We start from the raw sequence: 57,671 nt of genomic DNA, 5'->3' as shown, positions 1-57,671 counted from the left end.
GGCCCTGGCCATCGGCGGCTTCGCGGTACTGATCGCCGCGACGGCCGCGGGGCTGCTCGTGCAACCGCTGCTCGGCCGCATCGTCGACCTGGTCGCCGACCGGCAGCCGCCCGCCGACCTCAACTGGCCGGTCGTCCTGCTGATCCTGGTGGCCGTCGCGCAGGGCGCGACCACCGCGCTGGGCCTCTCGCTCGTCTCCCGGCTCGGCGAGACCGTACTGGCGCGGCTGCGCGAGCAGTTCGTGGAGAAGGCCCTGCGGCTGCCCCTGGAACAGGTGGAGAAGGCAGGGGCGGGAGATCTCACCGCCCGCGTGACCCGCGACGTGTCGGTGGTGGGCGAGGCGGTCCGCCGCGCCCTGCCCGAACTGGCCCGCTCCCTGCTGGCCATCGTGCTCACGCTGGCCGCGATGGCCGTCCTGGACTGGCGGTTCCTCCTCGCGGCGCTCCTGGCCGTGCCCGTCCAGGCGCACACCGCGCGTTGGTACGTACGTCATGCGGTGCCGCTCTATGCCCGCCAGCGCATCGCCACCGGGGCCCAGCAGCAGCAACTGCTCGACACCATTGCCGGCGCTTCGACGGTGCGGGCGTTCCAGCTGGCGGAGCAGCACACGAAGCGGGTGGACCAGCGCTCGCGGACAGCGGTCGATCTGACGCTGCGCGGCGTGCGGCTCGTCCTCGACTTCTACAACCGCCTCCACATCGCGGAGTACACCGGCCTCACGGCGGTCCTGGTCACCGGCTTCTTCCTGGTGCGCTCCGGGTCCGTGTCCATCGGCACGGCGACGGCCGCGGCCCTGTACTTCCACAGCCTGTTCACCCCGGTCAACTCGGCCCTTGTGCTGCTCGACGACGCGCAGTCGGCGACCGCCGCGCTCGCCCGCCTCGTGGGGGTGACCGACCAGCCGGACCCCGAACCCGGCCATCCGGCGGCACGTACCCAGGAGCCCGGCGCGGCACCGGACGGAGCCGTCGCCGTGAACGGCGTCCATCATGCGTACGAGACCGGGCGTCCCGTCCTGAAGGACGTGGCCCTCACGCTGCGGACCGGGGAACGGGTGGCCCTGGTCGGGCCGAGCGGCGCGGGCAAGACCACCCTGGCCAGGCTCATCGCGGGCGTACACCGTCCGACGTCCGGCTCGGTGCTCGTGACGACCGGCACCGGAGTGCAGGGCAACGGTCTGCCGGTGGCCCTGGTCACCCAGGAGACCCATGTCTTCGCCGGGCCGCTCGCGGACGACCTGCGCCTCGCGCGGCCCGACGCCACCGACACGCACCTGCGCGCGGCCCTCGCGGTGGTGGACGCCGCCGACTGGGTCGATGCGCTGCCCGACGGCCTGGCCACGGTCGTCGGCGTGGGCGGTCACCGCCTCACCCCCGCACAGGTCCAGCAACTGGCGCTCGCCAGGCTCGTGTTGGCCGATCCGCCGGTGGCCGTGCTCGACGAGGCCACGGCCGAGGCGGGGAGCACCGGCGCCCGGCTCCTGGAGCAGGCTGCCGACCGCGCGGTCGACGGCCGCACCGCGCTCGTCGTCGCGCACCGCCTCACCCAGGCCGCCGCCGCGGACCGGATCGTCGTCATGGAGGACGGCCGGATCGTCGAGAGCGGCACCCACGACGAGCTGAGCCGGGCGGCCGGAACCTATGCCGCCCTGTGGGCCGCATGGTCCGACACCCGCGCAACGCCCTCCTAGTGGAACGTGGGCATCTCGCCCTCGGTGGTCGCCAGATCGATGACGGTGAAGACGGCGCCCTGCTGGTCGGCGACCGTCGCGAAGCGGCCGAAGGGGCTGTCCATCGGCCCGAACAGCAGCTGGCCGCCGAGCTTGGTGACGGTGGCGATCGCGGCGTCGCAGTTGTCCACGCCGAAGTGCACATTGATGTGTGACGGCACATCGGGCGGGAAGTCCCCGTTCATCTTGAGACGGCCAAGCACCGGCTCGCCGGCCAGCTCGAAGACCCGGAAGTCGACATCGTCGACGTCCATCGTCTTCGCCTCGAAGGGGAAGACGGCCGGGAAGAACGCGTCCGTCTTCCCGGGATCGCGCGTGTTGACTTCCGCCCAGCAGTAGGCGCCCGGCTCGCCAGTCTTTTCGAACCCCTCATGGGTGTCGGCCTGCCAGGCGCTGAAGTACGCGCCGCTCGGCTCCTGGGCCGTCACCATCGTGCCGAAGTCACCGACCTGCATCGGCTCCATGGCCAGCGTTCCGCCGTTGTCACGGATCTTCGCGGCCGTCGCGGCGGCATCGGGCGCGGCGAAGTAGAGGTTCCAGGCGGCGGGGCTGTCCACCCCCGGCATCTGCGGGGAGACGGCGGCGACGGCCTTCCCGTCCGAGCGCGCCTGCGCATAGCCCCCGAACTCCTCCGACCCCACGTCGAACGTCCAGCCGAACAGCTCGCCGTAGAAGCTCTTCGCCGCTTCCACGTCCGGGAACATCGCGTCCGCCCAGCAGGGCATTCCTTCGGGTTGGACGGCCATCGCTCGAGAACCTCCGGTTTCGACAGATTTCTGTCGGTTTCACCTACTGTGAGCAGTATGACGAAGCCAGTGCCCTCGCGCCCGGTGAACCACGAAACACGGCTGGCCCTCGTCCTCAACGGAGGTGTCAGCCTGGCCGTCTGGATGGGCGGGGTCACACATGAACTGGAACTCCTGCGGCGTGCTTCGGGCAGCGCAAGCGAGGACACGACCAATGAGCGCGACAGGGCGGCATTCAATGTCTGGAAGGAAATCGCCCAGTCCTCGCGCACTCGGGTCGTGATCGACGTCATCGCCGGCTCTTCGGCGGGCGGTCTGAACGGTGCACTCCTGGCCACGGCGATCGGACGTGGGGCGCCTCTTCCCGATCTCCGCAAGGTATGGGACGAGTCCGCCTCGCTTTCCAAACTGCTCGTACCGAAATCGAAGACGAGCGTACTGAGCGGCGAATCCTTTGAGAGCAAGGTTCGTGACGCCATCAACAGTATCGGCGTCGGCGCCGAATCCATCCGCGCCCCCATCACCCTCTTCTTGCCCGCCACCTCCCTGGATGGGCGCGCTCGCTCGTATACGGATGGGTTCGGGAACGAGTTCTCGGTACGAGATCACCGTCGGCTCTACCGATTTCAGCACGACGACAAGGCCGTGACCTACACACGCACGGACGGAAAGTGGCATTTCGAGTCGACACCCCAAAAGGATTTCGCCCCCAAGTACGCCCACGCCCTCGCGCACGCCGCCCGCGCAACGGGAAGCTTCCCGGTCGCCTTCCCTCCGGTCAACGAGACCCCTCTCATGGACTACCGCGTCCACCCGAGAATGACGCACGACGATCCGGCGAGCTTCGTCATGGACGGTGGCGTCCTGAACAACGCACCATTCGAACCCGTCCTCGAGGCAATCTCCCGACGCACTCTGGACACACCCGTGCGAAGAGTCCTTGTCTATGTCGTCCCGTCCGCCGGGCGGGACCAGCAGGGAGCCACGGAGCAAATCGATGAACAAGCGGCCTGGGGCCGGGTGGCATTCCGCGCTGCCAACTATCCGCAGGAAGCCGATTTTCGATCGAGCATCGAGGACCTGAACAGTCGGTTCAACGCGACAGGACGGGACTCGCATTTCGACCTGTTCCGACAGGTCAGCGGGGACTGCAGGCTGGCCGACCGGCTCACAGGAGTGGCAGAGGAACTGCTCGACGAGTACCGGCACAACCGAGCCTGCGGAGTCATCATCGACCTCCGCAGGAGACTCGCCGAAGACACCTTGGTAACCTCTCTGGCCGGTACGCGGGAAACCACTCCGGGACGAATCAAATCCTTGATCGACTCCCCCAAGCCCCCCAATTGGGTCCCGCTGCGAGACGGTAGGTCGATCACCTCACCACTGGAGGGACAATGGCGCTGGGGGCTCGTCACAGCCACACGTGTACTCCAATCGCTGAGTCATCAACTTCACCATCACCTCCAGGAAGACGTACTCACTGAGGCGCAACAGCAGTGCCTGATCGAGGGAGGCGAATTCATCACTGAGCGACTGCGTGACGTCGTCGCCATGCTGGAGGCGTTCGAGTCGAGAATTCCACTGCATGTGGACCCTGAATCCCTGCTTTCGGACGAGGGTGCCGTCTCGTTCGTTCAAGACACGTTCAACGATCTCGACGTCCCGAAACGTGTGGGTGAAATTATCGACCGTGCGGGAACTCGGTTCGTCAGATCACTGCGAGCCGCCAACATCGATTCTTGGATGCAGGAACCGAACGACGCCATTCGCGGCTGCCTCGCAGTCGAGGTGGTAACTCGCGTCTACGCCCCACCCTCCAAGGTCATCGAACCACTCATGCCCGAGTTTCAGTTTCTTCGACTGGGTCCGGACAGGATGAGCCGGGCACTGTTCGAGGAAAGATTTCACGACATGGGCGACAGGAAGCTCTACGGAATCCGATTCCAGCACTTTGCCGCGTTCTTCAAGAGTGACTGGCGCAGGAGCGACTTCGCGTGGGGGCGTCTCGATGCGGCCCACCACCTTATTCGCCTGTTCGAATTCAACAACGAGGAGGAGCGCCGCGAGCGAGAACTGGAGCTCCATCAGGCCATCCTGGCAGCGGAGGCTCCCGATAACAGCGACCCTCGGGAGTGGATGCTGAAGAATCTCTTGGAGCTCGCCGAGCCCACCGACAAGAAGCTGATGAAGAATGCGACCGAATCCCCTGAGTCCCAGCAGGTTACGGATGATCTCTTCGGTTCAATCTTCGACCTCATCGGCCTCAAAGGGCGCGGCCCCAAGTGGATTCTGCGCAAGATTGCCGAGCACTTCCAGAAGAGAACAACCAAAGAATACGCCACCGGAAAATCTGAAACACCAGCCGAGGCGCTACGCGCAAGCATCAAAACCTATAAGGGCCGCTTGATCCTTTTCATCGCCCTCGCGATTTACGCCGTCGCCATGTACTGGGTCCTCAAGCATCTTTGAGGGAGTGGCTCCGGCCGAGGCAACCGCCCCCCCCCAACACGAAGAAGGGGCCACCCGAAGGTGACCCCTCCGGTTCGGAGTGTTGAAGCGCCGTTGGCGGCCGTACTACGAACTATGCCGCCGTACAGCGACACAACCATGACATACCCACGGGCGAGAAGCCCTGGCTAGCAGGCCTTCCACGAGGAGATCCTGTCGTTGGCGGTCGGGCCGACGTTGGGTCGCGCATCGCCTGGACCCACCCTCGCCAGGAGGGACCCCTCCCCGTTTGAGTTCTGGTAGAAGCAGACGTGGGAACCGGTGCGGTTCCTGAGGGAGGTCGTCCGATCGTTCATGTATCCCCCGACATTGGGACGTTCAGTTCCGGGATCGAAGACGAAACGTCCTTCGTAATTGCTGTTGTCCCAGACGCATACATACTTCTTGGGGCAGTCGTCGGGGTCGGCGCTGGCCGGTGTCGCTCCTAGGCCGACCGTCGTCACTGTCACACACGCTGCCGCGATGACACCGGCTACCAGAGTCCTCTTCATGTCTTTCCGTCTTCCTCTCGTCGATCTGTGTACCGCGGTCCGCGGTCATCAGAAATTCGGGAGCAGGCCGGGCAGGCAGTCGCACATTTCTGTCAGAGCGTCCCGCCCGAGCATGGTCCGGGGCAGCTGCCCCGGACGCACATTCATGCTCGGCGCTGCCGCACTGCGGTCGCATCGGCGAACATCGCCTACACCTCTCCGGCGGAGGCCGGTGGCATAGGCGAACATCGCCCATACCTCTCGGGCGCACGCCGGCCCGGGGCTCAGGGAAGCTGCATGTCCCGGAGCTGGCGGCGGGAGGTGATGTCCAGCTTGCGGAAGATGCTGCGCAGGTGCGCGTCGATGGTGCGCGGGCTCAAGAACAGCTGCGTGCCGACCTCCTTGGAGGTGGCCCCGGTGGCCACCCGCCGCGCGATGTGCAGCTCTTGGGCGGTAAGCGCATCGGTCGGCCGGGCGGTTGGCTTGTGCGGCCGCTCGCCGGTGGCGCGCAGTTCACGGGCGGCGCGGGCGGCGAATGCCTCTGCACCCATGCCGGACAGCAGTTCGTGGGCGGTGCGGAGTTGCTCGCGGGCGGCCTGACGCCGGCCTTCGCGGCGCAGCCATTCGCCGTAGACCAAGTGCGCACGAGCGAGATAGGTCCCCATCCGGCAGCACCCAAACCGCTCGATCGCCTCGCGATACAGCGCGTCGGCGGCCGGCCCGGTGCTGGTCAGCGCTCGCGAGCGCGCCTCAAGACCGAGCGCCCACTGGGTGCCGCTGGCGCGAGTTCGCGAGCTGAGCAGCTCCAGCGCGTCGGCCGCTGAGGCTGGTTCACCGGCGCGGACGGCCGCCTCGATGAGCTCGGGCAAGGCCAGGTTGCTGTGCTCCAGCTCGTCGGAGTCGCTCGGGCCTGTTGCGGCGTCGAACGCGGCGCGGTAGTTGCCCAGGCTGTTGTGCAGTACGGCCAGCGTGTACTGGGCCACGGTGACCACCGCGCTCTCGCCCCGCCGGGTCGCGTCGGGGACCATGTCCGCGTACAGCTCGGAGGTTTCGGCCTGCCGGCCACGCCAGGCGGCGAGCTGGATCCCGGTGACGGTGACGATCGCCGGCTGGATCGCGGTGGCCTCGGCGACGAGCTCGGCGGCGTGGGTGAGCTCGCCGGTGTGTGCGAGCACGACGGCGAGATAGTCAAGCGCGGCGGGCAGCTCGGACAGTGCGCCGGCTTCGCGCGCGAGCCGGACGCGGCGGCCGGCCAGCTCAAGCGCCGTCTCGTCGTCGAACAGCGACACCGCGACGCGGCTGCCCAGCCACAGCCAGCGGCGGCTGTCGTCCGCTGCCGCGGTGCGGGGATGGCGATCGTGGTCGCCGAGCGCCCCCAGTGCCCGCCGCAGCCTTGGCATGCTCGCTTCGTATCCCTGCGTGGCCCTGGTCACAAGACCGTCGAGCAATAGGTCCACCACCCCCGTCGGGTGTGGCGGTGCGGGCGCGGTCCGGGCGGCTTCGGCCACGTCCAGCACCCTGCGACCGCGGCCGAAGGAATCAGCGACGACAGCCGCCTCGAGCGCCTGCAGGTAGGTCTGGCGCGCCATCGCGACATCCAGCGGGACGAGCGTCTTGGCCGCGTCCACCAGCATCCCGGGCACTTCGCTGCCCCGAGTGGTATCGAAGACGATCTGGGCGCGCAGCAGCTCCACCCGGGTGCGTCCCAGCGGATCCAGCGGTACGGCCGCCGCAACCGTCAGCAGCTCCAGGGCGGCTTCGGACCCGCCGGCCTGGTGCGTGGCGTGTGCGGCGGCCAGCGCCCGGCGTGCACGGTCGGCGGGTTCGGGGGTCAGCACCACCGCCTGTTCCAAGAACGCGGCCGCGGCGGCCGGCCCGCCGCGGGTCCATGCCCGGCCGGCCAAACGCTCCAGCTCCACCGCTATCGTCTCGTCGGCCCCGAGTGTGGCCTGCGCACGGTGCCAGGCGCGGTGGTCGGGGTCGGCCTGCGGGTCGGTCGCCGCAGCCAGCGCGCGGTGCACGCGCCGCCGGTCGGACGGGTCGGCGGCACGGTAGACCGCCGAGCGCACCAGCGGATGCAAGAACCGCACCCGGGCGCCGATCTCCAGCAATTCCGCCGCCTTCGCCGGTACAGCCGCCTCGGCGTCGATGCCCAGGTAGGCGGCCGCACCCCGCAGCAGCGCCGTATCGCCGAGCGGCTCAGCCGCCGCGGCCAGCAGCAGCAACTGCGTCTCGGCCGGCAGGCTGCGTGACCGACGCCGGAAGCTCTCCTCGATCCGGCGCGGCACGCTCACTGCATCCGGCAGCCCAAATCCACCCGCCAGCTTCATCGGCTCTGCTCTTCGGGGCAGTTCAAGGAGCGCCAGCGGGTTGCCCCGCGCTTCGGCGATGATCCGGTCACGTATCCGCTCGTCCAGTGGTGTCCTGACCCCGGTGGCGAGCAACGCCTGCGCATCCGCTTCGCCGAGCCCGTCCAGGCCCAGCTCAAGCAGCCCGGCGACGGGGTGAGCGTCGCTCGGGTCGGGGCTGTGGTCGCGCAGCGCGAGCACCAGCGCCACTCGCTCGGCGCCCACCCGCCGCGCTACGAACGCGAGGGTCTGTGCGGATGCCGCATCCAGCCACTGCGCATCGTCCACCAAGCACAGCAACGGCCGTTCCTCGGAGACCTCGGCCAGCAGACTCAAGCTGGCAAGGCCGACCAAGAACCGGTCCGGCGGGTCCCCGGCACGCAGCCCGAACGCCACACCCAGGGCGGCCTGTTGTGGTTCGGGCAGCACACCCAGCCGGTCAAGCAACGGCGCACACAACTGGTGCAAGCCCGCGAACGCGAGCTCCATCTCGGACTCCACACCAGCCGCATGCTCCACCCGGAACCCCGACGCGGCGCCACGGGCATACTCCAGTAACGCGGTCTTACCGATACCGGCCTCACCGCGCACCACCAGCACGCCGCTGCGTCTCGACCGCACGTCTGCGAGTAGCCGTTCGATCGCCTTACGCTCGGCGCGCCGGCCTAAATGCATCGTTGGGTCTCCTGTGGGCGCCGACTGGCACTCGGCCAGGCAGCCACCCCGTCTGCGTCCATCTCACGCTCGGCTGACCGAGGCCTGGCGATTCCCGTTCCCCCGGGGCAAGTCGCCGCCTGTGCGAAGGCATCTGCCGGACCTGGCCGTTCAGCGCTGGACAGTGGTGATGAGACCCTGCCCCGCCCGCGTGGACGGTCCGGACACTCGCGTGCCGGGCCCGGTCCAGCAGTGTGACAGCGCTCAGATTTGCGTTCGAATTGTATGTGCTGGCGAGTGAGCCGCATACGAGGTCGTTTCGGCGGCGATTCGAACACGCCATCAGCCTGAGGTCCATAAGCAACTTCCGACCTCACCTGTCAATCTTCGTGGATCAGGCGCACACCGCCGCGCTGATGTCCCGTACCGCTCCAGAACGCTTCACCGCTGCTGACCGCAGATGATGCGCTGGCACGGCATGATCAAAGCCGTGCTCACACGGATGATCTACCTGTTCGCAACACGGGTCTTCGCGTGGCTGGGCTGCGACTGCTTTATCTGACCTTCTCGAAGGTCCTGGGGTGGATTGCGTTGCTGGTGCGATCGGAGGCTTCCAAGAATGCGGAGATACTCGTACTGCGGCACCAACTCACTGTTCTCCGCCGCCAGGTTGGCCGGCCACACCCCTCATGGGCGGACCGGGCAGTGACTGCGGCGCTGTCCCGGCTGCTGCCCAAGGACGCCGACAGCCCGTCCTACGGGAGCTGGTACTGAGGATGGCCACGGAGAACCCGCACAGGGGATACCGCAGGATCGCAGGCGAACTGGCCTGCGCCGGTCGTCCAGTTGGCGCCTCCACGGTATGGGCGATCCTGAAAAGAGCCGGGATCGACCCGGCACCACGACTCTCGGGCCCGACTTGGGCGCAGTTCCCGCGCAGCCAGGCCTCCGGGATCCTCGCGGTGGACTCCTTCCACGTCGACACCGTGTTGCTGCGGCGCCTGCACTGCATGGTGGTCATGGAGATCTCCACCCGCCGAGTACACCTCTTGGGCGTCACCGCTCACCCGACCGGTAGTTGGGCAGTCCAGCAGGCGCGTGAGCTTGCCATGGCACTGGAACGGCTGCGTCGACCGAGTCAGGTTTCTGATCCGGGCACTGAGGGGCAGTGCGCCGTCAACGCGTCCTCGACGGGCTCGATACGGCCGGAGTGCCCCTGATCCGAGTCTGGTCCACCAGATCCGGCGTCCCGGCGATATCTCCGTGGTCAATTGCGCATTCGCCGGAGGACTCCCAAGTCCGCTGATAATTTGGGGTCATGGACTTTCGCCATCTGGGAAGCAGCGGTTTAATTGTCAGTCAGATTGCGTACGGCAACTGGCTGACCCGGAGTTCATCGAGAAGCGAAGAGACGGAACTCGCCTGTGTGCGGGCCGCACTTGACGCCGGAATCACCACCTTTGACACCGCGGACGTCTATGCGGACGCTCACGCGGAGGAATCCCTCGGCCGGGCACTGAAGGGGGAGCGCCGGGAGAGCCTGGAGATTCTCACCAAGGTCTTCGCTCCTGCAGGGCCCGGCCGCAACGACATGGGGCTCTCGCGCAAGCACATACGGGAGTCGATCGACAACTCCCTGCGCCGCCTCGGCACGGACCACGTGGATGTCTACCAGGCCCACCGGTTCGATCTCTCGACCCCGCTCGAGGAGACCATGGAAGCGCTGGCCGACGTGGTGCACTCCGGCAAGGCGCACTACATCGGTGTCTCCGAATGGACCGCGGACCAGATCAGGCGCGGGCACACTCTCGCCCGGGAGCTCAAGATCCCCCTGGTGTCCAACCAGCCGCAGTATTCGGCCCTGTGGCGGGTGCCCGAAGCCGAGGTGATCCCGGCCTGCGAGGAGCTCGGTGTCGGGCAGATCGTCTGGTCGCCACTGGCACAAGGCGTGCTGACCGGCAAGTATCTGCCGGGCGGGACATGGCCGGACGGCTCCCGGGCGACGGACTCGAACGACGGCTCGGCGGAACTGGCCGCCTGGTTGACGGACGATGTCCTCGGCCGTGTGCAGCAGCTCCGGCCGATCGCCGCCGACGGCGGCCTGACAGTCGCTCAACTCTCGCTCGCCTGGGTGCTTCAGAACCCCAACGTCTGTGCCGCCGTGCTCGGCGCGTCCCGGCCCGAGCAGATCACCGACAACGCCAGAGCGGCCGGCATCAGACTGGACGACGAGGTCGTGGCCCGGATCGATGCCGTGCTCGGTCCGGTGGCCCATCGTGACCCTGCGGCCACGGTCGCCATGAGTCCCCCGTCCCCCGACTGGCGGCTCGCCTGACGGTCCGGACAAGGGCCTCCCCGCGGACGTACGACACCTCCGCGGGGAGGCCCTTCACCAAGCCTGTGCATTCACCAAGCCCTGTGCATTCACCAAGTCCGGTGGATACAGCGGGAATTCACCAGGCGATCGGCAACCGCAGCAGGCTCCGTACCTGCATTCCGTCCTTCCACTCCAGCGAATCCAGGGGAACGGCGCACCGCATTCCGGGAAGTCGCGCGAACAGCGCCTCCAGCGCCACCTGCATTTCCAGGCGGGCCAGCGGCGCACCCAGGCAGCGGTGGATTCCGTACCCGAATCCCAGATGGGGATTGTGCTCCCGGGTGAGCTCGAACCGGTCAGCGTTCTCGAACACCGATTCATCGCGGTTGGCCGAGGGAATGGCGGGAAGTACGGACTCGCCCGCACGGACCAGCGTTCCGCTCAGTTCGACGTCCTCGGTGGCGTAGCGCGCGAAGGTGACATGGGAGATGAGGGGCACATAACGCAGCAGCTCCTCGATCGCCCTCGGCATCAGCTCGGTCCTGCGCTTGAGCAGGTCCAGCTGCTCGGGGTGGGTGAACAGGACGTAGAGGGAGTCGATGAGCTGCGACGAGACTGTCTCGTGCCCCGCGATCAGCAGGACGCTCGCCAGCTCCACCAGTTCCTTCTCGGAGAGTCTGTCCTCCTCGTCACTGGCCTTGACCATGGCGCTGATCAGATCGTCCTGCGGCCGCTCACGGCGGCTGACCATCAGCTGCGCGATGTATCCGTGCAGCCGCTCGGTGTCCGCCTCGACCTCCTCCTCCGTCATCACGGTCGTGGCGGAGAACGCGTCCAGCCAGCCGCGGAACCGCTCGCGGTCCTCGAACGGGACGCCGAGCAGATCGCACACGACCGTGCCGGCGAAGGGAACCGCGAACCCCTCCATGAGATCACCGGGTGGCCCCTGCGCCACGAGCCCGTCGACCAGCCGGTTCGCCTCCCTTTCGATCCGCGGGCGCAGCAGCTCGACGCGGCGCGTGGTGAAGACCTTGGCCAGGAGCCGACGCAGCCGGGTGTGGTCGGGCGCGTCCATGCCCAGGATGCTGGTGTGGATGGGCAGCGGGGTGAGGCGGGACTCGTCGTGCTCCGCCGCCAGCGCGCGGCTGAACCGGCGGTCCCCGAGGATCGTTTTCATGTCCGCGTGCCTGGTGACCAGCCAGGCGTCTTCGCCGAAAGGGCAGCTGACCCGGGGCACGGGTTCTTCCTGGCGCAGCTTTCCGTACAGCGGATCGACGTCCAGGGCGGCCGCTTCGCTGAAGGGGTAGCTGCGGGGTGACTGCTGGTCGCTCATGCGGACCGCACCTCCGAGAACCGGTCGTAGTGCTCGACGAGGCTCTTGGGCCGCATGTCGGTCCAGTTCTCCTCGACGTACGTGAGGCACTCCTGGTGGGAGGCGGGGCCGTGGACCGTGGTCCACCCCGCGGGCACGGTGGCGAAGGACGGCCATAAGGAGTGCTGTCCCTCGTCGTTGACCAGCACCGAGAAGGTGCCCTCGGTGTCGTCCCAGGGGTTGCTCATGATGCGTGCCTTTCCGTGGGTGACTGGCTGAGTGGATCTGGATGAGTGGATGAGGTGATGGCGTGGTGGTGCCGCGGCCAGGTCCCGGCCGCGTGACGGTGGTGCTCAGCGAGCGGGCGGCGGGAAGAAGCCGGACGCGACGAAGTGGTCGGCGTAGGTCCGGATGAGCGCGCCGTCCAGGGCCGGGAACGCGGGCCCTGAATCCGCAAGGCCGGTCAGGGTGTTGGTCCGGTCGAGACGGATCTGCCCCAGGCGGGACAGCGCGGGCAGCGTGTCGGTGAGCAGCACGGCCGCGTCAAGGAGTCCCGCGCCTGCCGACCGGTCCGCCTCGGCGTCCGCCTGCCGGCGCAGGGCCCGGGTCCAGTCGTCGAGGCCCATGGTGTCCAAGTGATAGCCGTACGCCCGCAGATGGCCGAGGACCACGTCGAAGGGGACGGGTTCGGGGCACGTGAGATGGTGCGCCAGACCGAGGCTGCCGGGGCGGCGGGAGAGATGGACGAGGGCGGCCGCGGCGTGGTCCACGGGGATCAGGTCGACCACGGGCGGCGGGTCGTCCTGACCGGCCGGGCGCGGCGCGGCCCCGATGACGAGCATGGCCCGCACGAGCTGCCAGAGCACGTCCTTGTCGGAACCGGCCCCACTGACGGTGTGTCCGCTCACCCGGCCGAACCGGTACACGCTCACCGGGAGCCCGCGCTCGCCCGCCTCCCACACGAGCTGCTCCGCCGCCCACTTGCTGGCCGTGTAGCCGCCCGGCATGAGGGACTCCGGGCGTACCCGGTGGGACTCGGGCACGGGGGCGAGGCCCTCGAAGTCCTCGTCGGTGCTCACGGAGACCGCGGCCGTCGAGACGTGGTGGACCGGCACCGGGACCGAGCGGGCCGCAAGGCGAAGGACCTCCTGGGTGCCGGACACGTTGGCCGCCCTCAACCGGGCATACGGTTCAACCGCGTTGACCCGCGCGCCATTGTGATAGATGACGTCAGTCAGGTCCGCCAGGGCGTCGAACCGCTCCGGGGAGAGGCCGAGCAGGGGCTTTTCCAGATCGCCGGGCACGGGCACGATCCGGCTGCGGGTGAACTCGTTCCACAGCCCGTACTCCACCAGGCTCCGCCGGATGCGCGCGGCCCCCTGCTCGGTGTCGTCCGCGCGGACCAGACAGTGGATGTCGGCACTCGTACGGTCGAGGAGTTCGCGCAGGAGGAAGGAGCCGAGGAAGCCCGTCGCGCCCGTCAGCAGGATGTTCTCGTGGTCCCTCGCGTCGTCGGACGGCCCTTCCCGCCGGGGCCCGACGGTGATCCGCGGATCGAGCACGGCGTCAGCCGCGAGGTCGGCGGGGGCCGGACCGGATGCGGACACGTCCGCCACGCCCCGGTCCGTCGATGTGCTCACCCCGTCGACCGCCTCGAGGAGCGCGGCCACCGACTGACGTTCGAAGAGGGTGCGGACGGGCAGTTCCACCCCGAGGCGGCGGCGGATCCCGCTGATCACCCGGGTTACCAACAGGGAGTGCCCGCCCAGGTCGAAGAAGCTGTCGTCGATGGTGACCTGCGGGACGTCCAGGACCTCGGCGTACAGCTCGCACAGGATGCGCTCGCGCGGATTGCGCGGCGCCCGGCCCGCCGACAGCGTCGCGAAGTCCGGCGCCGGGAGCGCGGCCCGGTCCACCTTGCCCGTCGCCGCGAGAGGCAGCGCGTCCAGAACCGTCACCGAGGCCGGGACCATGTGGTCCGGCAGCAGACCGGCCAGATGGGAGCGCAGCTCAAGGCCGTTCAGGTCCGCCGAGTGACCGGCGGGTACGGCGTATCCGGCGAGGCAGGTGGCGCCGCGGCTGTCCTCGCGTGGGACGACCACGGCCTGCGCGACGTCCGGGTGGGCGCTCAGGGCGGCCTCGACCTCGCCCGGCTCGACCCGGAACCCCCGTATCTTGACCTGCCCGTCGGCGCGGCCCATGTACTCCAGTTCTCCGTCGCTGTTCCAGCGAACGATGTCGCCCGTGCGGTACATCCGGGAGCCGGGGGCGCCGAACGGGTCCGCCACGAACCGGTCGGCCGTCAGCCCCGGCCGGTGCAGATAGCCGCGGGCGAGTCCGGCCCCGGAGACGTGCAGCTCGCCGGGGATCCCGGGCGGCACGAGACACAGGTCGCGGTCGAGGACGTAGGTGCTCGCGCCCACGGTGGGCCTGCCGATCGGAGGCGTACCGCCGCCGGAGAGCGGGGAGCTGAGCGTGGCGCACACGGTGGTCTCGGTCGGGCCGTAGCCGTTGATGAAGCGGCGTCCGGCCGACCAGCGCCGGACCGTCTCCCCGGACGACGCCTCACCCGAGACGATCAGCGCGGACAGGGAGGTCAGCTGAGCGGGCTCCATCACGGTCAGCGCGGCCGGGGGCAGCGTCGCGTGCGTGACGGCGTGCCGCTCGACCAGGTCCGCCAACCCGGGCCCGGGCGCGGTGAGTTCGGCCGGTGCCATCACCAGCGTGGCGCCGGTGAGGAGTCCGCCGCACAGCTCCCACACGGCCCCGTCGAAGCTGTGCGACGCGAACTGGAGGATCCGGCTCGACGCCGTCACCCCGAACCGCCGCAGCTGCGCCTCGACGACACCGGAGAAACCGGAGTGGGTCACCACGACGCCCTTGGGGCGGCCGGTGGACCCGGACGTGTAGATGGCGTACGCGGGACTCGTGTCCGTCAGCGGGCGTACCCGCTCGCCGTCGGCCACATCCGTCTCCCGGCACAGGCCGACGGTGTGCCGGGTCTCGGCCCGGTCCAGGACGACTCGGCGCATGCCGGGGGTGCCGGGAACGTCCGGCAGGGGAAGCGAGGTGCCGGAGTCGGTGAGCAGCAGCGCCGGGCGGACGTCCTCGAGCATGAACCGGAGCCGCGACGCGGGGTAGTTCGCGTCCAGCGGCAGATAGGCGCCTCCCGCCTTCAACACGGCGAGGGTGGCGATGACCGAGTCGACCGTACGGGGCAGCGCGATGGCCACGTACTGCTCGGGGCCGACGCCGCAGCCGACGAGATACCGGGCGAGCCGGTTCGCCCGGGCATTCAGCTGACGGTACGTCAACTTCCTTACGGGTCCCACTCCGTCGTCGAAGACCAGCGCCGTCGCCTCCGGGGCCCGCTCGACCTGCGCCTCGAACAGCTCGGGCAGGGGCAGCCGCGGTACGTCCCGCACGCTGTCGCGGCCCTGTGCAAGGAGCCTTTCCCGCTCGTCGGCGAGCACCACGTCGAGCGCGCCGATCCGCTGCCCGGGGTCGGCGGTGACCGCGTCGAGGAAACGCAGGAACCGTTGGACGAGACGCTCGACACTGCCGCGGTCGAACAGGTCGGTGCTGTACTCCGCCACCCCGTCCATGCCCTGCGGGCGCTGGTCGGCGCCCCGGGACTCCCGCAGGCTCAGCGAAAGGTCGAACCGGCAGGCACCGGTGCTCACCGCGCGCTCCCCGACGGCCAGGCCCGGCAGCTCCGGCGCACCCTGTGGAGCGTTCTGGAGGGCGAGCATCACCTGGAACAAGGGGTGGTGGGCCGTCCCGCGCGCCGGGGCGAGGGCGTCCACGAGGCGCTCGAACGGCATGTCCTGATGGGCGTACGCGGCCAGGTCGGTCTCCCGCACCCGGGCGAGCAGATCTCGGAAGGCGGGGTTCCCCGAGGTGTCGGTGCGCAGCACCAGGGTGTTGACGAAGAACCCCACAAGACCGTCAAGCGCATGGTCCGTGCGGCCCGCGACCGGGGTGCCGATCGCGATGTCGTGGCCCGCGCCCAGTTTCGTCAGCAAGGTGGCGAGCGTGGCGTGCACCACCATGAACGGGCTCGCCCCGCACCGCCCTGCCAGGTCCACGATCCGCCGGTGCAGATCGGCGTCCACGGTGAAGTGCAGGGTGTCGCCGCGGTGCGACGCGGACTGCGGCCGGGGCCGGTCCAGGGGGAGTTCGGCGCACTCGGGCAGCCCGGTCAGGGCACTGGTCCAGTAGGCGATCTGGCGGGCGGCCGGACTGCCGGGGTCGTCCTCGTCGCCCAGGAGCCGGCGCTGCCACAGGGTGTAGTCCGTGTACTGGACCGGCAGGGGTTCCGTGCCCGGGGCCTCGCCGGAACGGCGCGCGGCGTAGGCGGTGGCGAGATCCTGCCACAGCGGTGCGAGGGACCATCCGTCGCAGGCGATGTGATGGACGGTCAGCGCCAGGACGTGACGGTCCGGGGCCGTGGTGAACAGGTGGGCCCTGACCGGGACTTCGCTCGCCAGGTCGAACGGCCGGCGCACCGCAGCGGCCACCGCCGCGTCGAGTTCCGCGGGCGGCACCGTGCTGATGTCCAGCGGCGGCCGTGCGGCCCCGCCGTCCAGGACGAGCTGTCGGGGCACACCGGCCGTTTCGGGAAAGACCGTCCGCAGGCTCTCGTGGCGCTCAAGGACATCGCCGAGCGCGGCTTCGAGAGCTGTCCGGTCAAGGTCGCCCTTCAGTTCAAGGACGAGGGGGACGTTGTACGTCGCGCTCGGACCCTGGAGCCGGTCGAGGAACCACAGGCGGCGCTGTGCGAAGGACAGCGGTATCTGGTCCGGGCGCTCCATGGGCTGGAGCGGGGGCCGGTCACCTGCCGACGCCTGGCGCACGGCCTCGGCCAGACCGGCGACGGTCGGTGCCTCGAAGACGCTGCGCACCGGCAGCTCGAGGCCGAGCGCCGACCGCAGCCGGGAGCTGAGGCGGGTGGCCGACAGGGAGTGCCCGCCGAGCGCGAAGAAGCTGTCGTCGATGGTGACCCCGGACACGCCGAGGATGTCGGCGAACAGCCCGCACAGCAGCTCTTCGAGAGGGTTGCGGGGCGGCCGCCCGTCCTCGGCGGAGCGGATGTCGGGCTCCGGAAGCCGGCGCCGGTCCACCTTGCCGTGCGGCGTCAGGGGCAGGGTCTCAAGGACCACCGTGGCGGCCGGGATCAGGTACTCGGGTAACCGCTCACGCAGGAAGGCGCGGACCGAGGCGACCAGGGTGCCGGTGTCGCGCACGGTCGCGGGGGCGTTGACCAGCGAGGTGAGCGCCGTACCTGCCGGTGCCGGGGCGGCGGCGCCGGGCGGGCGGCGGGTCAGCACGACGTCGAGGGCGTCATCGATGGTGGCGGACCAGGTGACGGCCGCCCGAAGCCCCAACTGGGCGGCACATTCGTGCAGTTGCTCCAGTACGAGGGGCTCGGTGTCGTCCTGACCGCTCAGCGGGCGGATCCGGCCCGGGCCGCCCACACCGTCAAGGGCCCGCAGCGCCGCGGCGACAGGTGCGATCCGGTGGTCGGGCACGCCGGTGAGGCGGATGTCGACGGGCCGTCCGGCGTCGAGGCATCCGGCCAGCGATTCCAGATCCGGTACGTCCTGACCCCACCGCAGCTCTTCCACGGGCGGTTCGGGAGCCGCTTCGTGTCCGGCCTTCCGCAGGACGGCGTCGTAGCGATAGCGGGTCAGCTCGTTGACGTACCGCCCCCGCTTCACCCGCACCTCGCTGCCGCCGATGCCGGGGACGGCACCCGCCAGTTCGGTGAAGAACGCCGGGTCGACCAGGAGCTCCTTCTCGCGGACCATGCCGTGCTCGACGGCGGCGCGGAGTGCGCCGGGGCTCGACGGCAGGTCCGGGCGGCGCAGCTGGACATCGGTGTGGAAGGCGCGAAGGAGGCGCAGGTTGCGTACGTCCCCGACGAAGACGGACCCACCGGGGACGAGCAGTTCGACGGCCTTGGCCAGGACGTCCGTGAGGTAGTGGGCGTCGGGGAAGTACTGGCTGACGGAGTTGATGACGACGGTGTCGAAGAAGTCGGCGGGCAGGCCGCTGATGTCGTCGGCCGCACGGGCGCGCAGCTCGACCCGGTCCGCGAGCGAGGCGTCCCGGCGCACCAGTCCGGTCAGTGCCTCGATGACCTGGCCGGACAGGTCCGTTCCCCAGTAGGCGTCACACTGCGGAGCAAGGCGGGACATCAGCAGGCCGGTGCCCACGCCTATCTCCAGGACCCGACGCGGGTTGAGTTCGCGGATGCGCTCCACGGTCGCGTCGCGCCACTCCCGCATCTGCTCCGTCGGAATGGGCTGTCCGTCGTAACTGCTGTGCCAGCCGGAGAAGTCCTCGCCGAAGCGCGCCCGGGCGACATCGCTGTAGAGCGAGTCGTAGATCCCCTGCCACTCGCTCACCGAGTCCGCGTGCGGGGCGCCCTGCCCGGGCCCGGCCTCATCGGCGGGCACGACGTAGCCGACGAGCCGTTTGTGCCCGGGCCGGTCCTCCCTGGTCACGACCGCGGCCTGGGCGACACCCGGGTGCTCCGAGAGGACGGCCTCCACCTCGCCGGGCTCCACGCGGAAACCGCGGATCTTCACCTGGTCGTCGCTGCGGCCCACGAACTCGAGGAGACCGTCCGGCCCGCCGCGCACCAGGTCACCGGTGCGGAAGAGCCGGGCGCCGGGCTCTCCCAGCGGGTCGGCGACAAACCGCTCGGCGGTCAGGTCGGGGCGATTCCAGTAGCCACGGGCCAGGCCCGAGCCGCCGACGTACAGCTCCCCGACCTCGCCCGGCGGCACCGGGTGCAACTGCCCGTCGAGGACCTCGGTGCGCATGCCGGACATGGCGGCGCCGATGGGAACCACGGTGCCCGGGCCACCGGCGCCGGCGACCCGGTGGCAGGTGGCGAACGTCGTCGTCTCCGTCGGCCCGTAGCCGTTGACGACCGCCGTGCCGGGACAGGCCCGAAGGACGCGCCGGACGGCCGCGGGGGAGACCGCGTCCCCGCCGGTCCACACTTCGCGCGCGCCGCGGAAGCACTGCGGGTCCTCCTCCGCGAGGACGGCGAACAGCCCGGCGGTCACCCACAATCCGGTGACCCCCGCATCCGAGACGGCCGAGGCGATGCCGCGGGCGTCCAGGTCACCCGGGGGCGCGACCACGACCGTCCCGCCGCACAGCAGCGGCACCCACATTTCGTAGGTGGACGCGTCGAAGGCGTGCGGCGAGTGCAGCAGGACCCGCTCGTGGGCGCCGCTGTGCCAGGCCTTGTCCCGGGCCAGGCCCACGACGTTCTCGTGGGTCACGGCCACGCCCTTGGGTGTACCGGTGGAGCCGGAGGTGAACATCACGTAGGCGAGCTGCCGCGGTTCGGCGGGGACGCCGGGGGATGCGGGGCCCTCGTGCCCGTCCGGTGCGCCGGGCGGCACCGGCAGGACGCGCGGCCCGGCGGCGCCGAACTCGGCCTGGGGACGTGGCCCGTCCGTCAGGATCAGCCGGGACCCGGTCTGCTCGACCATCGACCGCAGCCGCGATGCGGGCTGCCGCGCATCCAACGGCACATAGCAGGCACCGGACTTGACGACGGCGAGCAGCGACACCACGAGCTCGGCCGAGCGTTCCATCAGGATCGCCACGGTGGAACCCGGACCCACCCCCTCCGCGGCAAGGCGCCGGGCCAAGTGGTCGGAACGGGCGTCGAGTTCCCGGTACGTCAGGGCCGTGTCCTCCTCGGCACCGCAGATCAGTGCGGTCGCGTCGGGAGACAGCTCAGCCTGCCGCGCGAAGGCCTCCGGGAGGGAGTGGTGCTGTGCGGACACGCGTCAACTCCTCTGCGCCGGCTTCCCGGAGCACGGCGGTGCCGACATGCCGGTCGGCCGCACAGGAGGAAGGGCGCACTCAGTCGTCTGGTGAATACGTCATCGAACGATGCGTAGCGATCATGTCGCAGAACGTTGCGACGCGAACCGGGGCGGTGGCCGATTCGGCCGTTCTTGCAGCCGACTGATCGGTCGTGTGGCGCTTTGTGGTCAATCCGCAGGTGCGGTCGCTTCCGGAGGCGGCACCACTGGGGCGCGGGCCCCGGCCGCGCCACCGGACCACAGGGCGCAGTCGTGAGGTGACCCGTCAGATGTGCGGTCCGGAGATTGGCCGGAATGCAGTTCCGAGGGGTGGTTCGTGGGAAATGTCGGGCAAGGTCCGGCATGCTCCGCGCCGTACGGGGAAGATCACGCTCGCTTTCGGCGACACGGCGCAGGGGGACGCGGTGGACGTCACCGGTGAGCTGCTGAAGGGGAGGCCAGGACCATGACCGCCGACAGGCGCGGAGTCACAGCCGAAGTGGTCGGAGAACTCTACGACCAGGGAACCGAGTTGCTGAGCGCCCTCATGGGCGGCAGCCTGCACTACGGATACTGGGACGGCCCCGCCGACACCGGTTCCATGGCCGAGGCGTCCCGGCGCATGACCGACCTCATGATCGACAAGCTCGCGGTGCGCAGGGGCGGACGGGTCCTCGACGTCGGCTGCGGCACCGGCAGCCCGGCCCTCCGGCTCGCCCGGTCCACGGGCGCGGAGGTCGTCGGCATCACCATCAGCCGCCAACAGGTCCGGCTCGCGAACCTGGCGGCCGAGGCCGAACGGCTGGGCGGCCAGGTGAAGTTCGAACACGGCGACGCGGCCGACCTCCGCTTCGCCCCCGGGTCCTTCGACGCGGTGTGGCTGTTCGAGTCCCTGCTGCACATGCCCGATCCGCGGCGCGTACTGAAGCAACTCGCCACGATCCTGCGACCCGGCGGCCGCCTGGTCATCGCGAACCTGGTGCGGCGCACCCCGGTCACCGAGGCCGAGGAGGCCGGCCTCGCGGCGTACCTCCAGATGGCCGGCATCGCCTCGATCGCCCCGCTGGACGACTATCCCGGCCTGGTCACCGACGGCGGGCTCGTACTGGACGAGCTCCTCGACGTCTCCGACCACAGCGTCCGCAGGACCCTCGAGTGCGTCCTCGCCGCGCTCTCCGACGCCGTGGTCCCCGAGGTCGCGGAGACCGACGCGGCGAGCGAGGCGCTCGGGCGGGCAAGGGCCGTCGTGGAACAGTTCGCCGCGACACGGGGCATCGGGTACGCGCTGGCCGTCGCGTCGAAACCGGTGCGCAAACTTCCCGGGTGAGATCTTCAGGCCGTTCTCGGCCCGACCTCGCGCAGACCGGTACGACCCTGGGTAAGCGCAGGTGCGACCATGTGCGCACGACTGGCTACGGATTGCGGTCATTTGCCGCCAACTCCACTTGTCCTGCGTAGTGGTGTTTCGGATGATGCTGAACATTGGCTGAAATAGCCGTACTTACTGCTCCATAGTCGAATGAATCTCTCCGGATGACGGATGTCCGCGATCACCGGATGAGACGATCCGATCGTTTGCGCCCGTTACGTGTTCCCAGTCGTGCAGGGAGAGTCAATGGAAGCCGCTGCTCTCACACCGGACACGGGAGTCGCCGCCGAGATGGTGGGACGGCCCGTGCGCTTCGAGTCCCGGAGGTACCGACCGACCGACAGCTACGCCGACATCGCTTGCGACAAGATCCGGCGCGGGAGCGAGGTGCTCGGCGCGAGCGAGAGCGAACGACGGTCTCGACTCGCCCTGGTCCGCGAGCTGTTAGGGGACTGGGGTGAACTCCCCGCGGGGAAGCCGCCCGAGCGCGCGTGCTGGGTCGCCATCGACGGCATGCCTTTCGAAGTGTCGTTCGCCTGGGCCGACGGCCAGAGCGAGCTGCGCCTCTCACTGGAGACCCCGAGTCACCCGGGTACGTCGCTGGCCCGTCAGGAAGACGGCAGGGCGTTCACCCGGGCTCTGGCCGGCCGTCCGGGAGTCTCGATCGAGCGCTATCTCGCCGTCGAGGACCTCTTCACCGACCGGGACCCGCGCGGATACTTCTCGCTCTCCCACGGGGTTGCATGGCGGGGCGGACACCCGCTCTACAAGATCTATCTCAACCCCGCCGTCGCCGGCCGCGAGCACGCCGTCGCCCGCACGGAGGAGGCCATGGTCCGGCTGGGCATGGAACGCCCCTGGCGCGCCCTCGCCGACCACCTGGGCGGCGTCCATGGCATCGCGCACGAGCCTGCCGCCCTGGCCCTGGACCTGTCCGACAGCCAAGAGGCGCGCTGCAAGGTCTATCTCGCACACACAGGTGTGAGCGCCGACGACATCGATGCCCAGTCGGCCGTCGCCCGCGATCACGTACCCGGCTCCTTCGCCCGTGCTCTTGAACGCGTCACCGGACACCGCGAGTCCGGATGGCCGAAGCCCCCCGTCACCTGCTGGGGCTTCAACTCCGCGCAAGACGCCCCGAGTGCCACGCTCTATGTGCCGCTCATCCCCGGTCACAGCCACGACGCGTCCGCACACGACCGCGTGGCGGCCTTCATGCGCGAGGAGAACGTGGACCCGGCGCCCTACACGGCTGCCCTCCACGCCCTGGCGGACGGCCCGCTGAAGGAGTCGGTGACCCAGAACTTCCTCTCCTACCGCGGTGGTTCGGCCCCGCGCTTCGCCGTCTACCTCGCCCCGGGCACGTACCGCCCGGCCTGACGGCGGTGACCGGCAGGTTCCCGCACCACCGCACGCCGTTCCGCAGGTTTCCCCAGGCGCAGCCTTCACTGCTGCGCCGCCGTGCCGTTTTCCCGTCAGGAGGACATGTGTCGCAAGAGAGCCCCAACCCCAGCGCCGGACCGATCGCCCAGCAGGCCGATCCGATCGCCCCCGAACAAGTCGGCGCCTGGTACGACGAGTTCGGTGACGTCTGGCACCAGACCCTCGGCGAAAGCCTGCACTGCGGGCTCTGGGTGCCCCCGGACGCGCCGCACCCGGCCGGCCTGGATCTGGTCACCCTGTCGTCCGAGGCGCAGGACCGGTACACGGACTACCTGATCGGTCTCCTCCACCTCCGGCCCGGACAGCGCTTCCTGGACATCGGCTGCGGCCCGGGCCGCCCGGCCGCCCAGTTGGCGGAGCGGACCGGGGCGCACGTCACGGGCATCTCCGTGAGCAAGGAGCAGATCGACCGCGCGGGCCGGCTCGCGGCCGGCCGCGAAGGGCTGGCCTTCGAGCTCGCCGATGCCACTCAACTCCCGTATGACGACGAGTCGTTCGACGGCGCCTGGGCTGTGGAGAGCATCGGGCACATGGACCGGGCCAAGGCCCTGAAAGAGGCATGGCGCGTGCTCCGGCCCGGTGGTGAGTTCCTGGTCCTGGAGGCCGTGCTCGTCGCCGATCCGACCGCGGCCGATGCCGCCCTCTACGATCAGGTCCTCGTCAGCAATCTCCCCCTGCGCATGCCGGAGTTCTTCGGTCTGGTCGAGGACGCGGGCTTCCACACCCTTGAGCTCAAGGACCTGACGGCCAACCTCGCCCTGAGCATGGACATGGTGGAGCTTGGCTTTCACGACCGGCGCGAGGAGATGGACAGCCGGTTCGGGCCCGAGTACGCCGCGCAGATGGGTGCGGCCCTGCCGCCCGTTCGGGCCTTCATCCGCGAGAAGATCCGCTTCTTCCTGCTGCTGCTCCGCAAGTGATGCCGAGGTGAGGCGAGGCACTCGAAGATGCGAGAAGCCCGAGCAACTGCACGCTGCTGGGCTTCTCGCCGATTCGGCCACCGCGTCAGCCAGGGCGCGTCGCATGACGCCGGTCCCGCCCACACGGGGGTCGCTCTCCATGTGCTGGCACCGCGACCGCCACGCTCGCGTTGGCCCCGCCGCCCGCAGGGGTCATCCCAGTGCACGACCAGTGCACACCCCCTCGGGAACTCGCGGGAAACCCCCAGGCCAACCAGGCAAGGTCAGGGCCGCAAAAGCAGACGAGTCGGGCTGTACGCCGGGTACCGTCCGACTACCACCGCCCACAGCGCCGCCAAGTGGGAGCAAACAGACATGGGGGCTGGGAGGGAGCCCGCCCCCTCCCACCGCTCCCTCCCGCCGCTCCTGAACCTGCGACCCCTTGACCCCCAGTCAAGTGCGCGATTCTGGTTCGGAGTTCTGAAGGTCCGTTGGCATCCGTACGACGCCGTATGCGGAAGTACGGCGCCGCTGGGGCCCTCCGCCCCCTCCCCGACGAACTTGCCACATTCCCTGTTGCACGCAAGCGGATCCGACGTGGTGGGGGCACCGGCGAATCCAAGGGGAACTGGCCCGACTCGGGTATCGGATCGCCGCCTCGACAATGTGGGAGACCCTCAACGCGGCCGGTATTGGCCCCGCCGCTCCACGAAACAGGCGGTTGTACGCGCTGGTATTCCTCGAGCACCGCACCCGGCGGCTGCACATCACCGGGGTCACCGCCCACCCGACCCGGGCCTGGGCGGTGCAACAAGCGGGAAATCTCACCCAGCCTGGGCATACGCATCGAGTTCCAGGCCCGCAACCAGCTCATCAACGAGTACAGACATGCAGCATGACGTGCAGCGATGACGTTTCGAGCGGCGCAGGGGGGGCTGAGCGCAGCTTCGCCTGACTCCGCGGCTTCAAACGCCGAACGGCGATCTCGCTCAGATCCGGCCACCTGAGGCAATGTCAACTGCCCGATTGTGCTCCCATTCCCACTGGCCTGGGAGACACTGCGAAACGGTCGCAGAAGATCATTTCGCCGTGCTGCCACAGGTTCTAGGCGCGGCGGACATCGAAGATGTCGGTCTTGTCGTTCCAGTTGCCACCGTTGGGATATCCCAGACTCGAGAGGCGGGAGACATGAGCCGGAGCGTCAAGCTGCCTGACCCTATCGTTGACCGGCCACGAACGCTTGTCGATGATCCTGGCGTCGCCATAGTTGATGTGCCATCGATTGACCCAGTAGTAGACCGAGCTCAGCTTGTCGCGGCAGCCGTAGTTGGCGAGGTTCTTCCCGCCGTCGGCGGAGAACCGGAGAATCTTTCCTTCGTACTTGGCGTCCATATAGAGGCACCAGTAGTCGGCGACGCACCGGCTGGGGCGTGCCGCTGAGGCGTCGTCGCCGGCCCCTTCGATGGTCGCTTTGCGTGTCTCGGCGGGCAGTTCGGGATCGGTCAGTACCTCTTCGTCCGAGTCGTAGCAGTGGACCTCTCCGCTGGGCATCTCGGTGCAGCTGGTAGCGCCCTCCCATGACTCGGCGAGGTTGATCTTCCGGCCGTTGTACTCGGCGATCACCGGGTCCACCGGAATTTCTACCGGCGGCTCTTCCTCGGGAGTCTCAGTCGGGGCGGTGACGGAAGGTTCTGGGGTTGGCTCGTCGGCGTGGACGGCAGGGCTTCCGGCGAACAGAAAGGCGCCGACGGTAGCGGTGGCGAGAACCATGGCGGTCAGGGGTCTGCGTATCACGGGTTTTTCTCCGGTGTCGTGTCGTAGGTGTGCAGCCGGGTTCCGTCCGGGCCGTACACATTGAGTACGTAGCCGTGGTCGAGACGGACGCCTTCCCCAGCCAGGAAGGACGCCAAGTTGGTGGCGAAGTCGTCGAACTGCGCGTAGCCGCTCTTCTTCTGGGTCCATACGGTGAGGATCGGGAGTCCGCTCTTGTTCTTCGCCTGGCGGATACCGACTACGTCACGGCCCCCACCGGACGCGTGGTAGCGGTTGGCCAGATCAGTGGCCTGCGGGGAGGGTGACTCGCTGATGGTCGGGGGACCGGACGGACCCGTGCTGTCCTTGTGCGGTCCTGCGTCGTCTGTGCAGCCTGCGGTGAGGAGGGCTACGGCGAGGAGAAGTGCGGGGAGGAGTCGTTTCATCGTGTCAGTGTCGCGGCCCTGCGACGCCGGGACGGCAGCGAGGGGTCGACGATGACCCCGGCACCCTCGCCAGGAGTGGGGTTCCAGCCACGGATCTTCCCGGCAACCCGGGCCAGGCGAAGGTCGCCGGGGCCCACGTCTATGTAGAAGAGCGATTCGTCTGGCTTGGCATCGTCGCCGCCCCACCGGACGATGCCTTCGAGGTCGGCGAGGATGTCACGTATCACGAGCTCCTGGTGCGGGAAGAACCCGCCTTTCGCTCCCGGCGGGTAGTGGCCGGGGCGGATCTGTACGGCGGTTCCCGAAGCCTGGTTGCTCTCGGGCAGGCCCTTGCGGACCTTGCCCGGGGAGCGCCAGCCGATGACGTCGCCCGTGCGGAGCTCGTCGATCTCGTACTGGAAGCGGCGGATCACATGAACGAGGACGGTTTCCACGTCCCCGATGCGTACGGCTGCACTCATACCAACGCCGGCGACGGGCCGGTTCCAGACAGAGCCACCGTCGTTCACGACTTTCTCCATCTCCCAGCCGTTCGCGCTCGGCTTGCCCGTGAGGACGCGGTTCCGGTCAGGATTCGCGGATGTTCCCGCGGCTTGGGCAGGAGATGCCACGAGTGTGGTTGCGGTCGTCGCGAGTGCGGCACCGGCGAGGAGCGCCGTACTGTGCTTGAGGATGGTGCGGCGCGTTAGATCAGAAGTCATGCCTGACTCCAATTCAGGTCAAGACCGCACGGGCGGCCTGGAGCAGGATGTACGGGACAGGAATGAGAGCCGTGGCCTTCAACCATGGGGCGAGGGGCTTGTCGCGGTGTAGCGGGATCAGCACGTCGATGACGAGGATCATCAGCAGGACCAAACTGCCGGCTACGACCAAGACGAGCGTGGCCAGACCGGTTTGGTCGCAATCGGCTCCGCACACCTCGACGATGGCGGGGGGCTCCGTGTCGAATGTTGCGCCGGCGAACCAGTGGTGGTCGGCGAGCCACCACGCGCTGTGTAGCGGAATCATGGCAGGTATGCCGACCAGCAGATTGCCCCAGAACGCTGCTTGAGTCCGCAGAGGTCCTCTCACTGTCCGAGGTACTTCCGCATCGGCGCATAGTACTTGTCGTCAATCAACCGGTAGAGGCCCATGCGCTTCTTTCCTTCGCGCTGCGCGTCCGCATTGTCCAGCGCCCCCTGGTAGCGAATCAGGATCTTCTCGGTATCCGCATATGACGTGTTGAGTCCTGGACGGGCAACACCTATGAGCGAACCGTGGTACATGTGCACGTAGGGCACGGTGGCCATGGTGAACTGATCATTTGTCAGCAGCTTTGTCCATATCTCGAACAGTTCCTTGTCCTTGGACGAGTCACGCCGTGATGCCGCAGACAGAAGTCCCAGATCGACCGCATGGTTCCGTGCATTGATCGCAGTCGCGCCGAATATCTGCGCCAGGCCTGTGGACGAGTCACGCATCGAGTCTGTGACCCGGTCCGGCCACCAGTCGGGCAGCTTTCCGGTGTGGTATTGGTACACAGCAGCATCGGAGTACCGGTCGTCGACCGTGAGTACCTTGCTGATGTTGTAGTGCCGCATCTCCCAGAACACCGGTAGCTGGATCAGAGCTTTGCGCATCTTCAGCCTCCGAGCCAGGTCGGTGAATACGGTGTCCCAGTTCATGATGAAGTCGATGCACTCGGTGGTGGTCCACTTCGTGTACCAGTTGGATTCGGGAACATCGACCGATTCCATGTAGGCGCGGATGTCCTTTTGGAACTGATCCCACCAGGTCTTGTCGAACTTTACGTCCAGGTCCTTTTCAGGAGTGGTCGGCGGGTTGAAAGAGCTCTGGCCCTTGTCGCGGCCGGAAGCGATGTTGTTGTCGATCTCGATCGCTCCGTCACCGGAACCGATGGTCTTCGTGACGATCTGGTCGTAGGCCCAGTTCGTCGGCATGGAGTAGCCAAGGTTTCCGGAGAACCCACTGGACATGTTCGAGACGAAACTAGTCTCCGCGAGCCCCTGCCCGGAGACTCTGGAGCAGATATTGCGCGGTCCGTAGATACCGACCTTGTACTGGCCTCCCGCGGACTCGATGCCGTCGTTGATTCCTTGGAAGTGCGGGATGATGTGCGACGTGACTTCGTGGTCGACGGCGTCGTAGTCGACGGCGAAAAAGATTCGGGTGCCCGGCTTGAAGCCGTGCCTCTCCGCAGCGATCACGGCGGCCAGTCCATCTGCCATGCCCTGACCGATGCTGAAGGAATCGACACCGCGCCCGTATGTCTGCCAGATCGGGAAGCAGCTCAGCCCGTACTGCTTGATCGTCGCGAGCTCGCCGGGCTGGATCTCCTTCTCGTACGGCTTCTGATCCGGGAAGGGGTTGTAAAGGTAGCGGCCGACGTACTTGTAGCCGGCGTCCTTCAAGGCCTGCGCCCGAGCTGGGGTGATCTTTGTGACGCCGTCGCACGCCTCGCCCTTGCGGGACTGGTCGCCGTAGGAAACCAGCAGCGAGGACCAGGTCTGGAAGTCGCCCTTCCCGTTCACAGGCAGTTTGAGGAATGTCTGGAATTCTCGGACGGCGTCTTCCAGTACGCCTTGGAAAGAGTCCGACATGGAGACCGGGCGTTTGTTCAGTTGCATGGCTGCGGAGAAGAGCCGCACCCACACGCTGGATGGGCTGCTGATGGACACTGTGTGGTTCTTTAGTCCGGATTGAGTTCCGGGCCCGAAGACTCCGTTCGCGACACCATCAGCCATGCCCAGTTCATATTGGATTGCCAGGAGCATCGACTTGGCCACGTCGCGCGAGTGGTGACCGTCGCAGGGGATGAGGTAGTAGTCCTTGCGGAGCAGGTACTCGCCGTTCAACCACTGCTGGATGACGTTGATGCCGGTCGAACCGTTGTTGACCTTGACGTAGGCATCCATGTTGAACAGGCCCTTGACCTCCTTCGGCCACAGGTTCTCGTCCGGGTACGGACGGTACGAGCCACTGTCGAGCTTCATCTTCCATACTGCGGCCTTGACGCGAGCGTTGTACTTGCCGTCGATGTCACCGCCGTCGTAGCCCTTGCAGTACAGGGCGGACTGGATGATCCGGCAGAAGTTCGCCGACGGGATGGTGGTCTCGTTCAGCTTGCCGTACTTCTCGCCGAGGGCCCCGAGGGTGGCAGGCCCGAAGCTGTCGGACAGCGAAGAGATGCCCATCTCGTACTGCAGCGCACGGGTGAGGGCATACATGACGGTCCAGCTGGTCTGCCCGTTCTCCTCCAGCTTCGCAATGCCAAGGGTGGCGCCGTTGCCGTACGTCTTGTTGATGAACTGCTGGGCACGTTTGACCATCTCGTCCGCCATTGGTCCTCCTCAATCGTCGGTTGGTCAAAAGGGGAGCCCCGCAGCCCCGGACGGGGAGATGGCCGCAGCGGCCGGGGAAGGGTCAGTGGACGAGCGAAGAGCCAGCCAGCTGCCACGTGGTTGGGCCCTTGCCGTCGCCTTCGATGTCGTAGGTGACGGTGGTGTCCGATGACCACCAAGCGGCTGGATTGAAGCGAGTGGCTGGCGCCTGGCAGCTGAGGTCGGTGGCACTGACCCAGTCCTTGTTGAACTGTTCAGTGAAGTCACACGTCTTCGACGCGACCACGGTGTCCGCACTCGTCGCGGTGGTGCGCATCTCGGCGCGCGTGATGACCTTGAAGCTGGCGAAACGCTCGGACTTGTCCACTACCTGGTCGACCAAGATCTGCCGGTGCACCGTGGCGCGGGCCTGAAACTCGATCCCGTTGGCTGCTCCGCCGCACACGTCGACGGCGACGAGAGTGTCCGGCTTCGCGCCGGGCAGTGCCCGTTCACGAAAGTTGGTGTCGGTCGAGGCGCACAACTCGCCGGCTGTGCCCAGAGCTTGCGCCGGAATGGCGATGGCGATGAGGCCGGCAGCCAGTGCGGCCGAAGTTGCGAGGGCAGCGAAGACCCTGCATGCAGGGGGCGTTGTGCGAGCAGACGTGCTCAAGTAGGGCATCCTTTTCCGGGTGTGAGTGAGCTAGGCCGTCGGCTCGAATTCGTTGCAGCAGCGGCGCCCTATGGGGCTGCGCGCCAGGGCATGGCAAATACCAAGGACCACGCACAGAGTTCGGCCAAAATCGCTACAGCCCATGTCTCCCCACGCAGGGCTTCAGGGGCGATACAGCGAGACGCGTTGCCGCGCGAACATGCATTCCGGCTGAGTGTGCTGCATCAGTAATCCCCCCGGCCGCCCCGTGAGTACGCATGACGCCGGATTGGTCTGGACCGGCGAGCGCGATAGTCACCGTAGGCACACCAGGCACAGGCCGTACACCGTCGGGCAAACGCTTGGCTGAAAGCCCAGGCCGAGGCGGAGGAACCGGACGGTGCCGCAGATAGAGCGAGGGACCTGCGACCTCCTTGTGACCAAAGCGTGAAAGTGGACTCTGAGAAGGACCTCCTCCGACGGGCGAAGGTCGACTCAATTCGTATGGTGTGCTGCTCGAAAAGTCATCGCTGCAGGTAGCGGGAGTGATCCTGTGGGTGCCTAAAACTCGGCTACCCCTGCTGGCCTGGCCTTGCGGTCAAGGCCGGGCAGGGCGAGATCCTGAGGCATGGCTCTGCGGCTGCTGCATCTGACCTTCTCGAAGGTCCTAGGGTGGATTGCGTTGCTGGTGCGATCGGAGGCTTCCAAGAATGCGGAGATACTCGTACTGCGGCACCAACTCACTGTTCTCCGCCGCCAGGTTGGCCGGCCACACCCCTCATGGGCGGACCGGGCAGTGATTGAGGCGCTGTCCCGGCTGCTGCCCAAGGATGTGCGAGGGCGCCTGTTCGTCACTCCGGCACGCTGCTGCGCTGGCACTCCGACATGGTCAAGCGCCGCTGGACCTACAAACGGCGAGGCCCATGCCGACCGCCGGCCCAGCCCGTCCTACGGGAGCTGGTGCTGAGGATGGCCACGGAGAACCCGCACTGGGGATACCGGAGGATCGCAGGCGAACTGTGCAGGTGCCGGCAATTCATCCGGCCAGGTCACGACCTCATCACTGATCTCGGCCGTGCCCGTCGCTCCCCCACTGTCCCTTCACCTTGCCCGGCAACGGCATCATGACCTGTCGTGCTGCTGCGCCTGACTTACCTCGCCGTGTCCAACGCCCTCGTCCTGCTACGCCTGTTGCCGATGAGCGACCGAGAGAAGGACATGGAGATACTGGCGCTGCGGCACCAGCTACTGGTCCTGCAACGCCAGGTCGGCAGGCCCACATTCACCGACATCGACCGAACCATCCTCGCCGGCTCTCTCCACCACCTGCCGGTGGAGAAGCTGCGGCACCGCCTGCTACTGGTACGACCAGAGACGATCCTGCGCTGGCACCGTAACCTGCTCAATCGGCGCCATGCCGCAACCTGCGCGCCGAAACAACGCGGCCACCAGCCCACCACCGTCCGCTCGATCCGCGCCCTGGTCCTGCGCCTGGCCCGGGAGAACAGCTCGTGGGGGACCGCCGGATCCACGGTGAACTCGCAGCCTTGGGCATCAAGGTCGCCGCCTCCACCGTCTGGGAGATCCTTCGTGAGCACGGCATCCCGCCCGCACCGCAACGCGCGAGTACGACCTGGGCCGACTTCCTGCGCAGCCAGGCGGACGCGCTGCTCTCGTGCGACTTCTTCGAAACCCGCACCCTGACCGGGGCGCGTCTGTACGTCTTCGCCGTCATCGAGCACGCCACCCGGCGCATCCGGATCCTCGGTGCCACCGCACACCCCACCGCGGACTGGGCGGTACAGCTCGCGCGCAACCTCACCATGGACTTGGAGGACGTGGGCAGCAAGGCCAGGTTCCTCATACGAGACCGGGACTCCAAGTTCACCGATGCTTTCGACGCCGTGCTGACCGATGCGGGGCTGCAGGTCCTCGCCAGCGGTATCCAGATACCTCGAATGAACTCGATCACGGAGCCCTGGATACAGACCTGTCGTCGGGAATTGCTGGACCGCACGCTGGTGTGGAATCACAGCCATCTCCTGCACGTGCTCCGCGAGTTCGAGTTGCACTACCACCTCCACCGGCCCCACCAAGCGATAGACCAGGCAGCACCCCTGCGCGCCGTCCCCGCACCACTCCCCCGCGCACAGATCACCCAACTGAAGTGCGCGGGAGAGACCGCCTCGGCGGAGCCCGACACGAATACCAACATGCTGCCTGAGCTGCGCGGATGGAGTTTTCGGCAGGCGCAGTGCCACGCCGGCGCTATCGCCGGATGACTGAGCGAATCCAGGAGAGTTGCTGGGAGACCTCCCCGGCCTCGGCGCTCTTCTCCCGGTCGGAGCCGTTGAAGACGCCGATGAGGGTTTCGGTGCCACGGGGGCCGACAGTCATCACCGGGCCTCCGGAGTCGCCTCCGGCGGGAATCCCGGACACCTTCTTCATGCAGAAGTCGGGGCCGCCCGGTGCGGTGTGACCCGCGCACAGGGGGTCGTTCGGACGTACGACCTTCAGGTCCGACTGCTTGAGGACGGGAGACTGGCAGGCGCTCTCGTCCCTGGTGCAGGTGGCGCCCCACCCGTACTGCCGCACGGCCTGGCCGCGGTGGACACCGACCGTGGACAGGCGCGCCGTGCGGACATTCATCGGGGCGACCTTGACGAGCATCATGTCGGCGTGCGCACTGCCCACGCGCTTGCCAGATATGGGGCGGACCTTGGTTCCCTTGCGCATGTCGAGATTGCCCACCCGGAAGGAGATCCGCCTGTCGGCGACCGGCTGCGCCTGCTCGTAGAAACAGTGTGAGGCGGTGAGGATCCACTGACGGGAAACCGCTGTCCCGGTGCACGCCGGTTTGCCGTCAACGAGCATGCGTACCGCCCACGGGCCGTAGGTGCTCTTTGACCCGCCGATGACAGCGGAGGCCGGAGCGGACGACATCACCGAGCCCATTACCAGCGCCAGGGCGGTCAGCAGCAGTACACGAACGCGACGCACCATGCAGAACAACTCCTCTCAGGGGGTCCAGCCGTACGCCTAGTGAGAGACCCCGCTGAGCAAAAACGTTCCGCACGAGCCCTACGACATCACGACAGCACAATGGCAGGCTCCGGGTCCCCGGCGGCAGCCGAGGACGTAGTCGGCGCAACCGGATGAGACACCGAAAGGCTGAGACAGCCCAGCAGGTGACATATCACCGTCTAGCGCGGTCGCGTCCGGCAGTTGCACGGCCCCGGCCACAACTTCCGGGAACGCAGCTGCCATCTGGGTGTCGCCTCTGGAGCGCAGCGCCACCTGGCCGGCGTCGATGGAGAGACCGGCCGGAGAACCGTCCCGCTTCGGCTCACCCGACCACCCTGGCAGCAGCGCAGGGTGGGACACAGGGGTGGCGAGCATCGGTTCCGGCAGTGTCCACGTCACAGCCCATGCCTTCCCCCCCCAGCCCGCCCGTCGGCAAACCGAGTGCGCGTACGCCCCCGACTACCGGCCCGACCACGGCAAGTCAGCGCACTACAACACCTCGCCGGGGGGGCTGTGTGCTGAGCTCCTGGCGCACGTCCAGGCAGCGCAGCCGGACACGGGCTGCCCGGATCCCGTGTCGTACGGTCTGATGTCGCGGCCGCCCACCGTCCGCAACGGATCTCACCGAACCCGGCGGTGCCGCCGGTGCGGCCGAAAGATCTGAACCAATACCGGGAATCAGGCCGCGACGAGCTCCTGCTCGCGGTCCGGCGTCTTGACCTTGGGCTTCTTGTTCGGCAGCGAGAGCCGGAAGACCTTGTGCCACGCGGAGAACACCTGCTTGGGCAGCGGGCCGGTGACGTACTCCAGCTCGTACTTCTCGAACAGTGCGCGCACCTTCACCGCGACCTCGGCGTACCGGTTGCTCGGCAGGTCCGGGAACAGGTGGTGCTCGATCTGGTGCGACAGATTGCCGGTCATGAAGTGCATGGCCTTGCTGCCGCTGATGTTCGCCGAGCCCATCATCTGGCGCAGGTACCACTGGCCGCGCGTCTCGCCCTTGATCGACCGGCGCTCGAAGACCTGCACGCCCTCGGGGAAGTGTCCGCACATGATCACCGAGTGGGTCCAGAGGTTGCGGACCAGGTTCGCGGTGAACGTGGCGCCGAGCGTGGGAAGGAACGACGGGCCCGACAGCAGCGGGTGGATCACGTAGTCCTTGAGCACCTGCTTGCGGATCTTGCGGCCCACGGCCTTGGCCCGCGCGCGGAACTCCGGGTTCTTGCGGCGGCGCTTGTTCAGGTTCTTGCCGAGCTCCAGGTCATACGCTGCGATGCCGTACTCGAAGAAGCAGGCGTTGATGAAGTTCCACAGCGGCTGGCCGAGGTGGAACGGGTGCCACTTCTGGTCCTCGTCGACGCGCATTATGCCGTAGCCGAGGTCGTTGTCCTTGCCGATCACGTTGGTGTACGTGTGGTGCAGCTCGTTGTGCGAGTGCTTCCACTGCTCGGACGGCGAGACGTGATCCCACTCCCAGGTGGTGGAGTGGATCTTCGGGTCCCGCATCCAGTCCCACTGGCCGTGCAGGATGTTGTGGCCGATCTCCATGTTGTCCATGATCTTCGCCACGGACAGCCCGGCGGTGCCGAGCAGCCACGCGGGCGGGAAGATCGAGAACAGCAGCACGCCCCTGCTGACCAGCTCGAGCTTGCGCTGCGCCGAGATGACCTTGCGGATGTAGGCGGCGTCTTTCTCACCGCGGCCGGCGATCACCTCGTCGCGGATCGCGTCCAGCTCGCGGCCGAGCTCCTCGATCTGCTCCGCGGTCAGGTGGGCGGTGGGGTCGATGGCGGTCAAGGTGCTCCTACCGTTCGATGTCGCAGGGGCCCGCCGCGGCGGACACGCAGGTCTGGATGAGGACGCCGGGCTCGGCCTCGGTGATCTCGCCGGTGCGCAGGTCGCGGACGGCGCCCGCCTTGAGCGGCGTGACGCAGCCGAAGCAGATGCCCATGCGGCATCCGGAGGGCATGAGCACGCCGGCCTCCTCGCCGATGTCCAGCAACGGCGTGGCGCCGTCCGCGTCGACGGTCTTGCCGGTGGCGCTGAACGTGACCTCGCCGCCGTCGCCGGCGACGACGATGCTGGGGCGGAAGCGTTCGGTGTGCAGGCGCTCTTGGACGCCGTGCTCGGTCCAGTGCTCTTCGGCGGCGTCGAGCAGGCCCGCGGGCCCGCAGGCCCAGGTCTCGCGCTCGGCCCAGTCGGGCACGAGTTCGTCGAGACGGGCGATGTCGAGCATGCCGTCTGTGTCGGTGTGCACCTCGGTGAGCCGCAGCTTCTTGTCCGCGACCAGGTCGTGCAGTTCGTTGCGGAAGATCACGTCTTGCGGCTGTGGCGCGCAGTGGACCATGACGACGTCGTCGAACTCGATGTCGCGCAGCATGCCCATCACGGGCGTGATGCCGCTGCCGGCCGTCAGGTAGAGCACCTTGGCGGGCTTGGCCTGCGGCAGCACGAAGTCACCGGCCGGCTGGTCGAGCTGGATCAGCGTGCCCGGTTTCGCCCTGCGGACCAGGTGGTTGCTGACCTTGCCGTCCTCGATCGCCTTCACGGTGATCGTGACGCGGCCGTCTGGGCGGTTTGTCGGCGAGGTGATGGAGTAGGCACGCCACAGGCGCACCCCGTCGACGTCGACCCCGATCCGCACGTACTGACCGGCTGTGTGGCCGCGCCAGCCCCGTCCCGGCCTGATCACGATGGTCGCGGCGTCACCCGTCTCGGGGTGCACGGCCTCGATGCGCCCACGCAGGTCAGCGCCCGCACGCAGCGGGCCGACCAGGTCGAGGTAGTCCGACGGCAGCAGCGGCGTCGTGACCATCTCCAGCAGTTTCCACGCCCTGCTGCGGAGGGCTGTACTCGTCATGACCCCAGCTTGGTGCGCCTCAAGGCGTAAAGTCCTGACCACAGGACGTGAATCTGGTCGACTGAATTGTTCGCAGGGAACAAAAACATGAGCCAAGCAATCCGGAGGGCCAGCGAACTGGCCTTGGATGAGACGACGGTCACCGCACTTCGGGCCGTGCTGAAGACCACCGCCGACGAGGTTGTCCAGGCGATCATCGACGAGGTCCCCTCCTACGCCAACGCCCTGTCGGGCCGCATGGGCGGCACCATCCGCCGAGCCGTCCGCACCGCCCTGGGGCACTACCTGGACCTCGCGAGCGGGAACGCCACAGGCGGCGACGCCGGTGACGCAGCCTACGAGCTGGGCCGCGGCGAGGTGCGCGACGGCCGTTCGATGGATGCCCTGCTCAGCGCCTACCGCGTCGGCGCCCGCGTGGCCTGGCGATGCCTGGCAGCGGGAGCCGTACCCGCAGGTCTGCCCGCAGCCGAGGTCGCCAAGTTCGCCGAGCTGACCTTCGCCTACATCGACGAGCTCTCCGCCGCGAGCGCGGCGGGCCACGCCGACGAACTGGCCGCCCGGGGCAGGGCCCACGAGCGCCACCTGGAACAGCTGGCCCGTGACCTCCTCGCCGGCGCGAGCCCGGACGTGCTGCTGGCCTCTGTTCAACGGGCCGGGTGGCAGCCTCCGGTTTCGCTGACCGCGGTCCTGCTGCCCGCCGTCCAGGCCCGGCCTGCCTACCGCGCGCTCGACCCGAGCACCCTCGTCCTGGACGATCTGCCGGATTCCACCGGTGTGCTGCTCGTCCCCGATGCCGACCGGTCACATCTCTTGCGGCAGCTGACCGACCGCACCGCCGTGGTCGGCCCGGCCCGGCCATGGACTCGTGCGTCCGCCTCGTACGCGCGAGCCGTACGCGCACGCTCCCTCTCCTCTGATATTCGCGACACCGAGGACCACCTGCCCGAGCTGGTGCTGAGCGCCGACGCGGAGGCGTTCGCAGACCTGCGTGCCCGAGCCCTCGCACCGTTGCGGACCTTGCCTGCCGCGACCGCACGGCGGCTGGAGGAGACGTTGCGGGAGTGGCTGCTGCACCAGGGCAGGCGGGAGGAGGTGGCGGCGGCGTTGTTCGTCCATCCCCAGACGGTCCGGTACCGGATGTCGCAGCTGCGGGAGCTGTTTCCGGATCTCGCATCGCCGCACCGGGTCCTTGAACTGACGCTGGCGGTCGGTCTTGGGGTCAGCTGACGCGTACGTCGGCCGTCCACGGCCGCGTCCGCGAGCGGTCCAGGAATCGTGCCTCGTCCTCGGTCCCATCAACTGGCTCATGCGGCCCAGGGAAGAGCGGCATGAGCACGCTGAGACCGGGGGTTGATGTGAAGACCAGACAAGGCCTCGAGAAGACCGTCGGGGGCGCTGTCTCTGAGAAGCTCGGTGGCGGATACGGCTCGACTGGATCCGGTGGACGATGTGCACCGGTCCCCTCGTCGACGCGCTCATCGAGCATCCGGTCGGTGATCTGGGCCTGCGACGGCCCCGTGCCTCCCTTCCGACAGGCCAACCGGACGACCGACCGGGCCGGCCTGGCACACCGCGCGAGGGATGATAGGGATGGAATGACGGAACGTGAGGTCAGGAGCTTCCATGGCAAAGCGGGTTCACCGACCCCGTGAGGACGCGGAGTTCAATTTCATCCTCGGGATGAGCGGAGTTCCGGTCCTCGCATACTTCACCGGGACATGGCCCAAGGCAATCGAGCCCTGCCGAGTGATGGACCTCGTCGTGGGTGGCATCGCCGACGACTACACGGGCCGCCTGACGGCCGTCCGCACCGACATCACGCGTTGTCCGGCCGCAACCGGGCGATACGGGATCACCGCAGCCCCGTCCTACGTCCTGCTGAAGGAGGGAGAGGCGGTGGCGCACGGCACGGGGCCTATGGCCATCGCCGAGGTACGGAAGCTCCTGGACGGCCACCTCTGAGCGGCCGCTGCGGCACGTGGCCGCGACGCCCGTCTCGTCTCGTCTATGGGAGCTGCGCCGCCTGAGACACCTTGGGGCTGAGACACCCCCACAGGTCACATAACACCGTCCTGGACAGTCCCCTCCGGCAGCGCCATAGCGGCCATCGCCAGGTCCATCCACACGGAGGTGACCTCCCGGCCGGACCGGGCCGCGCACCCGCTCCGCAGTGCGATGCGCGAGCATCCTGTGCCCGTCGTTTTCCAGACCTGGCCGTGTCTCATGAGACACCGTGATCAGGCTGTGGGCCGGACGCATACCCAGTTTCCAGATGTAGGCCGCGCGCCCCTGACCGGAACTGGTCCACGAACATGCCGTAGGCGCCCGCCCGACGGCTGTGCGACCGCGTCGCCGTCGGACTCGACCGCGCCCCGAAGCCGGGCTCGGCTCACGGTCCGCGCCAGAGGTTGGCGAAGGCAGCGTTCTCGATGGTCCGCCTCTGGCGTACGGCCTCCAGCTCCATCACCGCGTCGTGGACGGCGGCCACCACGGTCGTCACCGCCTCGTCATCGAGGCCGGGCTCATCATCGGATCGTTCGTCGTCGATGCCCACGACCGAGGCGAGGGCGGCCAGGACGGGTTCCTTCTCTTTCCAGCGGTCGGCTGCACGGCGGCGCGCGGGCGTATCGAGCAGTTCCACGCGTTCCGAGCCGAAGGGCAACCGGCCGCTCCGCTGCGCCTTCAGCTCACCGTTCTCCTCCAGGGCAGCCTGGTACGCGGCCGAGAGATCTCGGCCACGGCGCCACAGCCAGTCCTCGATCCGCTCGTAGGGCGCCTGCCGAGTGATCCCTGCCGCAGCCTCGTCCATGAACCGATCGTCCAGCGTCACCTGTCCACCCGGCACAATGCCCTCGCCGTCCACGGCGAGGGCCCCCGCACCGATGAGATCGATCAGCTCTGCTCCCGCGAGTGCGAGGGACAAGTCGCCCTGCCCCACGGAATGCTTCAGGTCCAAGGCGATGATGAACAGGTCTTTCGCCGTGGTCATGAACGGCTCCCCTCGGAGACATCGACAAAGGTGCGTGCCCACCAACCGGGCCCGCGTCCGAGGCCGGCCCGGCGGCAGGGCAACAGTCAACATCAGTATCGCCCCGCCCGCGCCGCCGAAGCCCTTCTCGCAAGGCGGCGGGAGCTTCTGCCGACGACCTCAGAACAGCGGGTCCTCGCTGTACTGGATCCCCGAGCCGCTTCGTCCGCCTGTTCGTCGAGCGGCTGCGAACGGTCGATAAAAGCAAGATCATCAGGCGCGTGGTGCCTCCGCACGAGTCCTGCCGCATGGAGGGATGAGACATGTTGAAGCTGTGGGGCTCGAAAAGATCGCTGCTACGCCACGCAGCGGGACGCCCATCAAGCAGCGCCATCCTTCCCTATCCGTCGACGTCGCAGTCGGGGAGCATGTGGACATGAAGCAGCTCGATGCGCACGAGGTCCCGCTGTACAAGGTCTTCTGCAGCGACTACGACTTCCACATCCCGAACTACCAACGCCCGTACGCCTGGCAGGTCGAGCACGCGGAACAACTGCTGGACGACCTCGCTGAAACGCTGGAGAGCGGTGGTGATGAGCCGTACTTCCTCGGCGCCATCGTTCTGGTCAAGGGGCCGCAGGATGCTTGGGCGGAAGTGATCGATGGGCAGCAGCGGCTGACCACCCTCACCATCCTGCTGGCGGTGCTGCGGGATCTGGCAGGAGATCCTGATGTGGCGCGAGAGATCTCCAATACGGTGGTCGAACCGGGCAGCATCACACTCGGGCTTGCGCCCAAGGCCCGGCTGACCTTGCGTAGTAAGGATGCCGACTTCTTCCGCAGCAACGTGCAGACCAGCGGCGCGATCAACGACCTGCTGGACCGGAAGCCAGCCACCTTCAAGACCGACGCGCAATGCGCCATCCAGTCCAACGCAGGGGCGCTTCTCGAGAAGCTCGCCCCCTGGCCTGAGCAACGTCGCGTGGAGCTGGCTCAGATGCTGCTCAAGCAGACGTATCTCGTCGTCGTGAGCACCCCTGACCTGCATGGCGCCTACCGTATCTTCAGCGTCATGAATGCCCGGGGTTTGGACCTCTCCCCGGCCGACATCTTCAAGTCGCGCATCATCGGGGATCTCTCCGCGGCCCCGGACGCCGCCGACGCGTGCACCACCAAGTGGGAGGACGCCGAGGAGGCCCTGGGACGGGATGACTTCGCCGACCTGTTCCTACACCTGCGAATGATCTTCGCTAAGGAGCGAGCCAAGAAGGAGTTGCTCAGAGAGTTCCCCGAGCAGGTCCTCAACCGGCATTTCCTGCCGGGCAAGGCTCAGGACTTCGTCGACGATGTCCTGGTGCCGTACGCCGACGCGTACGAGCAGATCCGCGACCACAGCTATGGCGCGCCGACGGACGCCGAGCCCGTCAACGCCTGGTTCCGGCGCCTCTCGCAGCTCGACAACAACGACTGGCGACCCTCCGTGCTGTGGGCGCTGCGCTATCAGGGCGACGATCCTGACTGGCTCGACCGGTTCCTCCGCGCCCTGGAGCGACTCGCCGCCAGCATGTTCATTCGCCGGATCTACACCACACCGCGCGTCCAGCGCTTCGCGGACCTGCTCAAGGAACTCGACGCCGGCCACGGGCTCGACGCACCCTCGCTTACGCTGACCGAGGACGAGTGCGCAGCTACCCGTGAGCGCCTCGCCGGGCCGCTGTACCTCGATACCAAGACCCGCAAGTACATCCTGCTTCGCTTGGATGAAATGCTCGCCCAGGACTCCGGGGCCGTCTACACCCACCCGTTGATCACGGTAGAGCACGTGCTACCGCAGAACCCAAAGCCGGAATCGCAGTGGCTCGTCGATTTCAGCGAAGAAGAACGGGACTGGTGGATCCACCGCCTGGGCAACCTCGTCCTCCTCAACCGCAGGAAGAACTCTGAGGCGCAGACCTACGACTTCGCGGTCAAGAAGGAGAAGTACTTCACCGGCAAATTGGGCGCCGTCAACTTCGTCCTCACCAGTCAGGTTCTGCAACACGATGCATGGACCCCCACTCTGCTGGAAACACGTCAAGGCCAGCTACTCGGCGCTCTCTCAGACGCATGGGAGCTGTGACACGAGCGCCATCCATGACTGCAGCCCGCCACTTCCCGCGATGCCGCCTCGTGCTCCAACTGACCGCACATCAGGCAACTGGCGCCGAGTCGGCGTCGTGCAGATCTTTCCCAACCCCGACGCCCGACTGGTCCAGTCGTTGCTTCACAGCGGGTTCCATTCGTCGGTGGTGCTTCCGGAGCGGGCGACTCTGCCCGCAAAGCCCGTGCCGCCCCGCCGCACAGGGAGAACCTTGGGTGAGCGGACTTGCCCGGCACGGGAGTTCGAAGAGGGCGCTAGCGGCCAGTGAGGGTGTGGATGAGGAGCGCGCCGAAGGTGATCACGACCAGCGACACGAGCACCGTGGTGATGACCGTTTCGGTCACCCTGGAGCGCACCGGACGCCGAACCCTGTGACCACGACTGCGTCTCACCATGACGGCACCATCGCGTTCTTCAGAAGGCGGCCGGGTGACCACCCGTCGACCCCCAGTTGACGTCGCTCCCAGACTCCCGCTCCCAGGGAGCACAGGGAGCAGCTCCCCGCTCCGAGAATTGCTCCCAAACACGAAGTAGGGGCCACCCTAAGGTGACCCCTACCTGCGACGTTTCCGTCGGGACGACAGGATTTGAACCTGCGACCCCTTGACCCCCAGTCAAGTGCGCTACCAAGCTGCGCCACGTCCCGTTGCCCGTGTGACCTGGGGTTTCCCCCTGGCTGAACGCGCACCGAAACAATACCGCACTCCGGCCGGTGATCGCTCACGCCTTTCCCGCCCTGTTGACCTCAAGCGAGCTTGAGGTTGCACGCTCGGTGGCATGACGACGACAACGGAACGCCTACACGCGTACGGATACGCAGATCTTCCGGGACTCATGGGGCGGATGACGGGGGACGAGAAGCATGGGCCGGCCGCTACGTCGACCCTCGACGCCCTCTGGGTGCTCTACGACAGGGTGCTCAGGGTCACACCGGAGCGCGCGGACGACCCGGAGCGCGACCGGTTCCTGCTCTCCAAGGGGCACGGGCCCATGGCGTACTACGCCGTCCTCGCCGCCAAGGGCTTCGTACCGGTCGACTGGCTCGAGGGCTTCGGGGCGTACGACTCTCCGCTGGGGCACCACCCGGACCGGGTGCTCGTGCCGGGGGTCGAGATCGGGAGCGGATCGCTCGGGCACGGTCTTCCGCTCGCGGTGGGCACGGCGCTGGGGCTCGGGGCGCGCGGGCTCGCCGAGCCGCGGGTGTGGGTGCTCGTGGGGGACGCGGAGCTCGACGAGGGCAGCAATCACGAGGCCATCGCCTTCGCGGGTCCTTCCGGCCTCGAACGGCTGCACACCGTCGTGATCGACAACGCCTCCGCACGACATGCCCGGCCCGGCGGCATCGCCGCGCGCTTCGAGGCCGCCGGGTGGTCGGCCGAGACCGTCGACGGCCGCGATCACGACGCGCTGTACGCGGCGTTCACCGCGCCGCATCCGGGGCGGCCGCGCGTGGTCGTGGCGCGGGTCGAGCCGAAAGGCCCGGTGAGCGAGCCCAAGCTCGCCTGAGGGCTGGCCGCGGCCCGAGGGCCTAGCCGTACCGCCGCCGACGGACCCGCGCCGCTCCTCCCCTCCCTCACTCCCACGTCAGCTTTTCTCGGAGGTACCTCTGTCATGGACACCATGCGTGATCGCTTCGCCCCCGTCGTCTCGCGGCTGCTCGACGAAGACCCCCGCGTCGCCGTCGTCCTCGCCGAGATCGGAGCGGACGCGTTCAAGGACACCCGGCGCAAGCACCCGGACCGGGTGATCAACGTCGGGATACGGGAGCAGCTGCTCGTCGGCGCCGGGGCCGGTCTCGCCCTCGCCGGTCTGCGGCCCGTCGTGCACACCTTCGCGAGCTTTCTCGTGGAGCGGCCGTTCGAGCAGCTCAAGCTGGACTTCGGGCACCAGGGCGTGGGCGGGGTGCTGGTCAGCGCGGCCGCCTCGTTCGACTGGCCCGCCGGCGGCTTCACCCATATGTCACCGGGAGACGTGGCGCTGCTCGACACCCTGGACGGCTGGACCGTGCATGTGCCGGGGCACCCGGATGAGGCGGAGACCCTGCTGCGGCACGCGGTCGCCGCCGGCGACGACAAGGTCTACGTCCGTCTTTCGGTGCAGTCGAACGCTCAGGCCCTGCCGGTCGACGGGGCACGCTTCCGCACCGTGCGCGAGGGCCGTGCCGGGGTCGTGATCGCCGTCGGCCCGATGCTGGACGACGTCCTCGCCGCGACCGAGGGGCTCGACGTCGGCGTGCTGTACGCGACCACGGTGCGGCCCTTCGACGCGGAGGCCCTGCGCCGGGCCGTGGGGGCGGCGCATACCGCCGACGTCGTGATCGTCGAGCCCTATCTGGCCGGAACCTCCACCGCCGCCGCGAACGACGCGCTGGCCGACCTCCCGCACCGGGTCCTCGGGCTCGGCGTCGGCCGGGCCGAGCTGCGCCGCTACGGGCAGATCGACGAGCACCTGGCCGCGCACGGCCTCGACGTGCGGTCCCTGCGGGAGCGGATCACCGGGTTTCTGGGGGCCGCGTAGGGCGATCCCGCGTCAGTCCGTCGGCGGCACTCCCACCTCCGGGTAGGCGTCCAGGAGTCGGGTGGGGGCGGCCTGGCGCCAGGAGTCGGCGAGGATGTCGGTCAGCTCGGCCGTGTCGAGCGCCGAGAGGCGTGCGCGCACCCAGGCGAACATCGCCTCGTGGTCGGCGATCCAGAACTTGTCCGGCTCCGCGAGGACCAGCTCGTCCCGCTCCTCCTTCGGGCAGCGCACGGCGATGGACGTCTCGTCCTCGGGCAGCGTGGCGAACATCTTCCCGGCCACCCGGAAGGTGGGCATGCTCCAGGCGATCTTCTCCGTCGTATCCGGCAGGGCCAGGGCGATACGGCGTACGTCGTCGCCCGTGACATGGGCGGCTTTGGCATGAGCTCGAGACATGCCATGAACGTTAGCCAACGCCACTGACAGCGGCCCTCCGAAGGGCCTTCAGGGCTGCCGCCGATACGCGCCGGACCGCCCCTCCCCTCACAGCACGCGCTTGTCCAGCCAGGCCGTCAGGTCCTGCTGCACCTCGTCCCGGTTCGTCTCGTTGAGGATCTCGTGGCGGGCATCCTCGTACCCCTTCCACGTGAGGTCGCCAATCCCCACGTACCGGAAGTCCTCCAGGAGTTCATGGACCAGTGTCATCCCCTGGTTGCAGGGGTCGTCCGTGCCGACCGCGATGTGGACGGGCAGGTCGGCCGGGATCCTGGCCAGGTTCCGCGGGTCGTTGATCTTGCGCACGGCGCGCACCCAGTCCAGGCAGAGCCCCGCGGAGAACGGGAATCCGCAGCGCTCGTCGGCGACGTACACATCGACCTCGGTCTCGTCGCGCGAGAGCCACTCGAAGCCGGTGCGGTGCGGGTACGGGTCGTTGAAGGAGGCGAAGAGTTCGGGGATGTACGAGGAGAGCGCCGCCCGGCCGTGGTCGGCGATCTCGCGCTCCAGGCGGGCGATCGACTCCTCGGTCTCGACTCCGGGCAGGGAGCGGAAGGTTCCGGAGAGGATGAGGCCCGCGAGGCCGTCGGCGTACTCCTGGGCGTAGTCCCTGGCAAGGTGCGAGCCGAGGCTGTGGCCGAGCAGGAAGAACGGGGTGTCGGGGTGCAGCGCGCGCACCTGGTCGCCGATCGCCTTGAGGTCGTCGACGATGGCGCGCCAGCTGTCGGCGCTCTCGGCGGGACCTGAACCCGTCACTCCGTAGCCGCCGGTCGACTGGGCCGTGGCGCCATGGCCGCGGTGGTCGGAGGCGATGACTCCGTAGCCGTTCGCCGTCAGATGGCGGGCGAACCGGTCGTAGCGCAGGGCGTGTTCGCCCGCGCCGTGCGCGATCTGCACGAAGGCGCGCGGCCTGCCCTCCGGCAGCCAGGTGTAGGTGGCGATCGGTGTGCCGTCGGCCGCGTTCACGACTCCGACGGTGTACGCGGCGGGTGCGGGCGTGCCGGCGTGGTCAGGCATGGGACGACTCCCTGTACGACGTGAGTGACGCGAGCGATGTGGCTTCCTGGTGGTCAACCCTCCCCCGCGCGGGGGGCCTCATACCAGTGCCCGGCCACCGGCTCCCGCGGCGGCTCCCTCCCCACGCCAGACCCTTCCGACCCATTGACCCTCTGTCAGAGCGGCTCCTACGCTGAACAGTGCGCGGGAGAAAGCGCTTTCTAGCTCGCCTCGGGCTCCGCGCACCCCGTACGACGCAACTCGCACTCACCGCACACCCGGCTACCGGCAGCCGTCCACCCGCCCAGCCCAGGGAGCGCCATGAGTTCCACGAGTCCCACCGTGCCGAGAACGGGCACGGGTCCCACCGCACTCAGACCCCTGCTCGCGATCGTCGCCCTGCTAGCCCTCGTCATCGGTCTCGGCCTCACCGCCCCGCCCCGCGCGGCTGCGCAAGGAGAGCCGGCGGCCGCGGCGGCCCCCTACCGTGTCCTGGTCTTCTCCAAGGTCACGAACTTCCCCCATGACTCGATCCCCGCGGGCATCGAAGCCATCAAGAAGCTCGGCAGCGAGAACGGCTTCGAGGTCGAGGCCACCGACGACGCGGCGGCCTTCACCGACGCCAATCTCGCCCGCTTCCAGGCCATCGTCTTCAACAACACCAACTCCACCCCGGAGAAGGGCGATCTGCTGAACGCCGAGCAGCGCGCGGCCTTCCAGAAGTACGTCCGCGGGGGCGGCGGCTGGGTCGGGCTTCACGCGGCGTCGGCCAGTGAGCGCGACTGGAGCTGGTACGAGGGTCTGGTCGGCGCGATCTTCGACAAGCACCCCGAAGTACAGACCGGGCGGATCAAGGTGCTCGACCACGCGCACCCCTCCACCAAGGGCCTCCCTGAGCTCTGGGAGCGCACGGAGGAGTGGTACAACTGGCGCGCCAATCCGACGGGCAAGGTGCACACGCTCGCCCAGGTCAAGGTGCGCGACGGCGTCACCGGCCTCGACGAGGGCGTCGACCAGCCGTGGTCCTGGTGCCAGAACTACGACGGCGGCCGCTCCTGGTACACGGCAGGCGGCCACGCCAAGTCGGCCTTCCAGGAAGAGGGTTTCCTCCAGCACATCCTCGGCGGCATCGAGTGGGCCGCGGGCAACAAGCCCGGCGACTGCACCGCCACCAAGACCGGCGCCTTCCAGCGCACCCCGCTCGCCACGAACGATCTGGCGGACCCCTTCGAGCTGGCCGTCGCGCCCGACCGCCGGGTGTTCTTCGCCCAGCGCACCGGGAAGCTCAAGATCATCGACCAGGAGACGCTGAAGGTCACCACGGCGCTCGACTTCGACTACACCCCCGAGATGACGAGCCAGTCGGACGGGCTGCTCGGCCTCGCGCTCGACCCGAAGTTCAAGGGCAACCACTGGCTCTATCTCCTGAACTCCGACAAGACCGAGAAACGCATCAATCTGTCCCGTTTCACCGAATCGGGCGGCAAGGTCGATCCGGCCACCGAGAAGCGTCTGTTGACCATTCCCACCTGGCGCGGCGAGGGCCGGGCGAACTCGCACATGGCGGGCTCCATCGCCTTCGACAAGAAGGGCGACCTCTACATCGCGACGGGTGACAACACCGATCCGTTCGCGTCGGACGGATTCAGCCCGATCGACGAGCGCGAAGGGCGTCGCGCCTGGGACGCGCAAGGCACCTCTGGCAATACGAACGACCTGCGCGGAAAGGTTCTGCGGATCACTCCGAAGGACGACGGGACGTACTCCGTCCCCGAAGGCAATCTCTTCGCGCCGGGCACGGACAAGACGCGGCCCGAGGTCTACGCGATAGGCATGCGCAATCCCTTCCGCATCACCACGGACCCGCTGAGCGGCGCCCTGCTGATGGCCGACTACGGGCCCGACGCGAAGGCGGCCGTCGCCGACCGCGGTCCCGAGGGGACGGTCGAGTACAACCGCATCACCAAGGCGGGCAATTACGGCTGGCCGTACTGCGTCGGCGACAACACCCCGTTCAACGACTACGACTTCGCGACGAAGACGTCGGGCGCGAAATTCGACTGCGCGAAGCTCGTGAACGATTCGCCGAACAACACAGGTCTGCGCGATCTGCCGCCGGCTCAGCCCGCGAACGTCTGGTACGCGTACTCGGCGTCCAAGGAGTTCCCCGAGCTCGGCACGGGTGGCGGCGGCCCGATGAGCGGTCCCGTCTATGACTACGACGCGGACAACACGTACAAGACGAAGTTCCCCGAGTACTTCGAGGGGAAGTGGTTCAACTACGAGCTGACGCGGCAGTGGTTCAAGGTCTTCTCGATGCAGGAGAAGGACCAGACGTTCACCGATCCGCGCTTCGAGCCCGCGAAGGCGGGCGATCTGAACTCGATCAACTCCATTTTCCCGGACATGAAATGGAACCAGCCCTTCGACGCCGACTTCGGTCCTGACGGTGCGATGTACGTCATCGACTTCGGGCTCGGCAGCGGCACCGGTCGCGGCGGCAGCAACGAGGGCGCGGGCATCTACCGCATCGACTACGTGGCCGGCAAACGCCTCCCGGACGCCCGCGTGAGCGCCACTCCGGACAACGGCACGGTCCCGCTGACGGTGAAGTTCTCCAGCAAGGGTTCGGGGCTGCCCGACGGCAAGCCCGTGACGTACGCCTGGGACTTCGACGGGGACGGCACGACCGACTCGACCGAGGCGGAACCGACGTACACGTACACCAAGAAGGGCCAGTTCAGCGCCCGGCTGAAGGTGACGGGTCCGGGCGATCTGAGCGGTCTTGCCGTGCAGGAGATCACCGTCGGGAACACCCGGCCCGTGGTGACGATCCAACAGCCCCCGAACGGCGGGACGTTCAGCTTCGGCGACACGATCCCGTTCAAGATCAAGGTGACTGACAAGGAGGACGGGCCGATCGACTGCAAGAAGGTCGTCGTCCAGTCCCAGCTCGGGCACGACACCCATCTGCATCCGCTGGACAACTACACCGGCTGCGCGGGCGAGATCGCGACGGACGCCGGGGACAGCCACGGTCCCGGCCAGAACCTCTACTACGGGATCACCGCACAGTACGAGGACAAGGGAGCGGACGGGGTGCCCGCCCTGACGGGGTCCAGCTCGCTGACGCTGCGGACGTCGTTCCGCGAGGCGGAGCACCGCACGAGCACCGGCGGCGCGCACGAAGGAGCCGTGACCGGTGACCGCGCGGACGCGTCCGGCGGCAAGCGGCTCATCGAGATCGAGGACGGCGACTGGGTCGCCTTCGACCCGGTGCACCTCAAGGGCGTCGACTCCGTGACCGTGGGAGCCGCTTCGGGCGGGCTCGGCGGCGACATCGAGTTCCGGGCCGGGTCCCCCACGGGTGAGCTGCTCGGCAAGGTGAGCGTGCCGAACACGGGCGGCTGGGGCAATGTCGTGTCGCCGACCACCGAACTGGCCGACCACGACGGCACGACGAAGCTGTACGCCGTGTTCACCAACCCCCAGTGGTCGGCGGAGAAGCCCGACCTGTTCGCGCTCGACTGGCTGCACTTCAACGGCCCCGGAGTCGAGAAGAACACCGGCGCGAAGGTGACGGTCAAGGCCGCCCCGGCGAGCGGCACTGCGCCCCTCGCCGTCAAGCTCACGAGCGAGGTGAAGCTCCCCGAGGGACGCACGGCCGCCGCGTACCACTGGGACTTCGGCGACAACTCCAAGCCCGGCGGCACCGAGAGCGGCAGCGCCGAGCACACGTACGCGCGCGTGGGCACGTACACGGCGCATCTGACCGTCACGGACAACAAGGGCGACACGACGACCGGCGCGGTCCGGATCACGGTGAAGTGAGGGGTGGGCATGCGGAGTTCAGGTCTGAACGGAACCAGAAGAGCGTTTCTCGGTACATCACTGGGGCTCGCGGCAGCGGTCGGTACCGCGCTGCCCGCGCGCGCCGATGACACGTCCCGGCTCAGGCGCATCCCGCGAGGCGGCATCGGCATGCATCTCTACACGATGCGCACCGCCCTCGCGCAGGACTTCGCGGGCACCCTGGAGCAGCTCGCGGAGATCGGCTACGCGACGGTCGGCGTGAGCGGCCGGCACGGGTACGGCGCGGCCGACATCCGGCGGATGCTCGACGCGGTGGAGCTGCGGGCGGTCCTTGAGCATGTCTCCTACGACACGCTCAAGGGCGCCGGGCTGTCCCAGGCGCTCGCGGATCTGCACACGCTCGGCGCGAAGTGGCCCGTGGTGCCGAGCCTGCCCGGCGCGCTGCACACGCCGGACGGATTCCGGGAAGCGGCAAGGGAGTTCAACCGGATCGGGCAGGCGTCGCGCGACGCGGGCCTGGGGCGGCTGCTGTTCCACAACCACGGCACGGACCATGTGGTGGTCGACGGCACGAGTCTGTACGACATCCTCGTGACGGAGACCGACCCGGAGCTCGTCGGCTTCGAGTTGGACGTGTACTGGGCGACCAAGGGAGGCGCGGATCCAGCGGAGTACTTCGTACGTCACCCTCGTCGCTTCCCCGCGCTCCATGTGAAGGACATGGCGGCGGACGGCGGCTTCGCCGATGTCGGTTCGGGGACGCTGGACTTCGCCGCGATGTTCGACAACGCGCAGGTGGGCGGCGTCCGGCAGTGGCTGGTGGAGCACGACAGCCCGACCGATCCGTTCGCCACGGCACGCAACAGTTACGGGTATCTGGCGGCGCTGCGGTACTGATGTGCCGGATCGTGCCGGATCCGGCTGGGGCACCCCCGAACGGCCCACCTTCTTAAAGAGGCTTCTCAATGAAGCTTCTTAAAGAAGACAGTCGTCGGGTGGAGCGCCCCGGCCGGATCCGTCGCGTAGTCCGGGATCACCCCGGCCGCCGTCCAACCCCCGGACCGGTACAGGGACTCGGCGGGGCTGCCCGTCTCGGTGTCCAGGATCAGGAGGGTCACGTCCGCCTCGGCCGCCGCGCGTTCCGCGGCGGCCAGGAGCGTGCGGGCCAGGCCCTGGCCGCGTGCGGAGCGGTGGACCATCAGTTTGAGGATCTCGGCGCGGTGCCTGCCGTTGGGCTTGTCCGTGAAGCCGAGGCTCACCGTCCCGGTGATCCGTTCCGCGTCGCGCGCGGCCCAGACCGCGAGCTGTCCCCGCGCCACCGCCGGAGCCAGGCCCCGCCACCAGTCCGCGGCGTCCTTCCGGTCGAGCGGCGCGAGGAAGCCGAGGGAGGAGCCGCCGTCCACGACGTCGGCGAGCAGGGCGGCCAACTCGTCAGCGGCAGTGAGGAGTTCATCGGCGGACAGGCGCGACAGGCACGCCATGGCCGAGCGCGTCGGTGCCGTCATCGCGCGACCACCACCAGCGCGTACCGCACGGCCTTCCGCCCCGGACAGCGGAACCGCGTCGGCCCCCAGAGCCGGAAGCGCAAGCAGTCACCCGCCTCCAGGTGGTGCTCCTCGCCCTGGACGGTGATCTCAAGGACCCCGTCGAGCACCCAGATGTGCTGCTCCATGCCGGGCACGGGAGGCCGGTCGTAGGCGACGTCCGCGCCCGGTTCGAGGCGCCCCTCGACGAGTTCACCGCGCAGGCCCGTGTGCGGCGGGGACACCGAACGCCGTACGAAGCCGGATGCGCCGTCCGTCCACACGCTCTGCTCGGCGGCGCGCACCAGCTGCGCGGGCTCGGCCTCCACCTCGCTCAGGAGCTGCGACATCGTGCGTTCGTAGACGGCGCAGAGCCGGTTCAGGAGGGACGCGGTGGGGCTGATCTCCGCGCGCTCGGCCCGCGACAGGGTGGAGCGGCTCACCCCGCTGCGGTCCGCCACATCGCCGAGCGACCAGCCGCGTTCGGCGCGCAGCTCGGAGAGGCGCGCGGCGAGCCGTTCATCGACCTCATCCTGTTCCATATTCGGCACGCTATCCCGAATATGAGACGAGCTGCAATGCTCGCCCTCGGTGGCCCCTGCCTCACTCGTGCGCGGACGCCGCCCCCAGCAGATCGCGGATGCGCCCCGTGGCCTCGCGGAACTCGGTCGTCGCCAGCGTCGTCGCGTACGAACGCTCGGGTGGCAGACCGACGTCGATGATCTCCGTGACCGTCCCGGGGCGCGGGCTCATCACGACGACGCGGTCCGCGAGATAGACGGCCTCCGCGATCGAGTGGGTCACCAGGAGCACCGTGGTGCCGGTCTCGCGCCAGATCCGGTTCAGCTCCACGTTCATCTGCTCGCGCGTGAGCGCGTCGAGCGCACCGAAGGGCTCGTCCATCAGGAGCACCGGCGGCTCGTGAAGCAGCGCCCGGCAGAGGGCGACGCGCTGCTGCATGCCACCGGACAGCTCGTGCGGATAGGCGTCCTCGAAGCCGCCGAGTCCGGTCATCCGGATCAGATCGTCGGTACGCGCGCGTGCCTGCGCCCCGGGGATCCTGCGCATCTCCGCCTGGAGCAGGATGTTGCGCCGGGCCGAGCGCCAGTCGAGCAGGGCGGCGCGCTGGAAGACGTAACCGATGTCGCGCCGCGGTCCGCGCACCCGTTCACCGCCCAGGAGCACATCCCCCGAGGAAGGCGCGAGCAGTCCGGCGACCAGCTTCAGGAGGGTGGACTTGCCGCAGCCCGAAGGACCGACGATCGCCACGAACTCGCCCGCACCGACGTCGAGGGAGACCTCGCGCAGCGCGGTGACGTCCTTCTTCTTCGTACGGAAGCGGACGGCGACGTCGGCCAGGCGCACGGCGGGCGCCGCTCCCGCCGCCTCCGACGCCGGCGCGCGCGCCTCGTCACCCATCATCTTGAGCGTCGTATCCTTCGCCATTCCCCTGTCGCCCCTCAGCCCTTGATCCCCTTGGCCGCGTCCCAGTACTCCGCGACGGGCTTGGCCTTCTTGACCATGCCGGCCTCCGCGAAGACGTCGATGGTCTGCTGCCAGTCCGCCTCGGTGTTGGCACCCGGCGCCTTCCCCTGGGTCGCGTCGGTGTGCAGGAGCGTCAGCGTGGTCTTGAACTGCTCGGAAAGGACGGATTCCGGGGGCAGTTGCTCGGACGCGCCCTCCATCGCGGCGACCGCGGGCTCCGGGTTCTTCTCGGCGGCCGCCCACGACTCGCTCACGGCCTTGGTCATGCGCTGGGCCAGATCGCCGTTCCCCTGAAGGGTCTTGGGCCCGGCGATGAGACCGTTGGAGTAGAAGTTCAGGCCGTTCTCGGAGAAGCGCAGATACGAGACGTCCTTCTTCGCCTTGTTCTGCATGGTGGGCCCTTGGTCGCTCGCGTAGCCGAGCAGTGCGTCCGTCTTGCCGGAGATCACCGCGGCGATCTTGCCCGCCGGGTCGGTGTTCTGGACCTTGACGTCGGACAGCTCCATGCCGTTCTTCTGCAGGAAGATCGGGAAGGTCTTGGTGAGCGCGTCGCCGGCCGTCCCCGCGATCGTCTTGCCCTTGAGGTCGGCGGGCGACTTGATGTCCTGCGCCGCGAAGGACTGCACGGAGGCGGGCGTCGTCTGCAGAAAGACGCCCAGGCTCTTGACCTTCACGCCCTGGTCGACGCCGGCGAGCACCGCGGGTGTGTCCGCCCAGCCGAAGTCGGTCTGTCCGGCGCCGGTGGCCTGCACGGTCTTCTGCGAGCCCTGGCCCGCCCTGATCTCCAGGTCGATGCCGTGCTTCTCGAAGATCTTCTGCTTCGCTCCGTAGTAGAACGGCGCGTGTTCGCCGTACGGATACCAGTTGAGCGTCAGCGTCACCTTGTCGAGCTCCTTGCCGGAGTCGCTGGTGCTCGTCTTGTCGTCGTCGCCACCGCAGGCCGTCGCGGTCACCGCGACAAGAGCCAGGGGGACGAGGCCGGTGAGCAGTCTGCGCGCGTGCATGGGACGGCCCTTCTCGCGTACGGGGGACATGGCGGGCTGGGGGGCGGTGGACGGGCGTCAGTACGAGGTGGTGGCGGCCACGTCCCTGCGGCTCGCGTGCCACGGGAGCAGCAGCTTCTCGGCGATCTCGACGAGCACGAAGAGGACCACACCGATCAGCGACATGACGAGGAGCCCCGCGAAGAGCATCGGGGTGTCGAGGTTGCCGTTGGCCTGGAGGATCACATAGCCGAGGCCTTCGTTCGCACCGACGAACTCGCCCACGACGGCGCCGGTCACCGCGAGCGTGACGGCGACCTTCAGGCCCGAGAACAGATACGGCAGCGACGCCGGGAAGCGGATCTTGAGGAAGGTCTGCCAGGGGCGCGCCCCCATGGTGGCGGAGAGCTGGAGCATCTCCGGATCGACGGCCTTGAGCCCGGTCACCATCGAGATGACGACGGGGAAGAAGGCGATGAGCACGGCGATCAGGATCTTGGGAGCGATGCCGAAGCCGAGCCAGACGACGAACAGCGGCGCGATCGCGATCTTCGGCACGACCTGGGCGAAGAGGAGGATGGGATAGAGCGTCTTCTCGACGGTCGTCGAATAGACCATCAGCACCGCCGAGAGGATGCCGACGCCCACCGCGATGACGAAGCCGAGCAGGGTCTCGTAGGTGGTGACCCAGCTGTGCTGCCAGAGGTAGTCGGACTTGTCGAGCAGCACGTCGAGGGTCGCGCCGGGCGAGGGGACGAGATAGGCCTCGACCATCTCGGTGGCGGCGATCAGCCACCACGCGACGAAGCAGACGAGCAGCAGGGCGAGCGGGCGCCAGCTCTTCTCGGCCGCTTCGACCGTACGTTGACGCAGAGTGGGGCGGCTGCGGTCGGCAACGCCCGCCGCCTTGGCGGGAGTTGCCTGCAGTGCGCTCTGGCTCACGGTGAACTCCCCTGGCATACAGCGAACTTCGGAGGCAGTTGCGGAGCTTCGGTGGTACTCGGTGGTGCGGAAATCGCTTTCAGAAAGCGCTTTCTGATAGGGTGTCCGCCACGCTAATGACTGGCTGACCGCAGGGTCAATAGGTCGGCTCGAAGTTTCGCGGCGCGAGACGAAGGGGGGCGCGGGTGGGGGAACGGGAACACGGGCCGCATGTCACGCTGCACGCGGTGGCCCGTACGGCCGGGGTCTCCCCGGCCACCGCGTCACGGGCGCTGAACGGCACGACGCGGGTCCGTGAGGAGCTGCGCCGGCGGGTGATCGACGCCGCCGACCGGCTGGGCTACATCCCCAACGCCCATGCGCAGGCGCTCGCCAGCGCCTCCAACAACACGGTCGGCGTGATCTGCCACGACGTCGGCGACCCGTACTTCTCGGCGATCGCAGGCGGCGTGATGGCGGCGACGGCCGAGCGGGACCTCCTTGTCATGCTGGCCAGCACCTTTCGCGCCCCGGACCGGGAGATCGCGTACGTGTCGATGCTGCGCGCGCAGCGGGCCCGCGCGATCCTGCTGATCGGCTCGGGGTTCCAGGACCCGGCGTGGGAACGGTCGTTGAAGTCCGAGCTCACCCCGTACATACGGGACGGGGGCCGTGTCGCCGTGGTCAGCAGGCACCGCGGCCTCCGCGTCGACACGGTGCAGCCGGAGAACCGGGAGGGCGCGGGCGCTCTGGCGCGGGCGCTGCTGTCCCTGGGCCATCGGGAGTTCGCCGTCCTCACCGGGCCGGAGCGGCTCACCACGGTCGCGGACCGGCTCGCCGGGTTCCGCGACGCGCTGGCCGACGCGGGGGTCGCGCTGCCGCCCGAGCGGATCGTGGAGGGCGCGTTCACCCGGGCCGGCGGCCATGCGGCGGCGGTCGAACTGCTGCGGCGGGGGCGGCGGGTGACGTGCGTCTTCGCGGTGACGGATGTGATGGCCGTGGGGGCGTTGGGCGCGCTGCGGGAGCGGGGGCTTCGGGTGCCGGAGGATGTGTCGCTGGCCGGGTTCGACGACGTGCCGCTGGTCGCTGAACTGGACCCGCCGCTGAGTACCGTGACGTTGCCGCTGGCTCGGATGGGGCGGGAGGTCATGGGGCTTGCTCTGCGGGAGCGGGGCGTGAGGTCTCGGGTCGAACGGGTTCGGGGGGAGGTGGTACTGCGGGGGAGCGTTGGGCCTCCCGGCTGAGTCGCGGCGGATTTTTTCCCGCCCACCCACCCGTTTACCCGGCAGTGCCCGGGCTCGACATCCGCCAACCTTTGCCGCCCCCGGCCCGAACCGGCCCGGTTACCCCCAGTGCCTGGGCTCGACATCCGCCGACCTTCGCCGCCCCCGGCCGAACCAGCCCGATCACCCCCAGCGCCCCGACTCGACACCCGCCGACCTTCGCCGCCCCCGGCCGAACCAGCCCGATCACCCCCAGCACCCGGACTCCACACCCGCCCGCCTTCGCCGCCCCCCCACCCGAACCAGCCCGATCACCCCCCAGCCCCCGTACTCGACATCGGCCAACCTTCGCCGCCCCCACACGAACCGCCCCGATCACCCCCCACCCCCGGCCGCTTCCACCCGTCCTCCGAAAGTGCCGCCCTCCGCAGATGCTCCGCCAGCGCCTGGACCGCCGGTGACGACGGGCCGTTCTTGACCCCCCACGCCAGCAGATGCTGCCGCCGAGCCCACGGGTCCTGCAGTTCGCACACGTCCAAGGGCTGGCTCGGGTCGATCGCGCGGCGTGGGACCACCGCCAGGCCGACGCCGGCGGCCGCGAGGGCGACCAGGACGTTCAGGTGGGCGACGCTGGTGCGGTAGCGCGCGACCGGCGCGTGCGGGCCGAGGTGCTTCTCGATCCAGCGCCCCAGCGAGGAATCGGCGTCGAGCCCGACGAGCGGGTGCTCGGCGGCCTCCCGGTAGGTCAGCGCGGTGCGCCCGGCGAGCACCCCGCCTGCCTGGCCGATCACGACGAGGGAGTCGTCGCCCAGCGGTTCCGTCTCCAGGCCGCTGTCGCGTGCCTCGTCGTCGACGACCACCCCCAGGTCCGCCTCGCCGTCGGCCAGCTTGCGCACAGTCTGCGGCGTACGGCTTTCGGACACGGTGACGTCGACGTCGGGGTGCGCCCGCAGGAACGAGACCAGGGCGCGCGGCACGAGCCGGTGCATGGCGGAGCCGCCGCTCAGCAGGGTCAGCGGAGCGGCCGGGGACCGGGTGTAGCCCGCCACGGCGCTCTCGAGCCGCACGGTCTGCGCGATGACCTCGCGCGCGTGCCGGGCCAGCGTCGTCCCGGCCGGTGTGGGGCGCACACCCCGGCGGCCGCGGATCAGCAGCTCCACCCCCGCCTGGTGCTCCAGCGAGCGCACCCGGGCGCTGGCCGACGGCAGGCTCAGATGCATCCGGCGGGCGCCCGCCGTGATCGAGCCCTCCGTCACGATGTCGAGGAAGAGCCGCAGATCGTCGAGGTCATAACGCACCCGGCCGAGCCTATGGCCCAGCCTTAGGCTGGGTACACCGATTACGCATTGTGGGCCGGGCGGTCACGGGGTGATGCTCGCCCGATGCCCGAGATCCTGTTCGTCCTGCTCGCCGGTGTCGCCGCCGGGGCGCTGAACTCCGTCGGCGGCGGAGGCACGTTCGTGGCGCTGCCCGCTCTCGTCGCGGTCGGTCTCTCCCCCGTGACGGCGAACGCGTCGGCGACCATCGCCCTGGTGCCGGGCGCGTTGGCCAGCGGCTGGGTCTACCGACGCGAACTCGCCCCGGTCGGCACGGCGTCCATGCCGGCGCTGACCGCGGTCAGCGCGGTCGGCGGCGCGATCGGCGCCGGTCTGCTGCTCACCCTGCCCGCGGCGTCGTTCGACGCGGCGGTGCCCTGGCTGCTCGCCTTCGCGACGCTGGTGCTCGCCTTCGGACGCCGCCTGTCCCGTACGTTGACCACGGCCCTCGGCCGCCCGGTCGGCATGAGCTCCCGGGCCATCCTGATCGGCCAGTTCCTCCTCGCCCTGTACGGCGGATACTTCGGCGGTGCCGTAGGCATCCTGATGCTGGCCCTGTGGAGCATCGGCCTGGGCATCGACACCGCGGCGGGCAATCCGGTGCGGGTCACCCAGATCGCGGCCATGTATCTCAGCGCGACCGTGCTGTTCCTCGTCGCCTCGGACGCGCTGAGCGCCCCGCTCGTCATCGCCGGCATGCTGACGGGCGCGCTGATCGGTGGCGTCACCGGCGCGCACTTCGCGCGTCGGCTCTCCGCCCGGCTGCTGCGGGGCATCATCCTGACCACGGCCGCGACCATGACCGTCCTTTATTTCCTGCGCAGTTGAGGCCGACCGACATGACCGAAGGCAACCCCGGCGGCAACGCCGAGAACATGATGGACGGCGCCTCCGCGTACACGGACGCGGCCCGCGCACGTCTGGCGGCCGCCTTCGAGGCGTGTGATCTCGCCGACCTCGCGCGCGCCGCCGTACCGATCGGCGAGCACGAGCTGCGGCCCGACGGCGGCGTCGGCTCCCCCGGTTCCGTGCTGGCCGACGCCGCCCAAGTGCTCGCGGCCGCACGCCGGTTGCTCGAAGCCGCCGCCGTCTTCGAGCGCATCGGCGGCGCGAGCTGGCAGCTCATCGGCGACATCCTGGGCGTCGAGGCCCGGTCCGCACGCGTGCGGTTCGCCTTGGCCGAGGCCCAGGTCCGGGAGGAACTGCGCCGCCCGGACGAAGCGGGACCGCAGGCCGAGGCCGGCTGGTGGCATACGTACGCCACCAGGGCACCCCTGGAGGCGGCACGCGACCTCGACGACTGGGTGCTGCGCCATGCAGACGGAGAGGGAGATGGTGGCGGAGAGAGCGGCCTCGGCACCGCGCCGGTGTCGGGCGGCCTGGTCCGGGCGGAGCTCCGGCGGCCCACCCAGCGCCATCCCTGATCCGTACGGACGGATCTCCACACGGACGGATCCGCGCCGCCGATCCCCGCCCCGCGGCGCGCACCGCCCGCCCACCTCCCCGCCCGTGGCCTGAACGGAGACGGTAAAGGCGGCAGTTGCCTCGGCACCCGGCCAATGTCCGGCGGCCTGCTCCGGACAGAGGCCCCCCACCCAGCGCCATCCCTGATCCGCACGAACGGATCCGCACCACCGGATCCGCGCGAACAGATCCGCACCACCGCA

The 57,671-nt window shown here is 68.6% G+C and carries 43 protein-coding genes, 1 tRNA gene and 1 pseudogene (1 of these 45 running past the window's edge); 20 read left to right on the top strand and 25 right to left on the bottom strand.

All coding sequences use genetic code 11. The features are described from left to right. Window positions 1–1,690: the 3' portion of an ABC transporter ATP-binding protein gene (locus OG453_RS34510; protein WP_266872490.1), read on the top strand. The gene continues 122 nt to the left of window position 1, outside the view; only the last 1,690 of its 1,812 coding nucleotides appear in the window; the start codon falls outside the window, past its left edge; it ends in the stop codon at window positions 1,688–1,690. Here the strand turns inward: OG453_RS34510 and OG453_RS34505 are convergent. Further along, a complete protein-coding gene (locus OG453_RS34505; RefSeq protein WP_266872489.1) occupies window positions 1,687–2,475 on the bottom strand; it encodes a VOC family protein in 789 nt (262 codons plus the stop codon). The two genes, OG453_RS34510 and OG453_RS34505, sit on opposite strands and share 4 nt — an antisense overlap. Window positions 2,476–2,532: 57 nt before the next feature. On the opposite strand from OG453_RS34505, the gene OG453_RS34500 reads away from it, so the two are divergent. After that, the gene (locus tag OG453_RS34500) at window positions 2,533–4,944 is read left to right on the top strand and encodes a patatin-like protein (protein ID WP_266872488.1); all 2,412 of its coding nucleotides are present in this window, start codon (window positions 2,533–2,535) and stop codon (window positions 4,942–4,944) included. Window positions 4,945–5,111: 167 nt separating this feature from the next. Here OG453_RS34500 and OG453_RS34495 read toward each other — a convergent pair whose 3' ends face one another. Together OG453_RS34495 and OG453_RS34490 are read right to left on the bottom strand one after the other, a co-directional pair. Further along, a complete protein-coding gene (locus OG453_RS34495; RefSeq protein WP_266872487.1) occupies window positions 5,112–5,474 on the bottom strand; it encodes a peptidase inhibitor family I36 protein in 363 nt (120 codons plus the stop codon). Between the two features lie 263 nt (window positions 5,475–5,737). After that, window positions 5,738–8,476 carry a LuxR family transcriptional regulator gene (locus OG453_RS34490; RefSeq protein ID WP_266872486.1) on the bottom strand — a complete coding sequence of 913 codons (2,739 nt, stop codon included), beginning with the start codon at window positions 8,474–8,476 and terminating at the stop codon, window positions 5,738–5,740. A 755-nt stretch (window positions 8,477–9,231) separates the two neighbouring features. On the opposite strand from OG453_RS34490, the gene OG453_RS34485 reads away from it, so the two are divergent. Both OG453_RS34485 and OG453_RS34480 read left to right on the top strand, forming a co-directional pair. Further along, window positions 9,232–9,675, top strand: coding sequence for a hypothetical protein (locus tag OG453_RS34485; protein ID WP_266872485.1), 444 nt, complete (start codon window positions 9,232–9,234; stop codon window positions 9,673–9,675). Window positions 9,676–9,773: 98 nt separating this feature from the next. Then, complete coding sequence (locus tag OG453_RS34480; protein WP_266872484.1) at window positions 9,774–10,790, top strand: aldo/keto reductase family protein; 1,017 nt, start codon at window positions 9,774–9,776, stop codon at window positions 10,788–10,790. Window positions 10,791–10,908: 118 nt separating this feature from the next. Here OG453_RS34480 and OG453_RS34475 read toward each other — a convergent pair whose 3' ends face one another. The 3 genes from OG453_RS34475 to OG453_RS34465 form a co-directional block, all read right to left on the bottom strand. Further along, complete coding sequence (locus OG453_RS34475; protein ID WP_266872483.1) at window positions 10,909–12,105, bottom strand: cytochrome P450; 1,197 nt, start codon at window positions 12,103–12,105, stop codon at window positions 10,909–10,911. Further along, window positions 12,102–12,332 (bottom strand): MbtH family protein, encoded by a 231-nt coding sequence (locus OG453_RS34470; RefSeq protein ID WP_323178692.1) that lies wholly within the window; start codon window positions 12,330–12,332, stop codon window positions 12,102–12,104. Before OG453_RS34470 ends, OG453_RS34475 begins: the two co-directional genes overlap by 4 nt. A gap of 105 nt (window positions 12,333–12,437) precedes the next feature. Continuing rightward, a complete protein-coding gene (locus OG453_RS34465; protein ID WP_266872482.1) occupies window positions 12,438–19,898 on the bottom strand; it encodes a non-ribosomal peptide synthetase in 7,461 nt (2,486 codons plus the stop codon). 365 nt (window positions 19,899–20,263) lie between these two features. On the opposite strand from OG453_RS34465, the gene OG453_RS34460 reads away from it, so the two are divergent. The 5 genes and pseudogenes from OG453_RS34460 to OG453_RS34440 all read left to right on the top strand — a co-directional run. Then, a complete protein-coding gene (locus tag OG453_RS34460) occupies window positions 20,264–20,389 on the top strand; it encodes a hypothetical protein (RefSeq protein WP_266872481.1) in 126 nt (41 codons plus the stop codon). Further along, window positions 20,386–21,246, top strand: coding sequence for a cyclopropane-fatty-acyl-phospholipid synthase family protein (locus OG453_RS34455; protein ID WP_266872480.1), 861 nt, complete (start codon window positions 20,386–20,388; stop codon window positions 21,244–21,246). Before OG453_RS34460 ends, OG453_RS34455 begins: the two co-directional genes overlap by 4 nt. 288 nt (window positions 21,247–21,534) lie before the next feature. Next, on the top strand, window positions 21,535–22,668 hold the full coding sequence (locus OG453_RS34450; protein ID WP_266872479.1) for a tryptophan dimethylallyltransferase family protein: 1,134 nt from the start codon (window positions 21,535–21,537) through the stop codon (window positions 22,666–22,668). A 107-nt stretch (window positions 22,669–22,775) separates the two neighbouring features. Next, complete coding sequence (locus tag OG453_RS34445; protein ID WP_266872478.1) at window positions 22,776–23,651, top strand: class I SAM-dependent methyltransferase; 876 nt, start codon at window positions 22,776–22,778, stop codon at window positions 23,649–23,651. A 580-nt stretch (window positions 23,652–24,231) separates the two neighbouring features. Further along, a pseudogene (locus OG453_RS34440) lies at window positions 24,232–24,456 on the top strand (integrase); the annotation flags it as partial. Window positions 24,457–24,734: 278 nt separating this feature from the next. Here OG453_RS34440 and OG453_RS34435 read toward each other — a convergent pair. The 6 genes from OG453_RS34435 to OG453_RS34410 form a co-directional block, all read right to left on the bottom strand. After that, window positions 24,735–25,400, bottom strand: coding sequence for a peptidase inhibitor family I36 protein (locus OG453_RS34435; RefSeq protein ID WP_266872477.1), 666 nt, complete (start codon window positions 25,398–25,400; stop codon window positions 24,735–24,737). Window positions 25,401–25,420: 20 nt separating this feature from the next. Then, window positions 25,421–25,828, bottom strand: coding sequence for a hypothetical protein (locus tag OG453_RS34430; RefSeq protein ID WP_266872476.1), 408 nt, complete (start codon window positions 25,826–25,828; stop codon window positions 25,421–25,423). Beyond that, the gene (locus tag OG453_RS34425) at window positions 25,825–26,529 is read right to left on the bottom strand and encodes a hypothetical protein (RefSeq protein ID WP_266872475.1); all 705 of its coding nucleotides are present in this window, start codon (window positions 26,527–26,529) and stop codon (window positions 25,825–25,827) included. The genes OG453_RS34430 and OG453_RS34425 overlap by 4 nt, the downstream gene beginning before the upstream one ends. 13 nt (window positions 26,530–26,542) lie before the next feature. Continuing rightward, on the bottom strand, window positions 26,543–26,836 hold the full coding sequence (locus OG453_RS34420; RefSeq protein ID WP_266872474.1) for a hypothetical protein: 294 nt from the start codon (window positions 26,834–26,836) through the stop codon (window positions 26,543–26,545). Between the two features lie 59 nt (window positions 26,837–26,895). Then, window positions 26,896–29,169: a glycoside hydrolase domain-containing protein gene (locus tag OG453_RS34415; protein ID WP_266872473.1), complete on the bottom strand. Its 2,274-nt coding sequence runs from the start codon at window positions 29,167–29,169 to the stop codon at window positions 26,896–26,898. 82 nt (window positions 29,170–29,251) lie between these two features. Next, on the bottom strand, window positions 29,252–29,821 hold the full coding sequence (locus OG453_RS34410) for a hypothetical protein (RefSeq protein ID WP_266872472.1): 570 nt from the start codon (window positions 29,819–29,821) through the stop codon (window positions 29,252–29,254). A 1,490-nt stretch (window positions 29,822–31,311) separates the two neighbouring features. Here OG453_RS34410 and OG453_RS34405 point away from each other — a divergent pair. Continuing rightward, a complete protein-coding gene (locus OG453_RS34405) occupies window positions 31,312–32,082 on the top strand; it encodes an IS481 family transposase (RefSeq protein ID WP_323178691.1) in 771 nt (256 codons plus the stop codon). Here OG453_RS34405 and OG453_RS34400 read toward each other — a convergent pair. The 3 genes from OG453_RS34400 to OG453_RS34390 all read right to left on the bottom strand — a co-directional run bounded on the left by OG453_RS34400 (window position 32,069) and on the right by OG453_RS34390 (window position 35,684). After that, window positions 32,069–32,803, bottom strand: a complete 735-nt coding sequence (locus OG453_RS34400) for a trypsin-like serine protease (protein WP_266872471.1) — start codon at window positions 32,801–32,803, stop codon at window positions 32,069–32,071. The genes OG453_RS34405 and OG453_RS34400 overlap by 14 nt on opposite strands. Before the next feature lie 699 nt (window positions 32,804–33,502). Next, window positions 33,503–34,621 carry an acyl-CoA desaturase gene (locus OG453_RS34395; RefSeq protein WP_266872470.1) on the bottom strand — a complete coding sequence of 373 codons (1,119 nt, stop codon included), beginning with the start codon at window positions 34,619–34,621 and terminating at the stop codon, window positions 33,503–33,505. Window positions 34,622–34,628: 7 nt separating this feature from the next. Then, on the bottom strand, window positions 34,629–35,684 hold the full coding sequence (locus OG453_RS34390) for a ferredoxin reductase (protein ID WP_266872469.1): 1,056 nt from the start codon (window positions 35,682–35,684) through the stop codon (window positions 34,629–34,631). A gap of 87 nt (window positions 35,685–35,771) precedes the next feature. Here OG453_RS34390 and OG453_RS34385 point away from each other — a divergent pair, with 87 nt between their 5' ends. Next, the gene (locus OG453_RS34385; RefSeq protein WP_266872468.1) at window positions 35,772–36,911 is read left to right on the top strand and encodes a CdaR family transcriptional regulator; all 1,140 of its coding nucleotides are present in this window, start codon (window positions 35,772–35,774) and stop codon (window positions 36,909–36,911) included. A 396-nt stretch (window positions 36,912–37,307) separates the two neighbouring features. Then, a complete protein-coding gene (locus tag OG453_RS34380) occupies window positions 37,308–37,646 on the top strand; it encodes a co-chaperone YbbN (protein WP_266872467.1) in 339 nt (112 codons plus the stop codon). Window positions 37,647–38,073: 427 nt separating this feature from the next. On the opposite strand, the gene OG453_RS34375 is transcribed toward OG453_RS34380, so the two are convergent. Continuing rightward, a complete protein-coding gene (locus OG453_RS34375; protein WP_266872466.1) occupies window positions 38,074–38,673 on the bottom strand; it encodes a GPP34 family phosphoprotein in 600 nt (199 codons plus the stop codon). Between the two features lie 415 nt (window positions 38,674–39,088). Between OG453_RS34375 and OG453_RS34370 the strand changes: the two genes are divergently transcribed. Further along, the gene (locus OG453_RS34370) at window positions 39,089–40,771 is read left to right on the top strand and encodes a DUF262 domain-containing protein (RefSeq protein WP_266872465.1); all 1,683 of its coding nucleotides are present in this window, start codon (window positions 39,089–39,091) and stop codon (window positions 40,769–40,771) included. Window positions 40,772–41,364: 593 nt separating this feature from the next. Here OG453_RS34370 and OG453_RS34365 read toward each other — a convergent pair. Then, window positions 41,365–41,438: transfer RNA gene (locus tag OG453_RS34365), tRNA-Pro, on the bottom strand. Between the two features lie 131 nt (window positions 41,439–41,569). On the opposite strand from OG453_RS34365, the gene OG453_RS34360 reads away from it, so the two are divergent. Continuing rightward, window positions 41,570–42,298 carry a transketolase gene (locus OG453_RS34360; RefSeq protein ID WP_266872464.1) on the top strand — a complete coding sequence of 243 codons (729 nt, stop codon included), beginning with the start codon at window positions 41,570–41,572 and terminating at the stop codon, window positions 42,296–42,298. Window positions 42,299–42,403: 105 nt separating this feature from the next. Beyond that, entirely contained in the window at window positions 42,404–43,309 is a 906-nt protein-coding gene (locus tag OG453_RS34355) for a transketolase family protein (protein ID WP_266872463.1), read from the top strand. Between the two features lie 12 nt (window positions 43,310–43,321). Here OG453_RS34355 and OG453_RS34350 read toward each other — a convergent pair whose 3' ends face one another. Further along, window positions 43,322–43,705: an MmcQ/YjbR family DNA-binding protein gene (locus OG453_RS34350; protein WP_266872462.1), complete on the bottom strand. Its 384-nt coding sequence runs from the start codon at window positions 43,703–43,705 to the stop codon at window positions 43,322–43,324. Between the two features lie 87 nt (window positions 43,706–43,792). Beyond that, complete coding sequence (locus OG453_RS34345) at window positions 43,793–44,761, bottom strand: alpha/beta fold hydrolase (RefSeq protein WP_266872461.1); 969 nt, start codon at window positions 44,759–44,761, stop codon at window positions 43,793–43,795. A 300-nt stretch (window positions 44,762–45,061) separates the two neighbouring features. Between OG453_RS34345 and OG453_RS34340 the strand changes: the two genes are divergently transcribed. Both OG453_RS34340 and OG453_RS34335 read left to right on the top strand, forming a co-directional pair. Beyond that, entirely contained in the window at window positions 45,062–48,571 is a 3,510-nt protein-coding gene (locus tag OG453_RS34340) for a ThuA domain-containing protein (RefSeq protein WP_266872460.1), read from the top strand. Between the two features lie 9 nt (window positions 48,572–48,580). Then, complete coding sequence (locus tag OG453_RS34335) at window positions 48,581–49,450, top strand: sugar phosphate isomerase/epimerase (protein ID WP_266872459.1); 870 nt, start codon at window positions 48,581–48,583, stop codon at window positions 49,448–49,450. Window positions 49,451–49,515: 65 nt separating this feature from the next. Here the strand turns inward: OG453_RS34335 and OG453_RS34330 are convergent, their stop codons facing one another. The 5 genes from OG453_RS34330 to OG453_RS34310 all read right to left on the bottom strand — a co-directional run bounded on the left by OG453_RS34330 (window position 49,516) and on the right by OG453_RS34310 (window position 53,486). Continuing rightward, entirely contained in the window at window positions 49,516–50,034 is a 519-nt protein-coding gene (locus OG453_RS34330) for an N-acetyltransferase (protein WP_266873234.1), read from the bottom strand. A gap of 20 nt (window positions 50,035–50,054) precedes the next feature. Next, window positions 50,055–50,618, bottom strand: coding sequence for a helix-turn-helix domain-containing protein (locus tag OG453_RS34325; RefSeq protein ID WP_266872458.1), 564 nt, complete (start codon window positions 50,616–50,618; stop codon window positions 50,055–50,057). Between the two features lie 61 nt (window positions 50,619–50,679). Beyond that, entirely contained in the window at window positions 50,680–51,498 is an 819-nt protein-coding gene (locus tag OG453_RS34320; RefSeq protein WP_266873233.1) for an ABC transporter ATP-binding protein, read from the bottom strand. 38 nt (window positions 51,499–51,536) lie between these two features. Continuing rightward, window positions 51,537–52,565: an ABC transporter substrate-binding protein gene (locus tag OG453_RS34315; protein WP_266872457.1), complete on the bottom strand. Its 1,029-nt coding sequence runs from the start codon at window positions 52,563–52,565 to the stop codon at window positions 51,537–51,539. A gap of 57 nt (window positions 52,566–52,622) precedes the next feature. Continuing rightward, window positions 52,623–53,486 carry an ABC transporter permease gene (locus tag OG453_RS34310; RefSeq protein ID WP_266872456.1) on the bottom strand — a complete coding sequence of 288 codons (864 nt, stop codon included), beginning with the start codon at window positions 53,484–53,486 and terminating at the stop codon, window positions 52,623–52,625. A gap of 185 nt (window positions 53,487–53,671) precedes the next feature. Here OG453_RS34310 and OG453_RS34305 point away from each other — a divergent pair, with 185 nt between their 5' ends. Beyond that, complete coding sequence (locus OG453_RS34305) at window positions 53,672–54,709, top strand: LacI family DNA-binding transcriptional regulator (RefSeq protein WP_266872455.1); 1,038 nt, start codon at window positions 53,672–53,674, stop codon at window positions 54,707–54,709. Window positions 54,710–54,999: 290 nt separating this feature from the next. Here OG453_RS34305 and OG453_RS34300 read toward each other — a convergent pair whose 3' ends face one another. Beyond that, window positions 55,000–55,986: a LysR family transcriptional regulator gene (locus OG453_RS34300; RefSeq protein ID WP_266872454.1), complete on the bottom strand. Its 987-nt coding sequence runs from the start codon at window positions 55,984–55,986 to the stop codon at window positions 55,000–55,002. A gap of 84 nt (window positions 55,987–56,070) precedes the next feature. On the opposite strand from OG453_RS34300, the gene OG453_RS34295 reads away from it, so the two are divergent. Together OG453_RS34295 and OG453_RS34290 are read left to right on the top strand one after the other, a co-directional pair. Beyond that, complete coding sequence (locus OG453_RS34295; protein WP_266872453.1) at window positions 56,071–56,832, top strand: sulfite exporter TauE/SafE family protein; 762 nt, start codon at window positions 56,071–56,073, stop codon at window positions 56,830–56,832. An 11-nt stretch (window positions 56,833–56,843) separates the two neighbouring features. Then, the gene (locus tag OG453_RS34290; protein WP_266872452.1) at window positions 56,844–57,428 is read left to right on the top strand and encodes a hypothetical protein; all 585 of its coding nucleotides are present in this window, start codon (window positions 56,844–56,846) and stop codon (window positions 57,426–57,428) included. Window positions 57,429–57,671: the final 243 nt, after the last annotated feature.

This window comes from Streptomyces sp. NBC_01381 (assembly GCF_026340305.1).
Lineage (GTDB): Bacteria > Actinomycetota > Actinomycetes > Streptomycetales > Streptomycetaceae > Streptomyces.
Note: the sequence above shows the minus strand (reverse complement) of the source record. Positions and strands in the feature narration are given on the sequence as shown.

Coding starts and splice junctions, on each gene's coding strand:
- OG453_RS34335 (WP_266872459.1), top strand. CDS start 48,581: ATGCGGAGTTCAGGTCTGAACGGAACCAGAAGAGCGTTTCTCGGTACA.
- OG453_RS34430 (WP_266872476.1), bottom strand. CDS start 25,828: ATGAAACGACTCCTCCCCGCACTTCTCCTCGCCGTAGCCCTCCTCACC.
- OG453_RS34490 (WP_266872486.1), bottom strand. CDS start 8,476: ATGCATTTAGGCCGGCGCGCCGAGCGTAAGGCGATCGAACGGCTACTC.
- OG453_RS34470 (WP_323178692.1), bottom strand. CDS start 12,332: ATGAGCAACCCCTGGGACGACACCGAGGGCACCTTCTCGGTGCTGGTC.
- OG453_RS34375 (WP_266872466.1), bottom strand. CDS start 38,673: ATGACCACGGCGAAAGACCTGTTCATCATCGCCTTGGACCTGAAGCAT.
- OG453_RS34325 (WP_266872458.1), bottom strand. CDS start 50,618: ATGGAACAGGATGAGGTCGATGAACGGCTCGCCGCGCGCCTCTCCGAG.
- OG453_RS34435 (WP_266872477.1), bottom strand. CDS start 25,400: ATGGTTCTCGCCACCGCTACCGTCGGCGCCTTTCTGTTCGCCGGAAGC.
- OG453_RS34370 (WP_266872465.1), top strand. CDS start 39,089: ATGAAGCAGCTCGATGCGCACGAGGTCCCGCTGTACAAGGTCTTCTGC.
- OG453_RS34330 (WP_266873234.1), bottom strand. CDS start 50,034: ATGGCGTGCCTGTCGCGCCTGTCCGCCGATGAACTCCTCACTGCCGCT.
- OG453_RS34455 (WP_266872480.1), top strand. CDS start 20,386: ATGACCGCCGACAGGCGCGGAGTCACAGCCGAAGTGGTCGGAGAACTC.
- OG453_RS34485 (WP_266872485.1), top strand. CDS start 9,232: ATGGCCACGGAGAACCCGCACAGGGGATACCGCAGGATCGCAGGCGAA.
- OG453_RS34290 (WP_266872452.1), top strand. CDS start 56,844: ATGACCGAAGGCAACCCCGGCGGCAACGCCGAGAACATGATGGACGGC.
- OG453_RS34480 (WP_266872484.1), top strand. CDS start 9,774: ATGGACTTTCGCCATCTGGGAAGCAGCGGTTTAATTGTCAGTCAGATT.
- OG453_RS34460 (WP_266872481.1), top strand. CDS start 20,264: ATGTCGGGCAAGGTCCGGCATGCTCCGCGCCGTACGGGGAAGATCACG.
- OG453_RS34345 (WP_266872461.1), bottom strand. CDS start 44,761: ATGCCTGACCACGCCGGCACGCCCGCACCCGCCGCGTACACCGTCGGA.
- OG453_RS34505 (WP_266872489.1), bottom strand. CDS start 2,475: ATGGCCGTCCAACCCGAAGGAATGCCCTGCTGGGCGGACGCGATGTTC.
- OG453_RS34295 (WP_266872453.1), top strand. CDS start 56,071: ATGCCCGAGATCCTGTTCGTCCTGCTCGCCGGTGTCGCCGCCGGGGCG.
- OG453_RS34495 (WP_266872487.1), bottom strand. CDS start 5,474: ATGAAGAGGACTCTGGTAGCCGGTGTCATCGCGGCAGCGTGTGTGACA.
- OG453_RS34380 (WP_266872467.1), top strand. CDS start 37,308: ATGGCAAAGCGGGTTCACCGACCCCGTGAGGACGCGGAGTTCAATTTC.
- OG453_RS34390 (WP_266872469.1), bottom strand. CDS start 35,684: ATGACGAGTACAGCCCTCCGCAGCAGGGCGTGGAAACTGCTGGAGATG.
- OG453_RS34315 (WP_266872457.1), bottom strand. CDS start 52,565: ATGCACGCGCGCAGACTGCTCACCGGCCTCGTCCCCCTGGCTCTTGTC.
- OG453_RS34340 (WP_266872460.1), top strand. CDS start 45,062: ATGAGTTCCACGAGTCCCACCGTGCCGAGAACGGGCACGGGTCCCACC.
- OG453_RS34385 (WP_266872468.1), top strand. CDS start 35,772: ATGAGCCAAGCAATCCGGAGGGCCAGCGAACTGGCCTTGGATGAGACG.
- OG453_RS34320 (WP_266873233.1), bottom strand. CDS start 51,498: ATGATGGGTGACGAGGCGCGCGCGCCGGCGTCGGAGGCGGCGGGAGCG.
- OG453_RS34450 (WP_266872479.1), top strand. CDS start 21,535: ATGGAAGCCGCTGCTCTCACACCGGACACGGGAGTCGCCGCCGAGATG.
- OG453_RS34350 (WP_266872462.1), bottom strand. CDS start 43,705: ATGTCTCGAGCTCATGCCAAAGCCGCCCATGTCACGGGCGACGACGTA.
- OG453_RS34425 (WP_266872475.1), bottom strand. CDS start 26,529: ATGACTTCTGATCTAACGCGCCGCACCATCCTCAAGCACAGTACGGCG.
- OG453_RS34355 (WP_266872463.1), top strand. CDS start 42,404: ATGGACACCATGCGTGATCGCTTCGCCCCCGTCGTCTCGCGGCTGCTC.
- OG453_RS34475 (WP_266872483.1), bottom strand. CDS start 12,105: ATGAGCGACCAGCAGTCACCCCGCAGCTACCCCTTCAGCGAAGCGGCC.
- OG453_RS34420 (WP_266872474.1), bottom strand. CDS start 26,836: ATGATTCCGCTACACAGCGCGTGGTGGCTCGCCGACCACCACTGGTTC.
- OG453_RS34400 (WP_266872471.1), bottom strand. CDS start 32,803: ATGGTGCGTCGCGTTCGTGTACTGCTGCTGACCGCCCTGGCGCTGGTA.
- OG453_RS34415 (WP_266872473.1), bottom strand. CDS start 29,169: ATGGCGGACGAGATGGTCAAACGTGCCCAGCAGTTCATCAACAAGACG.
- OG453_RS34360 (WP_266872464.1), top strand. CDS start 41,570: ATGACGACGACAACGGAACGCCTACACGCGTACGGATACGCAGATCTT.
- OG453_RS34500 (WP_266872488.1), top strand. CDS start 2,533: ATGACGAAGCCAGTGCCCTCGCGCCCGGTGAACCACGAAACACGGCTG.